We start from the raw sequence: 57,671 nt of genomic DNA, 5'->3' as shown, positions 1-57,671 counted from the left end.
AGGAAGAAGCTCAAAGATATTTATCTAAAATATAGAAAAGTGGTATGGTGAAATGAAAATGGAACTCAAAAAGGATAAAAGGATTCGCATTATCATAGGCCATTATGGCAGTGGCAAAACAGAATTTGCAGTTAATTATGCTTTAGCGCTTAAAAATGAATGTGAAAATGTGACCTTGTGTGATTTGGACATTGTGAATCCCTATTTCCGTTCAAGAGAAAAAGCGGAAATGTTAGAGGCAAGCGGCGTCAAAGTCATCAGCGGTGCCAGAGGCCATCATGCAAATCTGGATATTCCAATGGTTTCTTCAAGTATTTTAACACCTCTTCAATCAGAACATGAGCAAGTTATACTGGATGTTGGCGGCGATGCTATAGGTGCACGTGCCCTTGCAAGGTTTAAAGCTTATTTTGAAGAAGGTCAATATGATATGTTTTGTGTAGTCAATGCATATAGAGAACAAACACAAGATTTAATGGGTGTTGTGCATCATATTAGAACGATCGAAGACACCGTTGGGGTCAAGGTGACGGGGCTAATAAACAATACACACTTATTAAGAGAAACATCTTTAGAAGATGTTCTAAAAGGTCAAGCATTAGTTGTGGAAGTGTCAAATAAACTCAATATTCCCATCAAATATGTCAGTTCCTTGGAAAAGGTTACCCGCCAATTACCTGAGGATATTGAAGGAGAAAAATTTCCGATTCAGATGATTATGAGGGAAAAGTGGATGTAATTTTGAGATTTCCACACATTAAAAGAAATGGAGGTTGGCGATAGTGGCTGCTAAAGGTAAAGTTACGTTCAACGAAGATATTTGCAAAGGCTGTGGTCTTTGTACAACAGCGTGTCCAGTGAAAATAGTCACATTGGACACTAAGAAAATTAACGTTAAAGGGTATCACCCAGCAACCGTAATTGAAGTAGAAAAGTGTATTGGATGTGCAAACTGTGCAATGATCTGTCCTGATTCTGTGATCACAGTTGAAAGATTCTAATAACTTAAGGGAGGTTAAACCAAATGGCTAAGGTATTAATGAAAGGTAATGAGGCGATTGGAGCTGCTGCAATTAAAGCGGGCTGTAAATATTTCTTCGGATATCCAATTACACCTCAAAATGAATTGCCAGAGTATATGTCAAGAGAAATGCCTAAAAATGGCGGCGTATTTTTACAAGCTGAAAGTGAAGTAGCGGCAATTAACATGGTATATGGTGCAGCAGGTGCAGGTGCTCGTGTAATGACCTCTTCATCTTCACCGGGAATTGCACTGAAACAAGAGGGGATTACTTATATCGCAGGGGCTGAACTTCCTTGTGTTATCGTCAATATCGTTCGTGGCGGCCCAGGTCTTGGTGGTATCCAACCCGCTCAATCGGATTACAACCAAGTAACACGTGGTGGTGGTAATGGTGATTATAAATTATTGGTTTATGCGCCAGCGAATTTACAAGAAATGGTTGATTTGATGCAAGAAGCATTTGATGCTGCAGATTATTACAGAAACCCAGTTATGATGGTGGGCGATGGTATGATCGGTCAAATGATGGAGCCTATTGAATTCAAAGAGGGCAAATCTAGATTTGAATTGCCAGCTAAAGATTGGGCATCAGTGGGTACAAAAGGCAAGAGAAAGCCAAACATCATCAACTCGCTTGCGCTTGATCCTGCAGAACTTGAGAAACACAATCAAAAACTCCAAGAAAAATATGACATGATGAAAGCAAACGAAGTCAAATACGAAACTTACAATATGGAAAATGCGGAAGTTGTTATCGTCGCTTACGGTACAACATCAAGAATTGTAAGAAACGCAATTATAGATTTAAAAGAACAGGGAATCCATGTGGGCCTTATCAGACCAATCACATTATGGCCTTTCCCTGAAAAAGCATTTGATGAGGTGCCAGCGGATTGTAAATCTTTATTATCTGTTGAAATGTCAATGGGTCAAATGGTAGATGATATTAAAATTGCTTCTAATGGCAGATGGCCAGTGAGCTTCTACGGAAGAGCTGGCGGTATGATTCCTACGCCAGAGGCAGTAATGGATAAAGTTAAAGAATTAGTTGGAGGTGCAAAATAATGTCAGTTGTATTTCAAAAAACTAAAGGCTTAACAGATAAGCAAACACATTATTGCCCAGGCTGTACACATGGGATTATTCATAGATTGGTAGCAGAAGTTTTAGAAGAATTAGATGTATTGGGTGAAACGATTGGTGTTGCACCAGTGGGTTGCTCAGTGCTAGCTTATGAATACTTCAACTGTGATATGCAAGAAGCTTCACATGGTAGAGCACCAGCAGTTGCAACGGGTATTAAGAGAGTTCATCCTGATAAAGTGGTATTCACTTATCAAGGTGATGGCGATTTAGCTTCAATTGGTACTGCTGAAATCGTTCATGTGGCACACAGAGGTGAAAAAATAACCACTATTTTTGTCAACAATGCGATTTATGGTATGACTGGTGGCCAAATGGCACCTACAACTCTTATTGGTCAAAAGGCAACAACCGCACCGCTTGGGAGAACTGTTGAGCACTCTGGAATGCCTTTACAAGTATCCGAAATGCTCTCGACCATTCATGGCGCTGCTTTTGTTGAAAGAGTTTCTGTAGATTCGCCTGCTAATATCAGAAAGGCTAAAAAAGCTATTAAAGAAGCATTTGAATGTCAACTGGCTGGAAAAGGCTTTTCAATCGTTGAAGTTTTGTCAACTTGTCCAACCAATTGGGGGCTTACACCTATAGATGCTTTAAAATGGTTGCAAGATAATTTGATTCCTTACTATCCGGTAGGAAACTTCAGAAGACCAGAGGAGGTAAAATAGGATGTTGAACGAAAAGATTATTTGCGCTGGCTTTGGGGGTCAAGGCGTTATGCTTATTGGACAATTAATTTCTTATGCTGGTATGCTTGAAGGCAAGGAAGTCTCTTGGTTACCTTCTTATGGCCCAGAAATGCGCGGTGGGACAGCAAATTGTAGTGTCATGGTTTCTGAAAGAACAATTGGTTCCCCTGTTATAACAAATGATGCCACTACTGCAATCGTAATGAATTTACCCTCTTTAGATAAGTTTGAAAGTGATATTACACCCAAAGGCAATCTTATCATAAATAGCTCGCTGATTGAGAAAAAAGCATCTAGAACTGATGTTGCCACTTATTATATACCAGCAAATGAGATCGCTGTGGAAATAGGTAATTCTCGAGTTGCCAATATGGTTATGCTTGGCGCTTATCTTGAGCTTACAAAAGTTGTGGAAATAGATTCCGTTATGAAAGCACTTAAAAAAATATTCGGTGATAGTAAAGCACATTTACTAGATGTCAACAGAGTTGCTCTACAAAAAGGTGCAGAATTACTAAAACAATAACGTCACAGTTTAGTTTTAATAGAGTAGTCTGGCTTTAATATCCATTGAAAACAGCTAAAAGGGATAGGATGAATCATAGGTATGACTTTGATTTGTCCTATTTTTTTTCTGAAAGGGGCTAAAGATATAGGGTTTTCGTAACATGTTTTTAATATGATTATTGTATACATAAGGATTGAGATCAGTTAAGAGATATGAGATAATGAAAGGGCAAGATTTAGTTAAATGGGGGCAATATGGGTGATTTTTTAAGGGCGTTACTACTGATCTTTATCGCTGAAATGGGAGATAAAACACAAATAATGGCAATGGCATTTGCCACAAAATATAAAGTAAATCAAATTTTGATTGGGGTTGCAATTGGTGCTTTTGCAAACCATGGAATTGCAATATTGCTGGGATCACTTTTAAATAGGTTTATCCCCATTGAAGCACTTCAACTGGTTGCAGGGGTGTTATTCATTTCATTTGGTCTGCTGTCCCTGTCTATAGCTGAGGAAGAAGAGGCGGAGCAAAGTTTAAAAAAATATGGCGCCATAATTACAGTGGGCATTGCATTCTTTTTAGGGGAACTTGGTGATAAAACTCAACTTACTGCTATGACACTTGCCACAGATGCAGTTAACCCTGTATTTACGCTGATAGGCACTGTTTTAGGAATGGTTGTTGTAAGTTCAGTTGGTATTTTCGTAGGTGCTAAATTGGGAGACCGGGTTCCAGAACATTTGATCAAATTTGGAGCGTTTTTAATTTTCATGTTTTTTGGGCTCAATAAAATTTTCACATCGCCATATGTTCAAAGTATGGGGATGACATTTATGGCACTTCTAGTGTTTATAATAAGCATATTGATGATTTTTAGATTTGTAATTTTCAGCAGACAGCTCAAGGAAGTTTCAGTGTCTGCTCTAAAACAAAAGGCTCAAGACTTGAAACTGTATCGTGAACGCATCTTAGAAAATGTCAATGAGTTGTGTAAAAATTGTGATGTTTGTAAAGAACAGCAGTGTCTAGTGGGCTATATGAAAAACTTGTTGTCACAAAAGATGGAGACGAGAGTGATCGATCCTGTATTTATAGAGGCGCTTTATGACGATCATTTCGATGCTTGTCAAGCCGAACGTATATTGACACTGTTGAGAGAATACTTTGATAAGTATCCTGAAGAACATATGATCAATATAGAACTTCTCAATATAGAGAAAGTACTTAACAAAATCATGGAAAACAAAATTATGGATAATGAGATTATCGAAAACAAAACCATCGAAAAGGATTTGGTACAGCATTAAAATCTGTATAAAATAGGATGGACTGCTATTTAAAGCGTAACAGAATAGAATCGAAGATATAAAAAAAAGTAAGGTGAGGTAGTCAGGTGGGAAGATTATTTGGAACAGACGGTGTCAGAGGAATTGCTAACAAAGAGTTGACTATTGAATTGGCTATGCAGTTAGGACAATACGGTGCTTATGCCATTACAAAAGGTAAGAAAAATGCAACTATAATTGTCGGGAAAGATACACGATTATCAGGAGATCTTTTAGAATCTGCATTGATAGCGGGGATATTATCAACTGGATGCAATGTGCTCAAAGTAGGTGTCATACCAACACCGGCTATTGCAAAATTAATTCAAAGAATAGGTGCGGATGCTGGCGTTATGATTTCAGCTTCGCATAATCCAGTGGCATTTAACGGCATCAAATTCTTCAATCACTTAGGGCTTAAATTGTCTGACAGCCTTGAAGATGAAATAGAAGACTGGATTGAAGGCGACAAAACTGTAGAATTACCGCAAGGACTAGAACTTGGTACGGTTAAGGCCTATCCACATGCGGAAGAAGATTACATCGAATATGTATTATCAACTCTAAAAGGCATGACTTTTGAAGGTCTAAAAATTGCAATGGATTGTGCGAATGGAGCTGCATTTGATGTGGCACCGAGGACGTTTAATAAACTAGATGCAAAGGTGTATTCAATTCACCATGAACCTGATGGAACCAATATAAATGAAAACTGTGGCTCGACACATTTGGGTGATCTTAAGAATTTCGTTAAAGTTGTGGGTGCAGATGTGGGCTTGGCTTTTGATGGAGATGCAGACCGTTTGCTTGCTGTGGATGAAACAGGAGCTGTTGTCGATGGGGACAAAATCATGGCAATCTGCGGCAAGTATCTCAATGATGAAAATGAACTCTCCCAATCGACAGTTGTTTCGACGGTTATGAGTAATTTGGGGTTTGATATCGCGCTCAAGGAGAATGGCTTAAAAACAGTTAAGACAAAAGTTGGAGATAGATATGTTCTAGAAGAAATGCTCAAAAATGGCTATGAGCTTGGTGGAGAACAATCAGGACACATCATATTTTTAAAACATAATACAACAGGTGATGGCCTATTAACTGCGGTTCAGCTTATTAGAGTCATGAAGGCAACGGGTAAAAAACTCTCTGAACTTGCAAGTATTATGAATGTTTATCCGCAAGTGCTTAAAAACGCTAAAGTTTCAAATTTGAAAAAAGAACACTATATGGATGATCCGATGATTTCAGAGAAAGTCAAGGAAGTTGAAGCAGCTTTTCATGGCAATGGCAGAGTACTCATCAGACCATCGGGAACTGAGCCCCTTGTTCGTGTGATGATTGAAGGTAAAGACCAAGAAGAGCTAGAGGCAGCAGCAGAAATGTTGGTTACTTTAATCGAAAAACAATTGAATTGATGGTGAATGAAGGCATGAAATTTTTTGATCTGCATGCGGATATTTTTTATGATCTCACGAATCGAAGATTAAATGGACATGACGATACTTTCAATAGTAGGCATTATGCTAAGATGAAAACAGGTCATATAGGAGGCGCTATCTTTGTCGTTTGGAATGATATTCAGTCAAAGATACAACCAGCAGATTTTTTAAATCATGCCTTTGATCAAATTCAACGTGAGATGCATGATCCCAGTACTCATATGAAAGTGGTTTTGGATAGCTGTGCGCTGAATGAAAAGTGGTATGATGATGATGTGTCGGTTATTGTAGGTATTGAAGGCATTGAAGCATTCGGTGACTCGATTATGCTGCTGGATGACTACTATGAAAAGGGCCTCAGACATGTTGGACTGACTTGGAATGAGCAAAATGCTTTTGCGACTGGCGTCAACGGTGACTCAGGCAGGGGGCTGACCTTGCTCGGCAGAAAAATGGTCCTTAAAATTCAAGATCGAAATATGATTTTGGACTTAGCCCATTTAAATGAGCGCAGTTTTTGGGATGTGCTCAGATGCAGTTGCAAACCCATTATGGTATCCCATTCTAATGCTTATGCACTGTGTCCTCACAAGCGCAATTTAAAGGACGAACAAATTAAGGCAGTATCGGCTCAAGGTGGGATTATAGGAGTAACATCAGTGGGATCGTTTTTAAGTCAAGACATGTCAAATCGCAATCTTGAGGTGTTCGTGGAGCACATTGCACATATGGTTGATGTGGGCGGTATAGAGACGGTTGCATTGGGCTTTGACTTCTGTGATTATATTCACGAAAATTACATGGGTGTAGAAGACTTCGAGGATGTGTCTAAGACAATGAATCTCATAAGAGCGCTGAGTAAAAAAGGATTTACACCTCCTGAAATAGAAAAAATGGCCTATGGCAATGCATTTAGATTTATAAAGAGCACTGGATTTTAACCAGTGCTCTTTTTTATAGAGTTTCGTGCCAAGCCATAATCTCTTTGGTGACTTGTCCGATGCTTAAAACATCAAATTGTCTTGTATAGTCGTGTTTGATAATACTTTTCTTATAAATGGGATCATAGTATTCTAAAAGAAGTTTTTCTGCTATTTTGGCATAATCTCTTTGTTGAATTAAAAGTTCCAATTCTTCTAAAAATGCTTTGCTCACATAGACACTTAATTTGATCAATGATTTGCGTAATTGTGCATCAAAGTTATCACAAAGAGCGTAATCTTTTACAAGAAGGTCAACTCTAAATTCAATGGATGCATTTAACAATGCATGAATGCCGCCTTGGATACAATTATAAAGTGCTTGTGGCATAAAAACAGGTCCTATGCGTTTGCTTTCAGATTCCACAAAGCAATATTCAGATGTATTTCGAGATACTTTTTCAAAAATCAAATTTTCAAAATTTTGCTGTGTCTGTAATTTGTCCATGCCAATATGTCCTAGATGAGAACCTTTGTGCATGGCAAGTCCTTCTAAATCCAACACAGGCAGATTCTCAGATTCTAATGAATTGAGTACATGCGTTTTTCCAACACCAGATAATCCGTGAAGGACAATCATTTTGGGATAAAAAAGGGGATCTGATAAACGCTCTAAAACCATTTGTCGGTAATTTTTATAGCCACCTTGCAACCAAGAAACGGACAGCCCAATACCTTTTAGGAGCAACGTGATCGATGTGCTTCGATACCCACCTCTTGAGCAATAAAAAACAATTTTAAGTTCAGGATTTTGAGCGATTATATCTTGAATGATATCAAAATAGGTCATGAGCTTTTGAGATACAAATTCTAATCCTTTTCGACGCGCAGCATCAACAGATGTATTTTTGTATAAATCGCCTACAACATGGCGCTCGTGATCATTCAAAATGGGTAAGTTTTTAGCGTTTGGGATATGACCTTTTTCATATTCTGATTCGGATCTCACATCGATATAATAGCAGTTTAAATCATTTGGGTCATAGAGAATGGGTTTATACATACACACCTCGCTCATAAAATAAACAATATCTAAAAGACTTCAATTTATTCTAACATAAAATGCTTTGATCTGCTATATTCAGTGCGATTCCTCTTCTTCAAGAAGTGTGAAATTGGACACATGATTATTAAGTTTAATACTGCTTTTGTAGAGGGTGCTAATTTGGTGTTCAATGCTCTTCATGGCAACTGTGTGACTTTCAATGGCGGTAACAACTTCTTTAGCAGATAGAGCGGTGGATTGAGAATGTAAAATTATTTTTTCAAGCGAATCTGTAATGGCGCTTTTTCTATTGGCGATGCTATCGATTGCAAGCATTAACTGTTCTGTTTCTTCTGAGACATCAATGAGGGCATCAATCGTTGAATCACAATGCATAATCACATCCTCAATTGAATAATCAAGTGTGCTCGTGATGGTTCGAGTGCGATCAAGTGCGGCACCAATTTCTAGAGTATAGTGATAAATTTGATGAATAAACTGGTGGCTTTCTTCTAAAAGCATAAATAATTCGGACTGTGATACTTTCAATGAAGGCGTTTTTATCAAATCGATAATAGAGTCTTGAATAGGGATGAGGTTCGCTACGCAAACGCTTAAATCATCAATAGACTGAATAACAGTTCTAATAGATAATTCAGATACAACCGCATTTTGAACCAGTAAATCCAGTGCATCATGTGCTGAACACATTGTTTCAGAGGTGATGCTTAAACGCGTTGAAACATTTAAAGAAATCTCTATCATACGATCTATTTTAGATCCAATGGATTTTGACAAAAAAAGGGCATTCTGAGTTTCATCAACTTGTATTTGAGCATCTTTAGAGACAATTTGAATAATGGTACTGATTTCATCCACAGCATTACTACCCTTAGACGCATCATCTGCCAAAACGGATGTAGAATCATGAATAGTAGTTGAGATTTTTTTGATATTTTTAATGAGTTTGGATAAACTTGATTTCATTTTGTTAAATGCTAAGATACTTTCGGCAATTTCATCAGAGCCATTGGTATGGATTGGGCTATTAAAGTTGCCGAAGGAGACTTCTATGATATTTTTGTAGAGTAAACCCAGCGGCAGAAGGGCTTTTTTTATAATCCCAAAAAGTAGAAGCGATATGATCAAAAAGGACGTTAGGAGCATGATATTGGTTAAAATCAATGCAGTTTTAAGAGGACTCATAAGTACAGCATCGTTATCGTTTACGACCAAATACCAGTTGTATTCAGGCATTTTTTTATAATGCCATGTCCGATTTTGTGAAGTTTCAATTATCCCTGACAATGCAGTGGATGACAAAAGATTTTTACTCATTAGCGGATCATATTCTTGAAGTCGAGTATAACCTAAAGCCATATTTTCTGTTGTTTTCAATATATTTAAATCTTGATCTAATAAAATATATGCACCCTGGAGGTTGTCAAAAGGTAATTTGCTGATTTTAAAATTGATGCTTACAATGCCAGTGGTTTCATTTAAAATTTTCACAGGTGTTAAAATACTAAAAATATAGTCACCATTTAAGACATCAATATGCGAGGAAGATAGAATGGTTTTGTTTTGCTCCAGTGTATAGGCATACCAATAGTAGAGATCATCATTGGTAAGGTCAACGTTACTTTTAGAAGCACCATTTTGATAAAAGATTTCCTTTCTATTTTTAGACCAAACTGAAATAGAATGAATGCTCTTATCCTTAGAAAGATAGAAATTCATATCTTCTAAAACAGTTGTATAGCCGTCAATTGTTTTAAGTGCATAGTTGGTATTAATGTATCTTGTCTTTGATAGAAACTGAGACAGGTTAGAATTCTGGGATAAGAGTTCACATATTATTGTTTTGCTTCCTATAAAATTGTTGAGCTCGGAGCGTGCGCTATTTAAATTTTCATATGTAATTTGATCAATACTGCTATCGACATTGGCATGAATAGAAGCGTTTAAGTATAGGATAATAAAAAACGCTGAGACCAATAACAATAAAAATGTGATAGAACTTATTTTAGTTGAAAATGTACGTGCAAATTTTAATTTCATAGACGCCTCCTAATGTAAGTGTCACAAATACTATACCCTTTATAGAGTTAATAAAATCTTAAAATTCGCCTCATAATTATTGTGTTATAATTATAAAATGAAATCTATGCGAACCAAGTCACATTAAACAGGTTTGTGACTGGCTCATCTGGGTAAGAAATATATTAAAATAGGCGGCTAGACAGAGTGAAAGGTTGTGTTGAAAGGTTGTGAATGATTATGAGATTAATACACATAAATGAAGTGATTCCAGGCATTAAAGTAGCAAAACCCATCTACGACTCCAAATTATCCTTATTGGTTCAAAAAGATACCGCTCTCAGTAGCCATCTTATAGAAAAATTAAAACAAATAGATATTAGACATGTCTATGTGGAAGATGATATTTCAAAGGGTATTATACTTGAACCCATGATTTCAGATACTTTGAAACTACAAGCTATTACGATGATGAAAATGATTTACGAGCTATATGATCAAGGTCAAGGAGAGAAATCAAAGCAAGTTAGAGAAGAACATATCCGATCGTTAAGGGGAATTATAGATGATATAATTTCAGAAATATACAGTCAGTATGATAAGAAATATTACAGCACGGAATTAATGGGGGCAGAGATGTATCATTATGACCATGCAGTAGAAGTGATGATCCTTTCTGTTTTAATTGGCAAGAAAATGGGTATTGACAGAGAGCGCCTATTGAAACTTGGCATGGGGGCCATTTTATCAGACATTGGAAAATCCAAGGTGCCTGATCACATACTTAATAAAAAGGGGAAACTCGATCCAGCGGAATTTGATCAGATGAAGAAGCATGTGGAATATGGCTACGATATGGTCAAAGAGTTGGTTGAACTTTCACCTTTATCGAGACAAATTATACTACTACATCATGAAAAGCTAGATGGTTCTGGCTATCCAAATGGATTTGTTGCAGATCAAATTCCATTGCTCGTGAGAATCGTAACCATATGTGATATCTTTAGTGCCATCGTATCAGACAGAACTTATAATAATAGGATTTCTGCAGATGTTGCGGTTGAGATTTTGCGTTCTGCTGCACCTGCTAAATTGGATTCAGATATCATCAATTACATGATGCAAATTGTGGATATATATCCTCCGGGAACACTTGTAGAGCTCAGCACAGGAGCGTATGGCATCGTCATCAATAATAATTTGAGTGCGCCAACGCGGCCAGTTCTAAGGATTCTCACCGGTGAGCAATACGAGGAAGTAGATATGATGAAGGATCTCACGATATTTATAAAGAAAGTTGTCTCGAGACTTCCGAAGAGCTAGTCTTATATCTAGATATGGGATGAATTATTTTTATGATGCGACCCTCTATGAGAATAGAGGGTTTTATTAAATTTAGGCCAAAATCTTTCGGCATTTAAAAGCCGTTATGCGTGCGGTAGGACTTAATAGTCCTAATTATAGATTCTTTAAATAAGGGGGCGCTTTAGGTGTGGATGATACTTCGAGGGCGTATCATATTTCGAGAAAATTAAGTATGTATTGAATTGGTTGTAAGCTCAAAAACCATATGTTATAATAGCATGGAAGGGAGGGGATAATATGATACTCTCAAAAACTTAATACAAGCGCCAGAACTGTTTACAGTTGACGAGGGCGGGGTTAATCGAAAATTCGGCGGGTGCCCCGCGGTGTAATCAACACCGTAAATACCATACAAATCTCCAAAGCGATTTGGAAGACAAAATTGGTAGGTTGATTCAAAGCTATAAGTGCGTCTAAAGAGCGACATCCTGATAGGGTGTTTTTTTATTGCCAAAAAACAAAAGTTGAAGATACGGAATCTAATAATTGAAGGAGAAAACGCATATGTGTGGAATTGTAGGATATATTGGCAGCAACAATGCATTACCTTACCTGATGGAAGGTTTATCAAAATTAGAATATAGAGGTTATGACTCAGCGGGAATCGCGATTAATTTAGATCAAGAAATAAAAGTATTTAAATCAAAAGGCAGACTAAAAAATTTAGAAGATACCCTGGATAAGAGTATGAACACGGTCTTGGGTATTGGGCATACGAGATGGGCAACTCATGGTGCGCCATCTGATGTAAATGCACACCCTCATACCAATGAAAACAGCACAATCGCAGTAATACACAATGGTATCATTGAAAACTATATGGAAATCAAAGAATGGCTCATAAACGATAAAAAAGTTTGTTTTAAATCGGAAACGGATACGGAAGTTATTGCACACTTAATCGATTACTACTATGAAGGAGATCTTTTAGAGGCTGTTAATCGAGCGATTGAAAAGATGGAAGGGGCCTATGCGATTGGCGTTATTGCGAAAGGCGAACCTGATCGATTAGTTGCGGTGAGAAAAGATAGTCCTTTGATCGTTGGACTCGGTGCAGGCGAAAATTTCATCGCTTCTGATATTCCAGCGCTGCTAAAGTATACCCGAGATATTCTCTTGATAGAAAATGATGAAGTTGTGGATCTTAGAAAGGACCAAGTAACCATTTATAATGTATTTGGTCAAAAGATTGAGCGTGAAATTTATAAAGTCACTTGGGATATGGAGTCTGCTGAAAAAGAAGGTTATGAGCACTTTACTTTAAAGGAGATTCATGAACAACCCAAAGGTGTTAAAGAAACGTTTACAAGAAGATTAGATAAAAATTCTAATATTGTATTAGATGGGATTACAATAACTGCGGAAGATCTAAAAAATATAAATAAAATTTATATTGTGGCTTGTGGAACGGCTTATCACGCAGGCTTGGTAGGAAGACGCGCTTTTGAGACACTTGCTAAAATTCCTGTGGAATGTGATGTGGCATCTGAATTCAGATATAGAGATCCATTTATCGATGAGCATACACTTTTTATTGCGGTATCTCAGTCAGGTGAAACCTTAGATACACTCCAATCGTTGAGAGAAGCTAAGCGAAAAGGAGCAAGAGTTTTAAGTATTGTCAATGTCGTTGGCAGCTCTGTATCCAGAGAATCGGATGATATTTTTTACACATGGGCAGGTCCTGAGATCGGTGTTGCATCGACTAAAGCGTTTACAACACAATTGACAGCATTTTATTTAATTGCACTTCACTTTGCTAAGTTAAGTGGCAGTATGAATGATGAGCGCATTAAAGAAGTCGTTGATGAACTGAAGATGATGCCAGAAATGATTCAATCTATCTTAGATCAAAGTGAAAAGATACAAAAATTGGCGGCGCGTCAGTTTAATAATGAAAAAGTGTTCTTTATGGGTAGAGGCTTAGATGCTGACTTGGCACTAGAAGGTTCGTTAAAACTCAAGGAAATTTCTTATATCAATTCATTTTCAATCGCAGCAGGCGAACTCAAACATGGTACAATTGCATTGATTGAAGATAATACCTTTGTTGTGGCACTTGCGACACAGGATAAGCTTTATGAGAAAATGGTTTCGAATATTAAAGAAGTCAAGGCAAGAGGCGCTCATGTTTTTGCAATTGCCAAAGCAGGAAAAACCGTAATTGAAAAATCTGCTGATGAGGTTTTCTATATTCCAGAGACCTTAGATCTCTTGACGCCAATACTGGCTGTGATTCCACTCCAGATGCTCGCTTACTACATTTCATCGATCCGAGGCAACGATGTGGATAAACCGAGAAACTTGGCTAAATCTGTGACAGTTGAATAAAAGAGTAGCTCTTGGAGATCCCTTGTGGATCTCCTTTTTAATTAAAACTATATCAAGGAAATTTGTTTTTGGGCAAGGAAAGATGGCTCAAATGTTGTTAAAACAACAAGATTTGAGTCGAAAGCTGTGCTGAGGAATGTTCACCCTCAAACAGCGTCAGCGAAAATCGTTTTGGGGCATTGGAGATGACACAAATGTTGTTATATTGGATAAGCTAATAGATAAAATTTTAACAAAATAAAGCCACAGAGTGAAATACTTTCAAAGTTCCGTTTTGAGTTTGGTGAATTGATTTAAATCTAAGCACGACATTAGGATAAATCTATTTTTTCCAAAGAGACCAATATGTGAAAAAATTTCTACGGGTACAAAGTGGCCATTTTTAGTGATAAAAATAGAGATATCATGAAAATGCTTTTTTTGTATCAATTTTTTGAGTCTAAGGCTAGAGTTATCAGACTGTAATTCAAAGTTTTGTGGGCCAATAAAGTTAGAAAGCTCTTCAGATGTGTATTCAACTAGATCGCAAGCTGCTTGATTCATGTGTATAAGGGCACCATATTGATCTTCAAGTGTAATTTCAAAAATAAAAATAGCGTGTAAAGCGTTCTCAAAAACGTCTTTAAAATGTTTCTTGCTAAAAAATGTAAATTCATCAAAACGGTCTAAAGAGAGTTCTTCAAAAATTTGAACTAAGAGAAAACGTTGATTTTTAAACTTAAAGGAATCAAATCTGAGATCAATAAGTATTTTTTCGTCTTTTATATTGCAATTGCAAATAGAGACACTATTGTCTGAAGCACTTGTGTCAGCAATTTCATCAGCGTATTGATCAACAAGTTGATCAATATTCTGACCGGGAAAACGTCTTTTCAAAAATAGAGATGCGCTGATGTTCATGTAAAAGAGTGTCCGTGTTTCATAATTGATCAAGAAGGTAATGGTCTTAGACTGATTATACGCATTAAATAGGATCTCAAGCTCTTCGAGAGATGAGTTGATCTTTGAGGCACTAGATCTAATATAATGCTCAATTTCAGTATATATAGAGGACGCATTTGTATCAATCGTAAATTGATCAGGCGGAATTCTACCACAAGCAATATACAGCATTGCACGATCACACCCAAGAACCGAAGCCAGTTTCTCAAGGACATCATCAGAAACGCTTGCATTAGAACTAGATTCCAGTTTGCTAATATATGAATGACTGACACCAATTTTATGAGCCAAATCTCTTTGGCTAATGTTTAATCCCCTTAATTCTCTAACAAGTCTACCTAGCATAAATACTCCTAAAATGAATAATAAGATCAATAAAGGCTTTCATCTAATTATACCAAATTATTGAATTTAAACTGTAGAATTTCTCTTAATCGCACCTCATATTATGAAAATGTTAAGTAGAAGATAATATTTATATAATTAAGTACAAAAATCTTGTAAGTTGCCCACTGTTTGTTATAATTTAATAGAGGATTTCTAAAATGTATACATATATGCAAAAAAATATTTATGTATACATAATGGAAACAAAATCTAAATATTACATGCAGAGATAAAAATATGTAGTAGAGAGAAAATTTACAACAAAAAATGCAAATGGGAGAAAATTATGAAAAAAAGCTTAATGACAAAGCTCATGCTGAGCACGGGGTTACTTGTATTAACGATTATCTTTTTTATCAGTCTGATCAGTTTTAAATTTTCAAGTAATGCAATTGAAAATGAAGTTGAAAGAAATTTGATGACACAATTGCATGATTTGGTAACCAGTCTAAAAGAAGATCAGTCTAATGTGGAAGGCCTTCTCAAAATTATTGGGGATATGCCGGTCATCAAGAATGTCAATTCTGAAAAATTAATGCCTGAAGAAGAGCGAGATGTCAATAACTACTTATTTGCTTTTAGACAAAGTAATGACTATTTATTGGAAAATATCTTTATAGCGGATTCAAAGGGGAACGTTATTGCTGATAGCAGCAATGGATCACTAAGCGGGATTAATGTATCAGATCGAGATTATTTTGTGGAAGCGAAAAGTGGCAAATCTGTCTGGTCAGATGTGTTGATATCTAAAGCCTCTAATACGCCTATTCGAGTTTATATATTTCCTATTGCAAATAAGAGCAATCGATCAATTGGCTATGTTGCCGCTGCAGTTAAAATGGATAAAACCATAGCGCTTATCCATAATATTAAAGTGGGCGAGTTGGGCTATGCGTATATGATTGATCAAAAGGGTTTATTAATTGTGCATCCAAATCCGGATTATACTATGCAAAAGAGTATTGCTGATTTTGAAATTCCAGAATTAAATAAGGCGTTGCCAGACATGATTCAGGGGAATACAAATCGTGTTGAATACAGTTATGATGGTAACTCAAAATTAAACTTATATACTGGATTTGACGAGTTTTCAATCAGTATCAGCGCTGTAAAAGAAGAGTATTTAAAACCAATTGCCAATATGCAAAAATCCATAATAATTTTGGGGATTTTTATGTTGGTAGTGGGCCTAATCATGGCCTATATCATTTCAAGATACATCTTAAAACGTGTCAACAGAATGAAAACGGTTATGTTAGAGGCGTCCAAAGGAGATTTGACCGTTAAAGTAGAGCAATTCAAAGAAGATGGAGATGAAATAGATCAGATCAGCATTGCTTTTAATATGATGCTTCAAAGCTTCAATGCTATTGTTACAGATATTGTAAAAACTTCGGAAGTATTGTCTTCTTCAAGTCAGCAAATGGCATCTTCCGCAGAGGAAGGTGGGAAAGCTGCAACGGATGTCACTGTGGCAATACAAGAGATCTGTCAGGGTATGGAAATTCAAGCTAATGATGTTAATAACACCATTATACTTGTGGATGATATGAAACATAAATTGGATGGCACCGTGAATGAAACCCTCAAAATGGCTCAAGAAGCAGAAGTCGTGATGAAAACGGCTGAAAATAGCCAAAGGCTGATCTATGAAACTGTTGATAAAATGACAGAGATAAGAGCAAGTAGTGAAAAGACCATAGATGTCATCAATAAACTCAACGAACAATCGGATAAAATTAATAAAATTTCAGATACAATTGCTGCAATAGCAGATCAAACGAACTTGCTGGCATTGAATGCCGCTATTGAAGCGGCTCGAGCTGGAGAAGCTGGTAAAGGATTTGCCGTTGTTGCGGAAGAAATTCGCAAACTGGCAACGGATTCTCAATCTTCTGCAAATGGCATCAACGGTCTGATTGGTGAAATTCAAAATGAGATCAAAGAGGCCAATAACTTCACGAAAGCAGAGAGCGAAGCCATTACTTCAGGGGTTCAGGCCATTGATGTGGCAGGCAATGCCTTCTCTAAAATTTTGACGCTAATAGAAAATACACAGAAGTCAATAGAACATGTGGTTGGTCACATTGGAGAAACACAAAAATTAGGTGATTCTGTAAATCAATCTGTTGAAAATATTGCAAATGTCATGTTTAAATCAAATACAAAGACACAAGAAGTGAGCTCTGCCACTGAAGAACAAACAGCTGTTTCAGAAGAAATTGCTGCAGCGTCAGATCATCTTTCTAAAATGGCTATAGATTTATTTGAGCAAGTGAGTCAATACAAAATTTAATTAATTTTATGAACGGCTTATGAAGGTGTCGCATACTTCTGAAAGCCGTTCATTTTAAACTTATACGCCATCTGATTAAAAAAACTTATAATTATTTTTCTGAGTTTTTCCATTTATCACTGTTCAAAGAAAGAATTTTGTGGCATAATATTGGAGAAGTGACGTGCGAGATTAACTCAGATGGTAGAGTGTTTCCTTGACGTGGAAGAAGTCAGGGGTTCGAGTCCCTTATCTCGCACCATTATAGCTAAAGTATTTATACTTTAGCCTTTTTTATGTCGGCATTATGATATAAAAGTAATAAAGAAGATAACCTAAAACAAGTAAGTAGGGTCATCAAGGGCTCAAAAATGGAGTGATTAAATGAAAAGACAGGATTATTACCAACACGTAGCGTATGGAGAACTTGGCATAATTGCCATGGGTAACTGTGAAAGTTTAGCACAGCGCATTAATGATTACCTTGTGAAGATGCGACAAGTTTGTGAGACTGAAACGATTCAAATGCCAAAGACCTATCTTATAAAAAAACAAGAAATTCGTTTTTCAAATGGTGAAGGGAAAGTATTTATCGAAGAATCGGTAAGAGGTAAAGATATTTATATTGTGACGGATATTGGCAATTACAGTTGTACTTACATGATGCACGGATTTGAAAATCATAAAAGTCCAGATGATCATATTCAAGATTTAAAAAGAGTGTTGTCTGCTATGGCTGGTAAGGCAAGGAGAGTTACCGTTTTAATGCCACTTTTATATTCGTCTCGTCAGCATAGTAGAAAGGGAAGAGAATCTTTAGATTGTGCCATGGCACTTCAAGAACTTGAAAAATTGGGTGTAAACGATATCATCACTTTTGACGCACATGACCCAACGATTCAAAACTCTATTCCACTGATTTCATTTGAAAATTTATATCCAACATTAGATATTGTCAAAGCTTTCTTGACAGAAGAAAGTGAAGCTTTTCAAGATCCATCCAAAGTATTGATTATCAGTCCCGATACGGGTGCAATGGACCGTGCAATTTACTACTCGAGTGTTCTTGGCAGTGACATTGGTCTCTTTTATAAAAGACGCGATCATTCTAAAGTTGTAAAAGGTAAAAATCCGATTGTCCAACACGAATACATCGGCAAAGATGTAAAAGATAACAATATTTTGATTGTAGATGACATGATTGCCTCAGGAGAATCTATTTTCGATATTGCAGTTGAGCTCAAAAAGAGAGCAGCGGGTAAAGTTTTTATTGCGACGACTTTCGCTTTATTTACAGAGGGAATTGATAAATTTAATAAGTTTTATAAAGAAGGATATTTTGATAAGGTTTATACAACAAATCTCTCTTATATACCAGAGTCTGTGAAAAATACACCTTGGTTTGAGCAGGTGGATATGTCTGAATATATTTCCAAAGTAATCAATCGATTGAATTATGATATGTCTATTAGCGATATAATGGATGCAAGTACAGGCATTCGTGAACTCATTAAGTTTAAAAACAAAGTGAAATAGAGCCATAAAGTACAATCCATGAATAAGATGAAATAAATTATCTAATCAAAACGGATAATAAACTATAAAAGGGCAATACTTAAATCATCCATTTAAGTGTTGCCCTTTATTGATATTATTCGTCTTCATTCAGATTATAGGCAGGAATATCCAGCCAGCTCGAATGTTGTTTATATGCCATAAGGGACTCTATGATAAATGGCATGTCAAAGAGACCATTAACTCTTAAAGAAACTCAATTTTACATATGGTGATGTCATCGTTAATGTGCTGATTCTTAGAAAATGAATGCATGATGCCTTCATAGAATTTTTGATTTCCAAGATGTGTAATGGATTCATCTAGAATATCAAGAGCCATGTCATAGGAAATATTATGCGTTTCAAACAAGCCATCTGTAAAGCATAGGACGCGATGGATAGGCGACAATGTCAACTTGTAAGATTCGAATATATTTTCATCTAAAACACCTAGAAGCATATTGTTGGAAGCAAGATGACTGATTTCACCACTTTTCATTTTGATAATAAGATCAGGATGCCCAGCATTAATCACCTTCAATTCATCATTTCGAAGATCAAATTCCAAAAAAAGACCTGTTACAAAAAGACTTCTATCATTTTCGGCAGTATTGAGATCACAGAGCAATTTATTAATGGCTTTGACGGAATCCCCAAGAGACTTAAAGTTGATATAGTCCTTAAACATTTGAGTTAAAGTAATGGCTACAAGTGCCGATGAGACCCCGTGTCCCATGACATCAATAAGCGCGAAGTGATATGTGGTCGGACTGGTTTTATTGAAATAGATAAAATCGCCACCAATTTCGTTGTAATGGATCATATGATAGTCAAACTGTAAAAAATCATCTCCAAGTGGGGAAGGGAGTAGAGAATCTAGAACTGTTCTGGCAAGTTTTACTTCTTGGGAAAGGTGATCAAGCAATAATTTTTCCCGCGTAATGTTTTTACCAATTTTCAAATACTTCTCAATATTGCCATGACCATCTTTTATAGGGCTTATGGTAGCTTCTTCATAAAAGAGGATATTATCCTTGCTCTTGTTGATGAAAATGCCTTCCCAGACGTTGCCACTGGTAATGGTGAGCCACAATTCTTTATAAAAGGCATCGTCATGATAATCGCTTTTAATAATGCGTGGTGAATTTGAAATGAGTTCTGCATTATTATAGCCACATAATGCCTGAAAATAAGCATTAGCATATATGATATTGCCGTCAAGATCAGCAATAACAATTGAATTTTGAGCATTTTTTAAAAGATTATCCAAAATTTTATGTTCGGAATGATATAAAACACGGTTCATATAGTTGAAAAGAAAGCTGGAGAGTTCATTATTTAGAAGCGGTTTTTTCAAAATTGTAATCCTGATGTGTTCTGAAAAGAACTTAAAAATAAATTCATCCACGGGAACATCAATTAATAGAATTTCTTCGTAATCGTCTTTGAGCGCGATAATGTGTTCTATCTTTCGAAACTGTTCATATCGAGCGATAAATAAATCGTACTTGCATTCGGGTCTTTGGCCTTCTGTAATCGTTGAAAAATGAAACTGAATATCTCCAAAGTGTGTAAGAAGAGTGTCTTTTACATAATGATCTACATGACAGCCTTCCATAAAATCGATATAGAAATGATTTGTTTTAAGCATGAGTCGCTCCAGTATATTAGTGAGTTGAAATTGTTACAATATGCTAATAATGATTAATTCAAAACAATTCAATGATTATTAATTAAAAAAAAGAGTATAAATACCATGTGAGGTGTGCTATGAGACTTAAACAGATTAATCATCATATAGATTATTTGCGCTTAGATGGCAAAAATATTATAGAACAGAATGAACTCATGGTTAAAATGCTTAGAAAAAAATATGAAGCGTCACCGTCTAAATATCTCATTTTGGATTTTATTGAAATAGAATCCATTGATCACAATCTTGTTTGCTTTGTTCTGGATGTGTTCAAATTGTTGGCGTATCGGCCTCAAAACTTGATATTGATAGATCCAAACGATCGTTTTTCAAGGCATTTAGCCATATTGCATCTCAATATTATCATTGAGAGCTTTAAAAATTATGAAGAAGCAGTGAACTTTATTGAATCCAAAGTATCAACTGCAGTAATGGTCTGACGACGTCATTTCTTAGGGCGTCTTTTTTTAGACGGACGTTTAGACTTGTTTTTTTTGGCAACTGAATAACCAAAGGTGCCTAATAAACTGCCTAAACTATAATAAGCGCCATGACTATAGCAAATCATCTCGGCTAGATCAAGCCTTAATTTACCTGTTTTATCGAGGTATTGATCATCAATGGTGACACTGACGACTTCTGCTAGAAACATATCGTGAGATCCCAGCTCTTTGATCTCTTTAACCACACATTCAATATTGACTGGAGATTCGAGAATAGATGGCGCACTAACTTTAGCGGAAGCAGTAGGTGTGAGTCCTGTCGTTTTAAATTTATCTATATCTTTGCCTGATTTTACGCCGCAGAAATCAGTGGCGTGCACTAAGGCTTTGGTTGTTAAATTGATGACGAAACATTGCCCCTCTTTGATTAAGTCATAAGAATAGCGTTCTTTACGAACGGACACATAAGTCATCGGCGGGGTGCTACAGATTGTACCCGTCCAAGCAATCGTGATTATATTGGGTGATTCCAGTGTACCGCAACTTACCATAGCAGCAGGAACTGGATATACCATGGTTCCAGGTTTCCAAGTGATTTTTCCCATATTATGACATCCTTATTTTAAAATTAAATTAGTATCTCTTTAATTATATCATATTTTATTTGCAAGACTAAATAACTTGTGTATAATAGGAGTATATAGTATAAAAAAGTCGAATTTTCAGAGGTATTTTGATGAGTGTTCAGGTTCTAAACAAGTAATTTGATATTTGGTGTAAGATGGTGCCCCAAAAAGGGTTTTTTTGTTGAACCATTTTACCCAATCATTTCTGTTTAGAACACCGTTACAATTCCTGTAATTGCCGTGCTAAGCACGGTTTTTTTGTACCCCAAAATAGATTTTGAAGGCTCCAGTGGGTGAACCTTCATGAGTTCGTAAATATTTGTTCTGTTTGAGTTGAGGCGCCTCAATTCATAAGTTGATTAAAGAGGACAAAACTATACTGGACGAATCTCCGTGGTGCAAAAGAGGCATTTAAATTGCTATCGAGGATGTAGAAGTGATTCTACATCCTTTTTTTTTTAACAACAAGATTTGAGCCGAAAGCTGCGTCAGCGAAAATCGTTTTGAGGCATCGAGAGATGGCTCAAATGTTGTTGTATGCAAAATTTGACAAACATGGATCAATTTACAAGGAGGTATTATTATGAACAAAGCACTAGAATTTAATGTAATCGTGGAAAAATTGAAAGAACTTGCAATCTCAGAGGCTGCAAAATCTCAAATAGAGGCACTCAAGTTGATGACAGATCCAGTTCTTATTCAGCGACACCTTAACGAAACCAGTGAAGCCAACGAAGTCTTAAAGATGAATACCAGTGTTCCCGTCAATGGACTCGAAGGGATTCAACAGGCCCTTGAGAAGCTCAAAAGGCAAGAGATATTGAGACCAAAGGCATTGGAATCAGTAGGATACTTTCTTAAAGATTGCCAACGCATGACTCGATTTATGAGTGATAAGGCGCTTGTTGCACCACAGATCGTCACTTATGCCGATGATATTTCAAAGTTAGAATCACTTTCAGAGGCTATTGCCCATGCAATTGTGCATGGACAGGTAGATGATCGTGCAACACAAAATCTTTATAAAATTAGAAAAAAGATAACGGAAATTGAAGATCGCATTAAGCAAAAGCTCAATCAATTTTTAACCAGCTCTGGTTATCAACATATGTTTGCAGATGCCATAGTGAGTCAAAGAGATGGTCGATATGTAGTACCGATTAAGAGTGAACATAAAAAATCCTTTGATGGCAATGTACTAGATCGCTCAAGATCAGGGGGGACGGTTTTCATAGAACCAGCTGCCGTCCAAAAATTACAAGCTGAAATAACTGCGCTCAGGGGAGATGAGGAACAGGAAGTTTATAAGATTCTATCCACTTTGAGCAATCAAATTGCGTCTGAAATGAGAGCTATTGAAATAAATTATGAAGTGATGACACACTATGACTTTATATTTGCAAAGGGGAAACTGAGTCGACGCATGAATGGGATTTCTGCACTTATAACACAAGACGGCACTATTCAAATCATCAATGGCAGACATCCGCTTTTGGGGGAAAACGCAGTACCACTTAATCTCACAATATCAGTACCTAAAAGGCATCTGGTCATAACAGGCCCAAACACAGGGGGGAAAACAGTCACAATGAAGACTGTTGGCTTATTTGTGTTGATGACTCAGGCTGGTCTTCAAATTCCATGTGATGCAGGCACAGTATTGCCCATTTATGATCAAGTGCTATGTGACATTGGAGATGGACAAAGTATTGCACAAAATTTGAGTACTTTTTCAGCACATATTACCAACATCATCAAAATCATTCATCAGGCGACACGGAACAGTTTGGTTATCTTAGATGAGATTGGTGCCGGAACAGATCCAACCGAGGGCATGGGAATTGGGATAGCAGTGCTTGAGGCTTTGAGCAAGAAAGCGGCAACGATATTGGCTTCAACGCATTACAATGAGATAAAGGACTTTGCCAATAATCATCCTTTATTTCTAAATGGTAGCATGGCTTTCAATTTGATGTCACTAAAACCTGAATATAAGCTTATTATAGGTGAATCGGGCGAAAGTAATGCCCTTTTGATTGCACTTCGATTGGGGATGGATGACGAATTGATAGAGCGTGCGCATGAGGTGGCCTATAAAACTCAAAAGACATCGGTGCACAGTAAACCAACAAGTGATTTTAGAGATAAACTCAAAGAGTATAAGCATAGACAGACACATGAAGTTTCATCAACAGTAAAAAATGAACCAGAAGTTGATCAGCATGAAAGGGCGAAACCCAATACCCAAATGGCCACAAAATTGGTGAAACGCAGAACACCGAAATTTAAAATTGGAGATTCTGTTTACATTCATACCATGAAGCGCAACGGCATTGTTGTGGCAACAGAAGATCAAAGAGGGGATATCACTGTTCAGGTCATGGGCAAAAAATTTAAAATCAACCATAAAAGATTATCTCTTCATATTAAATCTGATGAGCTCTATCCTGAAGATTATGATATGGACATCGTCACTAAGACGAAAGCGTTTAGGAAAACGGAGAAGAGAGTTCGTAAAGGCAAAGAGGATGTATTGATCATAAGAGAGGAGTAGTCATGAAATCTGTAGATGCAAGAGGTAAATTAGAAGAGGGCATCTTTGACTATAGAGTATCAAAGAATGGAAAATTATTTATCAGTTGGCGTGGAAAAGAGGTCATGATTTTAAAAGATCAGGCGAGTAAGAAAATTTTGGAGAGACTTAGAAATGCTTCTGAGCATGATGCTCAGCTGATTTTGGCTAAAGTGACAGGTAATTTTAAAAGGGGCAATGAAAAAAAACAAAAAAATTTGAAGCGTTAAAAAATAGACACAAAAACTTTTGCAATCAAGTGTTTAGAAAGGATATTTGGGTAAATATTCAATATAATATTTTGGAGGTGGCGTTATGAAAATAGCTGTACAAACTGGGTTGGGTAATATCATGGACACTCTTAAGGGAAAAGGTTACACGGTAGTACCATATAGAGAGGGTGGAACGGATATTAAAGTGACGATCATTAATGATGTTGATCAGGAGTATGAAGAAATTGAACCGATCAGTTTCATGGGGGAAGGTGACAGCGCAATGGTTGTAATTGACGCAACGAAGCTGTCACAAGAGCAAGTTGTGAAGTACGTGGAAAAATATGCACCTAGGGCATAAGGAAATGCGTTCATGACTTGAAATTAATCAGAGATTATATTATAATACAATGCATAATGTAAAGTGTTGAAGAGAAGTAGTAAGATTGTATTATATGTAGAGAGCCTCTGGTTGGTGAAATGGGGTTGTAAGAAAATCTGAACTCGTCTTGGAGCTGTTGACATGAACTGAGTAGTGTCAAACGGATAACCTCGATATCGGTTTATGAGTGGATATTTCGATGAAGTATCAATTAGAGTGGTAACGCGAGCCCTTCGTCTCTAAACGAAGGGCTTTTTTTCTGTAATAAATTCACAACAATAAATTCGCAATTTGGGGTCAATGAATTACGATTAAAAAATGGATTCAAAACGTAAAATTTTAAAGCATTGGATACATCAAGAAAAGATAGGGAGGAGATTTACCATGCACGATTATCAACATAAAGCCATCGAAAAGAAATGGCAAGAGAAGTGGGATGAGAAGGAATGTTTTAAAGCCTACAATGACTTTACAAAACCCAAATACTACCCTTTAGTAGAATTCCCTTATCCATCAGGTCAGGGTTTACATGTGGGTCATCCTAGACCTTACACGGCACTTGACATCGTTGCTCGAAAGAGAAGACTTGAAGGCTATAATGTTCTCTATACAATGGGCTGGGATGCTTTTGGTTTGCCGACAGAAAATTATGCGATTAAAAATCACATTCATCCTGCAACCGTCACTGAACAGAATATCATTAGATTCAAAGAGCAATTGAAAAGTCTTGGTTTATCATTTGACTGGTCAAGAGAAATCAACACGACTGATCCTAATTATTACAAGTGGACACAATGGATTTTTATTAAGTTGTTTGAACACGGTTTAGCTTATAAAAAGGAAATGGACATTAACTGGTGTACTTCATGTAAGGTTGGACTTGCAAATGAAGAAGTCGTCGGCGGTGTATGTGAGCGATGCGGCGGCGAAGTGGTTAAGCGTTCGAAATCACAGTGGATGCTTAAAATCACAGAATATGCAGATCGCTTAATCGATGATCTTGATGATCTGGATTATATTGAGCGTGTGAAAATTCAACAAAAAAACTGGATTGGCAAGTCTATCGGGATGGAGATTGACTTTAAAACCACAACAGATGACATTCTTAGAGTCTTTACCACTAGACCGGATACAATTTATGGGGCAACTTATATGGTTATCAGCCCTGAACATCCATTGATCAGAGAACATGCAGATCAAATTAAAAATTTAGAGGCTTTGAATGCTTATAGAGAAGAAGCAAAGCGCAAATCTGATTTTGAAAGAACTGAAATGAATAAAGATAAAACAGGTGTTGAAATTGAAGGCATCAGTGCCATCAATCCTGCAACACAAAAGGAAATTCCAATCTGGATTTCTGATTATGTATTGATGAGTTATGGAACGGGTGCCATTATGGCTGTACCAGGACATGATGCAAGAGACTGGGATTTTGCTAAAGAATTTAATTTACCTATCGTGGAAGTTGTATCTGGTGGCAATGTTGAAGAAGGTGCTTACACAGATAATGCCAATGGTGTGATTGTCAATTCTGATATTATCAACGGCCTAAGAGTGCCCGAAGCTAAGGAGAAAATTGCGTCTTTCCTCGAGGAAAAAGGTCTTGGTGCCAAACGCGTTAACTTTAAACTCAGAGATTGGGTGTTCTCAAGACAGAGATATTGGGGAGAGCCAATGCCACTTGTGAGCTGTCCGACTTGTGGCTGGGTGACGATCCCTGAATCAGAGCTTCCGCTTACATTACCAGAAGTAGAAAGTTATGAACCAACAGATAATGGTGAATCACCACTTGCAACTATGAAAGATTGGATTGAAACCACATGTCCTAAATGTGGAGGACCTGCGCATAGAGAAACTGATACTATGCCTCAATGGGCTGGATCAAGCTGGTATTTCCTAAGATACTGCGATCCATTTAATGACGATGCATTTGCAAGCATGGAATCGCTCAATTACTGGATGCCTGTGGATTGGTATAACGGTGGCATGGAGCATACAACGCTTCACTTGTTGTATTCAAGATTCTGGCATAAATTCCTATTTGATATTGGTGCAGTGAACACGAAAGAACCTTACGCGAAGAGAACTTCTCACGGTATGATTCTTGGAGAGAACAATGAGAAGATGTCTAAATCAAGAGGTAATGTGGTTAACCCAGATGATATTATCCAAGAATTTGGTGCAGACACGCTTAGAATGTACGAAATGTTCATTGGTGATTTTGAGAAAAGTGTCCCTTGGTCAGATAACAGTGTTAAAGGTTGTAGAAGATTCCTTGACCGTGTATGGCATCTTCAAGAAAACATTGTTGAAGGTACAGCGTACTCGAAATCCCTTGAGACATTAATGCATAAAACGATCAAAAAAGTTTCAGAGGACTATGAAACTCTAAAATTTAATACGGCAATTGCAGCACTTATGACCCTTTTAAATGAATTCAAAAAAGTGGATCATATCAATGAAGCGGAAATAAAGACTTTCCTAATCATGCTGAACCCTGTGTCGCCGCATATGACAGAAGAAATGTGGTCTGTTTTAGGATTTGAAGGTATGATTGTCGATCAAAAATGGCCTCAATTTGACCCTGAAAAAGTAATTGATGACGTGGTTGAAATGGCAGTTCAGATCAATGGTAAAGTAAGATCTACGATTACAATTGCAATTGATGCAACTGCAGAAGATGCACATAACCTTGCGATGAAAGATAGCAAAATCATTCAATTTACTGAAGGTAAGAAAATTGTAAAAGAGATTTTTGTACCAGGTAAGATTTATAATATCGTGGTAAAATAAAGCAAGCAAGAAATGAATTCAGCAGAAAATGTAAATGCGTAAGCATAAAAGAGCAATTGGCGCAAAGCAAAAATAAAAACAAAATGCCTTAATGAAAATCCGTGTGACTTTCGTTAAGGCATTTTTAGTTTTCACTTCAACTGAATATGAGGAAGTTCCTACAAATTGGATTCTTTTTTTGATTTGAGATAGGCATCAATAGCAGCGGCAGTCAATTTCGAATATTTAACAGCTTCTACAACAGTTTTTGCACCTGTAACCACGTCACCTGACGCAAAAACGCCTTCTCGGGTGGTACGACCGGATTCATCTGTAATAACTAATCCATACTTAGTTGTCCCGATATTTTTAGTATTGGCAACGATGTTATCGCGTGGGCCTTGGCTAACAGAAATGATAATGGAATCTGCTTTTATAAATCCTTGGCGATCGCCATGTTCCTGCCATTTTACTTTGCCATTTTCATCAAGATAGGATGAGGTTTCAATATATTTCAAACCAGATGACGTGAGTTCAAAAGGTGACTTTTGAAATTCGAATTTGACGCCATCCGCTTGTGCATATTGACGATCATGTTCATTGGCAGGCATGCTTTCTAAATCTTTGCGGTAGACAATGCTGACATTTCGACTGCCATGTCTAAGTGCTGTGCGCGCCACATCCATGGCAGAATTACCAGCACCGATGACACAAACGTCGTCACCTAAATTGTAGACTTCAGGATTTCTAAGATAATCAAGGCCGTAATGTACATTGCCAAGAGACTCCCCTTTTATTTTGAGTTTATTGGGTTTCCAGACACCTGTGCCAATGAAAACCGCATCATAACCATCTTCGAATAGATTATCCAGCGTGATATTAGGGCCGATTAGCGTATTGGGTCTGATCATGACACCAAGGGCAACCAGTTTATCTTTAATGCGATCCAGTATAGAATTGGGCAATCTGAATTCAGGGACACCATACCTGAGTACACCACCAATTTTATCGTTGGCTTCAAAAATAGTAATATGATAACCTTGAATGGCAAGTGTCATTGCAATGGTAAGTCCTGCTGGTCCAGCACCTATAATGGCAATCATTTGGTCCTTTTTCTCTGAAATCTTATAATCCATAACCGTCAAATAATAGTCCGATACATAGTTTTCTATTGAACTGATGTGGATCGGTTGATCTTTTTTATTGAGTACGCAATGGCCTTCGCACTGTTTTTCATGCGGACAAATGAGAGAACAGACCACAGAAAGCGGATTGTTTTCAAAGAGCAGTTTGCCGGATGCCATAATTTGATTATCTTCAAAGAGCCTAATAAATTCTGGAATATTGGTGGAGACGGGGCATCCCTTAACACAAAGGGGGTTTTTACATTTGAGGCAGCGCTTGGCTTCTAAAATTTCATGACGACTCATGTAGGACACCTTCTTTCAATAATAATTTAATACAGATATTACCACAGATTAGGGTTGCTGTAAACTGATAATTCTTCTCAATTGAAGTTGACAAATGCATAGTAACGAGATATAATAATGACAAAGACACCCCACCCGGGGTGTATGTGGTTAATCAAAAAGTAAATGGGTATAGATTTACAAACAGACACAAACTTGAGAAGAAAAAGAGGGATTGAAATGAATAGTGAAAAATACAATGTCAGTGGTATGACATGTGCAGCTTGTTCACTGGCCATAGAGAAAAGTGTTTCCAAGCTCGATGGGATTGGAGAAGTTAAAGTCAATCTCATTACCAATACAATGGAAGTCGTATATGACAATGCACAGTTGGATTCAGACGCCATTATCAAAGCTGTGGAAAAAGCAGGTTATGGCGCTGAGATGTCCATTGATGAAATTAAAGTGGAAATTGAACAAAAGCATCAAGAGGAAAAATTGGCATTTGAAAAGCGATTGAAGATTTCTCTATTGTTTACAGTGCCTTTATTGTACATCACGATGGGGCACATGCTTGGGTTGCCACTACCCGAATGGATGAGCATGCATGAGGCACCTTTAACCTTTGGCGTTTTACAACTCTTGTTGACAATGCCTGTGGTTTATATGGGGAGAAGTTTTTACACTGTAGGCTTTAAAACCTTGTGGAAACGGTATCCGAATATGGACTCCTTAATTGCCATTGGTACCTCTGCGGCGATTCTATACGGTCTCTTTGCATTGAGCCAGATTTTGATTGGGACGATTCAACACGATATGGCGCTTACCATGCTATATGTGAATGATTTGTACTTTGAATCAGCTGCGGTGATTTTAACGCTCATCACTGTGGGCAAGTATCTTGAATCCAGAGCCAAAGCGAAGACATCGGATGCCATTAAAAAGCTCATAGATCTATCGCCTCAAACGGCACTGCTGTTTAAAGAGGGGAAAACGTACGAGATCGATATTAAAGACGTAAAAGTGGATGATATTCTCGTCGTAAAACCCGGTGCCACCATACCGGTTGACGGCATGATCATAGAAGGCGAATCAGCCATAGATGAATCGATGTTAACTGGTGAGAGTATTCCTGTTTCCAAAGGCATTGGTGAGCAGGTTATTGGTGCAAGTCTCAATAAGAGTGGGTATTTTAAAATGAAAGCGGAACGTGTTGGGAATAACACAATGCTTTCTCAGATTATAAAACTCGTGCAAGAGGCTCAGGGTAAAAAAGCACCTATTGCGAAAATTGCAGATCAGATTAGCAGTATTTTCGTGCCAGCAGTATTGGGACTGGCGTTATTGGGCTTCATAGTGTGGGTGCTACTTGGATACTCTTTTGTATTTTCAATGAGCATTGCCATTACGATTTTGGTTATATCCTGTCCTTGTGCGCTTGGTCTTGCCACACCAACAGCTATTATGGTGGGGACTGGAAAAGGAGCAGAATACGGCATTTTGATCAAAGGTGGTGTTGCACTTGAAAATACGCATTTGATCGATACAGTGGTCTTAGATAAAACAGGTACAATCACAGAGGGAAAACCCACGGTTACAGATGTGATTTCATATGAAATACCAGAAAATGATTTATTACAAATCGTAGCGAGCATTGAAGAAAAATCGGAGCATCCACTTGCAGAAGGAATTATTCGTTTTGCAGATGAAAAGGGCATATCCCTTATAGAAGTACCTGAATTCGAATCGCTTTCAGGATTGGGCCTTAGCGCTCAAATTAAGGATTCAAAGTGGCTCATTGGCAATGAAGCACTTATGAATCAAAATAAGATCAGTATGGATCATTATCGTGAAGCCTTTGACCAGCTCACAAGCATGGGAAAAACGCCGATGTTTATTGCCAAAGAGCATGAGCTCACAGGGATTATCGGTATGATGGATGTTCCAAAACCCAATAGTGAAGAGGCCATTCACGCACTTATGGCAGCTGGTATTGACGTGATTATGCTCACCGGAGATCACAAAAAAACGGCTGAAAGTATTCAAAGACAACTTGGAATTCCCAAAGCCTATGCAGAAGTCTTTCCACATGAAAAGGCAAAAGTTGTTGAGAAATTGATGTCAGAAGGTCGAAAAGTAGCTATGGTAGGAGATGGCATTAACGATTCTCCTGCGCTTGCACTGGCGGATATTGGTATTGCCATTGGCAATGGGACAGATATTGCAATTGAGTCAGCAGATATCGTGCTCATGAAAAGTGATTTGAGAGATGTGGTAACCGCTATTGAGCTCAGCCGCAAAACGATTCGAAATATTAAACAAAATCTCTTTTGGGCTTTCTTTTACAATGTGTTGGGTATTCCGGTTGCAGCAGGCGTCTTCTATTTGTCTTTTGGTTTTAAACTGAATCCTATGTTTGCAGCTGCAGCCATGAGTTTGAGTTCATTCACAGTTGTCATGAATGCACTTAGATTGAGAGGATTTAAACCTGAAAAGCATTATAGAAGTGGTGCTTCAACAAAAGTTTATGAGACGTATTCATTTAGAGATGAAGTACAAAATCAAGTTCTATCTGAAAACGCGCCCATCGCTCACGATGAAGATAAACGTGATGATCAAGAACAAAATGAGAGCAAACTGGAATTGAAGACAGATTTAGAGTTGAAAACAAATGAAACACGAATTAAAAATGAAATTAAAATTCAGGAGGACAATGAAATGAAAAAAGAAATGTTGATTGAAGGTATGAGCTGTGGGCATTGCAAGATGAGAGTAGAAAAGGCTCTCAATGGTCTTGAAGGCGTAGAAAATGCTGAAGTCGCATTGGAAGAAAAAAAGGCATTTGTCACTTTGAGTTCTGACGTGGATGATGTGATCCTAAAAACTGCCGTGGAAGAGGCTGGTTATGAAGTTGTGGAAGTGAAGTAATGCATAAGGACAGATCCGAAGTGTTGAAACTCTTAAAGACTTCAAAAGGACAAATTGAAGGCATTATCAAAATGATTGATAATGACCGTTATTGCATTGATATCTCGAAGCAGATACTGGCAGCACAGGCCTTGCTGAAAAAAGCAAATCAGAATATTCTTAAAACACATATGCAAACTTGTGTTAAAGAAGCTTTTGAAAATGACAATGGCGATGAAAAAATTGAAGAGATCATAAGCATATTGGATAAATACTATAAATAAAAAAGCCAAATGAAAGCCATATGTTTGTATGCCATTTGGGGAAAATATAAAAGGAACGGATAGGCACTATTATTAAAAGTCGCCTATGCGTTCTTTTTGCTTTGGAGATTAGTTTTTGTTGTCATTTCAGTTATTTTTTAATACAATAATAGCATTCAAGGAGGCATATTATGAAAATAGATTTTCACGCGCACAGTAGTTTTTCTAATGATTCCCAAGCACCTATTGAAGATATGGTAAAAGGTGCTATAGAGAAGGGCATCACACATTTGGCAATCACAGATCATATCGATTATGATTATGATGAAGATGGCGTTATAAATGATTGGGATTTTGACCTAGATCAGTATTTTGAGGCTATAAAGACGCTTAAAGAGCAATATCAAAGTAAAATAAAACTTCACGCTGGTGTCGAACTCGGCATTCAACCTCATCTTGCAGAGCGATGTAATAAGCTTATCAAACAGTATCCCTTTGACTTTATCATTGCATCGCTTCACACCGTTGACTGTAAAGATCTCTATAACAAGAAGTATTTCAAAACAAGGACAAATGCACAAGCGCTCAGAGAATATTACGATGCGTATTATAAAAGTGTGATACAATTAGATGATTTTAGTGTTTTAGGACATTTAGATTTATATTTAAGATACTGGGAACCTTTAAAATCAGAACCTATTAGACCTTATTTTGACCAAATAGAGATGCTTTTTAAACATTTAATTCAGAACGAAAAAGGGATTGAAGTCAATTCAGGGGGGTATTTTAAATACAACTTAATGAGTAATAATCCTTCAGATGAAATTTTAAAGTTTTATAAATCCCTTAAAGGAGAAGTGATCACACTGGGCAGTGATGCGCACACGCCAGAACACATAGGGACATTGCATGATGAAAACCTGCAACTGTTAGATGCGATCGGCTTCAAATATGTGTGCACTTTTGAAGAGCTGAAACCTAAATATCACAGCATCAAATCACTACTCTATTAAATAAGACTTATAAAAAAGCATATGAGGATGAACGCATACTCAAAAAAAGAGGGGGTACATTATGGTTACTTTAAGTATGATTGAAGCATTTAAGACGTCAATGATGACATTGGGCTTCAAGGCACTATCCGGTATATTAATCTTAATCATTGGTTTTAAGGTCGTCAATCTGATAGACTACAGACTCAACAGAGGCAAAAATTTTATCAAAATTGATCCAACGCTCAAATCTTTTTTAAGTTCAGCAACAAGGATGGGGCTTAAAGGACTCGTGGTCATCACTGCTATTCTACAGCTTGGGGTTCAAATAACATCTTTTGTAGCCATTCTTGGTACTGCTGGCCTTGCAGTAGGCTTGGCATTACAAGGCAGTTTATCCAATTTAGCAGGAGGCGTTCTCATTATATTTCTCAGACCTTTTAGAGTAGGGGATTATATTGAGGGCAATGGTCATGCGGGCACCGTTAGAGATATTGGTCTTTTTTACACACATCTAACCACACCTGATAACAAAGCGGTGATCATCCCTAATAGTGGTTTGGCAAACAGCTCGCTGATCAATTATAGTGAGCATTCTGAACGTCGGGTTGACTTTGACTTTGGCGTAAGTTATGATGCGGATATTAAGACGGTTAAGAAAGTGATACTGGAAGTCATCGAACGCAATGAACTGATTCTGAAGACACCAGAGCCTTTTGTAAGACTTGCGAATCATGGTGCCAGTTCATTAGATTTTAAAGTGAGAGTCTGGGTGGCGTCAGAGAATTATTGGGATGTTTTCTTTACGACTCAAGAAGAAGTAAAAGAAGCATTTGACAAGGCGGGCATTGAAATTCCGTATCCGCATATGGTCGTTCAGACACAAGCATTGGATCAGCCATCCAAGTAAAAGAAAGCATTTAAATCCAAAGGGCATTAAAGTGCCAAAAGTCAGTTTTGCATGGACCATCTGCAATATGTTGTAGCGCGTATTTTCTGCAAATACATCATATGACAGATGGTTACTCAATTTTTGATTTTGGACACTTTAATCAAAAGAAAGAGTAAAAAATGACAAATATGAAATTTAATGATTTTGCACTTAGCGAAACAATTCTGAAAGCCGTTAAGCTGATGAAGTTCGAGGCACCAACACAAGTTCAAGAAAGTGTGATGCCTTTAGTGCTTGAAGGAAAAGACGTTATTGTAAGATCTCAAACAGGCAGTGGCAAGACCGCTGCTTTTGCAATTCCAGTCTGTGAACTTGTGGATTGGGAAGAGAATAAACCCCAAGCACTCATATTAACACCTACAAGGGAACTTGCTATACAGGTTAAAGATGATGTCTTTCATCTAGGCCGATTTAAGCGTATAAAGGTATCGGCACTTTATGGCAGATCCCCTTTTCGGTTCCAGGAAAAAGAGCTCAAACAAAAGACACATGTCGTGGTGGGTACTCCAGGCAGAGTAATGGACCATATAGAACGTGGCACTTTGGATACATCCATGCTTAAATATCTCGTGATTGATGAAGCTGATGAGATGCTTAAAATGGGCTTCTTTGAGCAAGTGGAAGCGATTTTAAATGAGCTGCCATCCAATCGCGTCACAGTGGTACTCTCTGCAACTATGCCTGACAATATTAAGAAACTTTGTGAAACACAACTTAATGATCCTGTATTGATTGAAATAGAATCCACAGATCCTGTGATTGATCGTATTTTACAGTATCGTATAGAAGTAGAAGAAAACCAAAAAAAAGGCCTTTTAAAAGATATTTTGATTACAGAAAATCCAGATAGCTTAATCCTATTTTGCAATACGCAGCAGAAGGTAGATGACATTTTTAGAACTTTAATGGATGAAGATTTTATGGTGGAAAAATTACATGGTGGCATGGAACAGACTGATCGTATCAAGGTGATTGAAAAATTCAGAAAAGGTGAATTCAGATATTTAATTGCAACTGATGTGGCAGCTAGAGGCATTGACATCGATCAAATAGAGCTTGTCATTAATTACGATGTGCCAAATAAGAGTGAGAGCTATGTACATCGAATCGGACGTACAGGACGTATCGGCAATTCTGGAAAGGCGATTACCTTTGTATCTCCTGCGGATCAGAAATTGCTCAGAGAAGTGCATGCGTATATTAAGTCAGAGATTCCTCGTGGCGATAGGCCAAGTGAAACCGAAATTTTAAGCTGCCAAGAAGCTTTTGATGAAAAAATGCTGGTCTCACCAGAACCAAAAGAAATTAAAGGCGTTGAAGTCAATGAAGGGATCTTAAAAATTCATATTAATGCAGGCAAGAAGACCAAGATGAGAGCAGTGGATGTGGTGGGGGCACTTTGCAGTCTAGAGGAAATAGATGCTTCTGATATCGGCATTATCAATATAATGGATATTTCAACATATGTAGAAATCCTCAATAATAAAGGGACCTATGTCCTTAAAGCCCTTCAAAACAAACCGATCAAAGGGAGAATAAGGAAAGTTAGTAAAGTTATTAATAGGGACTAAAATTTTGACGGTATTTATAAAAAACATGTATTCTTGCTTAAAATAGGTTATACTAAAGAGATAGGTATCAATTATGTAAACCTATATTGAAAGGAGTCTTATCATGAAAGTTATTTTAAGAGAAGAGTCGAACAAAGAAGTCAAGAAACAAGGCATGGTAGCAGGTGTGATCTATGGAAATGGCATTGAGCCTTCTAAAATTAAGGTGGACCGTAAGGATTTCCATAAAACGTATGAAAAAATGGGTCAAAGTGCTGTATTTGCATGTGAATTCGCTGGGGAAACACATAAAGTATACATTAAAGATCTTCAAAGAGAGATACTTACACCTGAAAAAATTATGCATTTCGATCTTTTGAGAGTTTCAGCAAATGACAAAATTCATGCTAAAATTCAAATTCATATTATTGGCAAAGAGCTTCTTGAAGGGAAAGGTTATGTTGTACAACAAATGACACATGAGATTGATTGTAAATACCCTATAGACGAAACACCATCGGATATTGAATACGATTTATCAAAAGCATCTGTTGGCGATACTATTTTGCTCTCTGATTTGGAAATTCCAAGCTACTTAGAAGTTCAAAACGATCATGATGGTGATGTTCATGACCAAGTGATTGTATCTGTTTCACATCCAAAAGTTAAATTAGAAGTAGAAGATGATAGCTCTAGTGAACCCACACAATTTGTTGCAGAAAAAGAATAATGGATACGCTCATAAAACGCTTATAGTCAATAGACAATAGGCGTTTTTTTTTAAACAACAAGATTTGAGCCGAAAGCTGTGATGAGGAATGTTCACCCTCAAACAGCGTCAGCGAAAATCGTTTCGAGGCATCGAAAGATGACTCGAATGTTGTTGTATGCAAGATTTGAGCCGAAAGCTGTGATGAGGAATGTTCACCCTCAAACAGCGTCAGCGAAAATCGTTTCGAGGCATCGAAAGATGACTCGAATGTTGTTATCCCCCTTAAACTTAAAGTAAAACATATACATGTGGATAAAAAAGGACTCAATAAAAAAATTGAGTCCTTTTTTTAAGTTGAGAACATTATTGAAATGTGTGTTCAAATGCTTTTCACGGCATAAAAATCGGTGAATTATGTCTTTTTCTTCTGCTTGACAAACAAGATCATAATACATATAATTAATATGAAATTAAATTCATGATTGAAATTAATTTCATAGAGAATTTTGATGAGTAGAACAACTACACAAGGCTTCTTGTGAGATGATCCAAAATGTGTCTGAAAGAAAAACGAAATTAAGCCTATATTCAATGTAATAAATTAGCAATAGTTGTGTAACGGATTTTGTTTGCAATAACTGTTTTGTTACGCATTTTGGTGAAAAAAGTAAAAAGTTTGAGAAAAATAAAAAAACAGTTATGCAAAAACATACTCGAATAAGTGATTCTTGAATCTTTTTAAAGAATCTTATTTATTTAAAAGGAGGTATAGTATGAAGTTAGAAAAAAAAGAGCTTTCAATTATGTATCAAAGAATGAACGAAGCTCGTGCATTTGAAGAAAAAGTAAGTTATTTTTTTGCAAGAGGAATGGTGCATGGAACAACACATCTTTCTGTGGGAGAAGAGGGTTCCGCAGTAGGTGCTTGTATGGCGTTAAATGATGATGATCTAATTACTTCAACGCATCGTGGACACAGCCAAGTTATCGGAAAAGGCATTGATCTTAATAAAATGATGGCAGAACTGCTTGGTAAATATAATGGCTATTGTAAAGGTAAAGGCGGTTCAATGCATATTGCAGATGTTGAAGCGGGTAATTTAGGTGCAAATGGTGTTGTTGGAGGTGGTCACGGTATTGCTGTTGGTGCTGCAATGACACAACAGTATCAAAAAACAGGAAAAGTTGTTTTATGTTTTTTTGGTGACGGCGCAGCGAATGAAGGCAGTTTTCATGAGGCATTGAATTTAGCAAGTGTGTGGAAGTTGCCTGTTGTTTTTTTCTGCGAAAACAATCTATACGGCATGTCAACATCCATAGAAAAGCATATGAATATTACTGATATTGCAGACAGAGCAAGTTCTTATGGCATTCCTGGTTATATAGTAGATGGTAATGATGTACTTGAAGTGCACAAAACGGTTTCAGAAGCAGTAGAGCATTGTCGCAAAGGCAATGGACCTGTACTTGTTGAAAGTAAGACATATCGCTGGTTAGGTCATTCAAAGAGTGATGCGAATGTGTATCGAACAAAAGCAGAAATTGAAGCGTGGAAAGAAAAGTGTCCTATTAAGAGATTTGAAGACAAAATGATTAAAGATAAAATTTTCACCAAAGCACAACTTGATAAAATTAAGAAAAAAGCATATGAAGAAATTGAATTAGCGGTCAAATTTGCTGAGGAAAGCCCAAACCCGCCAATTGAAAGTTTGCTTGACGATGTATATGCATAAGGAGGAAATATAATATGAAAACAATGACATATGCTGAAGCCATAAGAGAAGCCATGAGTGAGGAAATGCGTCGCGATAAAAACATCATATTTATGGGAGAAGATATTGGTATATACGGCGGTGCATTCGGTGTATCAGTAGGTATGTTTGAAGAGTTTGGAGAAGAGCGCGTAAAAGATACGCCTATCTCAGAGGCGGTGATCGCAGGAGCAGCAGCAGGAGCGGCGGTAACAGGTCTTAGACCAATTGCTGAATTGATGTTTATGGATTTTTCTACAATAGCAATGGATTCAATGGTCAATCAAGCGGCGAAAATGCGCTATATGTTTGGTGGTAAAGCAAAGGTACCTATGGTTCTTAGGATGCCAGCAGGATCAGGTGCTGGAGCGGCAGCGCAACATAGTCAAAGTTTAGAGGCGTGGTTTTGCCATGTTCCGGGACTGAAAGTAATTGCACCCTCCACAGCTGCAGATGCTAAGGGTCTTTTAAAAGCGGCTATTAGAGATGATAACCCAGTAATATTTATAGAACAGAAACTATTGTATCGTACGAAGTTTGAAGTGCCAGAAGATGAGGATTTCATAGTTGAAATAGGTAAAGCAGATATTAAAAGAGAAGGCACAGATGTTACGGTAGTTGTTTATGGCAGAATGCTTCAAAGAGTTGAAGCTGTGGCTGAAAAATTAGCAGAAGAAGGTATTAGTGTAGAAATTGTTGATCCTAGAACTTTAGTGCCTCTAGATAAAGAGACAATTATTAAATCTGTCATTAAAACAGGTAGAGCGATTGTCATTAATGAAGCCGTAAAAACGGGTGGTTATGCTGGTGAAATTTCTGCGGTTATAACAGAAAGCGAGGCTTTCGATTATTTAGATGCCCCAGTAATTCGATGTGCAGGTAAAGACGTGCCAATTCCTTATAATCCAGTTCTTGAAGCTGCTTGTGTCCCGAGTGTAGATGATATAGAAGCCGCGATTCGCAAAGTTTTGAATAGATAGGAGGAGTCTTATGGCAACTGAAGTTATTATGCCCAAAGCCGGTATGTCTATGGAAGTAGGAACCGTTGTAAAATGGTTAAAAAAAGAAGGCGATCTTGTTGAAAAAGGAGAGCCTATCCTTGAGATTCTAACAGATAAAGTCAATATGGAAGTAGAAGCAGAAGTGAGTGGTGTTCTTTTGAAAATATTAGCTGAAAAAGAGGAAGAGTTACCTGTTTTTACTGTACTTGCTTATATAGGAGATGCAGGTGAAGTTATTCCTGACCAATCCGATAAACTCCAGGAAAAAAATACGCCTCCAGCTGATGTAAAACCGGAGATTGAAGTGGATCAGAAGGCAACAGAAGCTAAAGATTATCAAAAGCCGCCAGGTAAAGTCAGAGCAACACCAGCTTCAAGAAAAGAAGCAAAAAAGAATAATATTGATTTGATCGATATAGATGGCAATGGCCCTAAAGGGCGTATCCAACTTCAAGATGTATTGGATTATGTGGCACATTTGGACAAGGAAAGTAAGATAACACCATTGGCCAAACGTATTTCAGAAGTAGATGGTATTGATACTTCGAATATTACAGGTAGTGGATTTGACGGAAAAATAACAAAAAGGGATTTACCAGGAATTAATGAGCAGAGCACACCTACTTTTAAAGAATCTGAATCTGTTGGTGAAACAACGCTCATTCCTATGAAAGGTGTTCGAAAAGTCATTGCCGACCGCATGAGCGAAAGCTATTTTTCAGTACCAGCTGTTGTATTGAATATGGACGTTAATATGACAAATGTAAAGGCTTTTCGTGAACAGATTCGAGATTCAATTCAAGAGAGTACAGGCATGAAGATTACATTTACAGATATTATTACATTTATTGTTAGTAAAGCTCTAATAAAATACCCGATCATGAACGCTTCATTGACAGATGAAGGCATTGTGTTGCATCATTATGTGAACATGGCAATGGCAGTTGATGTAAATAATACGTTAAAGGTGCCTGTTGTCAAGGGTGTAGACAAAATGAGTTTAAGTGAAGTCGTTGTCGCCTTTAAAGACCTTATTACCCGTACAAAAGAAAATAAATTGAGTCCAAATGAAATGGAAGGCTCTACATTCACCATTAGTAATTTAGGTGGCTATGGCATTAGTAGCTTCAGTCCAATTATCAATTTACCAAATGCAGCTATTCTGGGTGTCAACGCAATTATTGATAGAGTTGTTGCTGTTGAAGGTGAGATGGTAATACAGCCAATGATGACATTGTCATTGACATTTGACCACCGTATTGTTGATGGAGCGCCAGCAGCAGAATTTTTGGCTTACCTTAAAAAGTTGATGGAAAATCCAATTACAACTCTTATTTAGTACAGGGGCGAAGAAAGGAGTTTAACGTGGCTACAGAAATTATTATGCCTAAAGCTGGCATGTCAATGGAAATGGGTACTGTTGTTAAGTGGTTGAAAAAGGAAGGGGATTCAATAGAAAAGGGAGAACCAATCCTTGAAATTTCAACAGATAAGGTCAACATGGAAGTAGAATCAGAAGTTGAGGGTGTACTTCTTAAGATCACTGCTGATGAAGGCGATGAACTTCCTGTATTTACAGTTATAGGCTATATCGGTGAACTAGGTGAAGTCATTCAAGATGCAGTTTCAAAAACAGAAAAAGCGAATAAGGAAGATAAGTCTGCCTCAAAACCTCTTGCTGATTCTAAAAGCGACTCTGAGTATGATGTCATTATTGTTGGCGGTGGTCCTGCTGGTTATATTGCAGCGACAAAAGTGGCCCAGCTTGGTGGTAAAGTTGCGCTGATTGAGAGAGATATAGTCGGTGGAACTTGCTTGAATAGAGGCTGTATACCGACTAAAACATTGTTAAAATCAGCTGAACTCATTGAACATATTTCTCATGCAAAGCAGAGAGGCATCTTGATCAGTAATCCAGATGTTAAAGTGGATATGCCAACCGTAATCAAAGAAAAGAACAAAGTTGTCAAAATGCTTACAGGCGGTATTAGTATGATCCATAAAAGTTATGGTGTTGATACTATAAACGGAACAGGTGTATTAAAAAGCAGTACCAGTGTTATCGTGGATAATGCTAAAATAGTTACTGGTAAGAAGATTATATTAGCGGGTGGTTCAAAAGTTTCTAGAATCAATATTCCAGGCATTGATTCAGAAGGTGTGCTTGATAGTACACAAATCTTAGATATTCAAGAAGTGCCTAGCAGACTTGCCATTATTGGTGGTGGCGTTATTGGTGTTGAAATGGCTTCAATATTTAATGCCTTTGGAAGTGAAGTCACTATTATTGAAACAATGGATAGAATTGTACCGATGATGGATAAGGATATTTCTGCAGAATTGACTAATCAGTTAAAGAAAAAAGGCATTAAAATTATGACCGCATTAGCAGTAGAATCTATTGAACCTTCTTCTGAAGCCTTAACCATTCATATAAATGATGGTTCGAAGATCGTCGTAGATAAAGTCCTTTTATCTATCGGTCGTGTACCAGATCTATCGTGCTTAGGTGATTTAAAACCTGTTATGGAAAAAAATAAGGTAAAAGTTAACGACAAAATGGAAACGAGTATTCCAGGTGTTTATGCTGCTGGAGATATAAACGGCTTAAATACATTAGCGCATGCAGCTTACAAAATGGGCGAGGTAGCAGGCGCAAATGCATTTGGTGAGAATCATACAGTGAATTTAAAATTCGTACCGAGTTGTATTTATACTTCTCCTGAAGTGGGATCGGTTGGATTAACTCAAGAAGAAGCCGCTAAAAAAGAAGCAATTTCTATTGGTAGCTTTGATTTTGGTGTTAACGGAAGAGCTCTGTCTTCTGGTGAAGGTGTTGGATTTGTTAAAGTGATTGTCTCTAAAAAATATGGTGAGATCTTAGGGGTGCATATTATTGGACCAAATGCTGCTGAGTTGATCAATGAAGCTGCGATGCTCATGGCTACAGAAATAACAGTGAATGAGGCTGCAACGCTTATTCATGCACATCCTACGTACTCGGAGGCATTAATGGAAGCTTTAAATGATGCCTTGGGCAATTGTCTGCATATGATTAAAAAATAATGGTCTATATTTTAAGAGGTGATATGATGCAGAAAATTCTTTGTACGAATCTCAATCGTATGGCATATGAGGAAGCGTATAATCTTCAACATAATTTGATGAAAGCAATGGATGAAAATCCCGAGAGGGCTGGATTCTTATTATTTGTAGAGCATCCACCGACTTACACTTTTGGGGTGTCTACCTTAGATGAGGATATACTATTGGATAGAGCACAGTTAACGCAAAAAGGATTTTGTTTGTATGACAGTAATAGAGGCGGTAGCGTGACTTATCATGGTCCTGGACAGCAGGTCGTATATCCGATCTTGAACCTTACCCATTTTTCCAAGGATGTGCGTTGGTATGTCAATAGCTTGGAAGAGTGGGTCATCAAGACCCTCGATCAATACGATTTGAATTGTGGTAGAAAAAAAGGCTATAGAGGCGTATGGATAGATGATGAGAAAATTTGTGCAGTAGGTGTTGCGGTGAAAAAATGGATAACAATGCATGGTATTGGATTGAATAATCATCCAAACATGGATCATTTTAGAAATATTTGTCCCTGCGGCATTAAAGAATTTGGGGTGACTTCAATTCAAGAAAAGGGCAAACGCGTTTCAGGACATGATTTGACTATGAATCTAATAGGCGCTTTTGAGACGGTTTTTGACTGTTCTATTCAACTTGTAACCCCTGAGGAGGTGAAGAAAATTGCTGATCAAAACTCAAAAACCAGAGTGGTTGAAAGCTAAAGCGGCGACTAAAGATGAGTATCATAAAATTCAAGATTTGATGGAAAAGCTGAACTTGCATACTGTTTGTCAAGAAGCGAATTGTCCTAATTTAGGGGAGTGTTTTTCAAAAGGGACAGCTACGTTTATGATTTTAGGGGATCTCTGTACAAGAAATTGTAGATTCTGTGCTGTTCAGAAAGGGTTGCCGACTTATTTAGATGAACAAGAACCACAAATGGTTGCCGAAGCAGCTCAGAAAATGGAATTGAAGCATGTTGTTGTAACTTCTGTAACCAGAGATGACTTAGCGGATAATGGCGCAAAGCATTATGCAAGGACAATTGAAGCGTTACACCATATCAATGAGGGCATCACAGTTGAGGTTCTTATTCCAGATCTACAAGGCTCTGAACAAGATCTAATAACAATCTTAGAGACTTCTCCTGAAATTCTTAATCATAATTTGGAGACAGTACCTAGATTATATGAAACAGTGCGTCCAATGGCGAATTATAGTCGTTCCCTTGAACTTTTAAAAAGAGTAAAGCAGCTTAGACCTGATATTTTGACTAAAACGGGTATTATGGTCGGCTTAGGAGAAACAGAAGATGAGGTTATTCAACTCATGAAAGATATCGTTGAGATAGACTGTGATATTTTAACTATTGGACAGTATTTGCAACCTTCACAGCAACAACTACCTGTTAAGACATTTGTACACCCTGATCAATTTAAACGCTATGAAACCATTGGTAAGAAGATGGGCATACCTTATGTTGCAAGTGGACCATTTGTAAGAAGTTCCTATAATGCAATTGAGGCGATTAAGAAGTTAAGGCAGTAATCCAAACTCATTTAGGCATATAAAAACATTCACATGATAAAAGCAATTTGACAAATATTAAGGATGGACTGAAAAAAATAAAATTCAATATCATAAATTAAGAATTTAACAATCGTTGACAACAAGTACTAAAATTAATACAATAAGATAAAGAAATAAAATTCATACACGGAAATAAAATTCTGAATTGAATAAAGGTTAAAATAGAATGGCATTACTTGAGGCAATAATGTTAGATACCAATAATTCCAAGAGCTGCTATACATAAAGCTTGGCATTGTTGGCGATGAGGTGTGAGATGGGGAGATGGCGTAGATGAGTGATGTTACAAAAGTGGTGATAATTGTATTTTCTCTGTGGATTCTTCAATTTGTATTGACTTATTTTCAGCTAATGAATTTCAAAAAAAGGGTCAGAGCATTACGACATAAAGGGAAAGTACTCGTAGGTCAGGCAAAAGGCAAATTGAAAGAAGGCAGTATTGTTCTTGTGGTAGTAGATGATGAACGCGTAGTGATTGATGCAGAAGAAATGAGGGGGATTACAGTATTTAATAAATTTAGAAAACTGAATAGCATAGTGGGTAGGTCAGTAGATAACCAAGAAACGTTACTTGAAGGATTAAAAAATAAACAGCAAAAGAAAGCTATATTGCAGGCATTGGAAGGAGGAAATGAGTAGGGGGATGCCTGAACTGTTTATTTATTAATAAAAAAAATAAGTTTTGGGAGGAAAAAGTATGAGTTTTTTATCTGGTTTAGCTGAAGGCTTCATTGGTTTGTTTAATGAAGGTGGATCAGTGTTCATGGGTTTGGTAACAGGCATTATACCAACACTAGTCGTTTTGATTACATTTGTTAATGCGATTATCAAATTAGTAGGAGAAGAAAAAGTAGAGAACCTAGCTAAGGCAACAACAAAGTATAGGCTAACAAGGTACACAATTTTTCCAATTTTATCTGTATTTTTCTTGACAAATCCGATGTGCTACTCGTTTGGGCGCTTTGTAAAAGAAGAATTGAAACCAGCATTTTATGATGCGGCTGTTTCGTTTGTTCATCCAATCACAGGTATTTTCCCTCATGCTAATGCGGGCGAGTTATTTGTATATTTAGGAATAGCTAATGGGATCACTACATTGGGGCTTCCGTTAGGTGATTTAGCAATGAGATATTTACTTGTAGGTATTGTTGTTATTCTAATGAGAGGTATTGTAACTGAAGCTATTACTAAGACAATGATTAAGAAGCGATCTGAAGCTTAAGGGGGAATTGATTATGTCATATAATGCAGTTAAAATAACTAGAGGCTCAAGCGGTTGGGGTGGACCATTAGTCATTAAACCAACTGAAACTAGAAATGTTGTACTATCCGTTACTGGGGGAGGGATTGATCCCGTTTCACAAAAGATTGCAGATTTAACAGGCGGTAGAGTAGTTGATGGATTCGCAACATCAGTACCTGATGATCAAATTATGGTAGCAGTAGTTGATTGTGGCGGCACTGCAAGATGTGGTGTGTATCCTAAGAAGAAGATCTTTACTATAAATTTAACGCCTGTAGGAAAGTCAGGTCCTTTGGCAGCTTTTATGAATGAAGATATATATGTATCAGGTGTAAAAGAACTTAACATTGAGCTGGTTGGTGATGGTGAAGTACTTTCATCAAAAGCAAGTGAGGCAAAAGCTGAAACGCCAAAAGATGAAACTTATGTTGCTCTTTCGAAGAGAACTCAAACTAAGAAACCTAATATCCTTGAATCAATTGGCAGAGGCGCTGGTAAAGTTGTGGGTGTTTTCTATTCGGCAGGTAAGGAAACAATTGACATGATCATCAGAAACGTATTGCCTTTTATGGCATTTGTTTCAATGTTGATAGGGATTATTCTTAAATCTGGTATTGGTAATATAATTGCTGATTGGGTTGCACCATTTTCATCCACTATTCCTGGTTTACTTCTTATCTCTGTTGTAGCGGCTATTCCAATTCTTTCACCATTGTTAGGTCCAGGGGCAGTTATTGCTCAGGTGGTTGGTGTTCTTGTAGGTGTAGAGATTGGAAAAGGGAATATTCCACCGCAGTATGCATTACCAGCATTATTTGCTATAAACCCACAAGTAGGTTGTGACTTTATTCCAGTTGGATTGTCATTAGCAGAAGCAGAACCTGAAACAGTTGAAATTGGTGTACCTGCAATATTGATATCAAGATTAGTAACAGGTCCGATATCAGTTGTTATTGCTTATTTAGCAAGTTTTGGCTTATACTAATAGTGGTAGGCAATTAAGGGATTGAAAGTGAGTGTATATGAAGTATGAGGTTATAGTAACAGGACTTGGTGATTTAGTTAGTGATATGTTGGAGGGTAATATATATATATTATTTAATGAGAATGCTCCAGCTGAGTTAGCTGAAATTTCAGTTTTACACACAATAGCAGAACTAAAAGAGGCCGTTAAAGTTGGAGATAAGGTTACGATTGGCACGCTTGATTATACGGTGCAGGACGTAGGTGAAGAAGCTAATCACACTTTAAAATCTTTAGGTCACTGCACATTAAAGTTCGGCGTAGAGAAAGTTGATTTACCTGGAGAGATTGCTTTGACAGGCAATCCAATAGCACATGTCAAACCGGGTGATTTGATCAAAATTGAGTAAGAGGACATTATGTAATTTTAGATTTATGGATTCAATTGAGCATGATTTGGAAGGGCAAAGTTTCTTTGTGTATGAATTCAATTTAATTTATACACAAAGACTTGCTCCTAAATTATCAACATAAGAAATTTTTTTTTTGCACAATAAGAAATAAAATTCACAGTGAGAAATTTTTCTCTACAAGGAGGCATTAATATGTTAGGATTAAACACAAAATTAAAAGAATATGAAGCACAAGGTAAAAAGATTAGAGTTGGTCTTGTAGGTGCTGGTCAGATGGGTAAAGGTATGGTTAGTCAAATGACTAAGATGCATGCTATGATGCCAGCTATAGTAGCGGACATCAATGTTCAATCGGCAATTGAAGCATTTAATAATGCTGGGATTGATGCTAAAGATGTCGTACAAGTGAACACTCTTGAAGAGGCTAATAAATTTATGGCTGAAGATAAGTATATTGTTACGAGTAATTCGGCGCTTGTATCACAAGCGACATTGGTTGACGTTGTAGTTGATGCAACTGGGTCACCTGATGTTGGTGCACGTATTGCCTTGGATACAATCTTAAACAAAAAACATATTGTAATGTTAAATGTTGAAACGGATGTGGTTATTGGACCAATCCTTAAAAAATTAGCTGTTAACGCAGGTGTCATTTATACAGGAACAGCAGGTGATGAACCGGGGTCGGTACGTGAATTATATGACTTTGCAGACGGTATGGGATTTGAAGTTGTTGCAATTGGTAAAGGGAAAAATAATCCAGTAAATCTTGAAAGTACTCCAGACAGTTGTAGAGAACAGGCTGAAAGAGAGGGTGTTGCACCAAAGATGCTTTGTGAATTCAAGGATGGCACAAAAACCATGATTGAGATGGCGGCTATGGCAAACTCAATGGGCTTTATACCTGATGTTCGTGGTGCTCACGCAGCAGTAGGTGGTGTAGAGGACTTGACAAAGATCTTTAGATTAAAAGAAGAAGGTGGCGTACTTAATAAGTATGGTATAGTAGATTATGTTAATGGTGTGGCACCTGGTGTGTTTATTGTTGTAACAACAGATAATGATCAAATTCACCATGAACTTCAGTATTTAAGTATGGGAGAAGGTCCAAACTACACCTTCTATAGACCATATCACTTAACAAGTCTCGAAACGCCATTGACAGCAGCAAGATGCGTGCTTTATAATGAACCTACTATTCAACCTATGGATGGTCCATTAGTTGCAGAAGTGATTACAATTGCTAAAAAAGATTTGCATCCTGGAGATAAAATTGACGGGCTTGGTCAATATACTGTATATGCTTCAATAGATACCTATGAGACCGCTAAAAAAGAAAGATTGCTCCCAATTGGTTTGGCAGCTGGTGCAACGATCACTAAAGAAGTTAAAAAAGGTCAAGAAATAACTTATGATATGGTTGATTTAGACAAGTCAACACTTATTTATAAGCTTAGAGAGTTACAAGAACTACTTATCGGTTAGGTTGTTTTGATAACTGCGATAAGATACTAAAAATGGGGGGGACGTAATGTTTGAAGCAATGGTAACAATAAATAATCAAACAGGACTTCACGCAAGACCTGCTACAGAATTTGCTAAGTTCTGTAAAAATTATTCAAATAAAATTGAATTGATAAAGGGCGAAACGGTTACCAATCCTAAAAGTGTAATAAGTATTCTATCTGGTGCTTATACCGCAGGAACTAAAGCGAAGCTTGTTGTTGATGGCGATGAAGCTGAAAAAGTCGGCAAAGAAATTCTTGAATTTTTGAATAACCTTAAAGGATAATTCATTGAGTCAACGCTTCTATGGTGAATTGTGGATTAAACAGTGAAGTAAAATAGAGATGAACTCGTATTATATTTTAAACAAAAAAGACGGCGATAAGCTCACCTGAAACAAGGCTGTTTTGGGTTACTCACCCTAGACAACGCTGTCTAGGGTGTTTTGCATATAGCAACATTTGAGTCATCACTTGATGCCTCAAACCAATTTTCACTGACGCTGTTTGAGGTTGAACACCCCTCAGCACAGCTTATGGCTCAAATCTTGTTGCATATAGCAACATTTGAGTCATCACTTGATGCCTCAAACCAATTTTCACTGACGCTGTTTGAGGTTGAACACCCCTCAGCACAGCTTATGGCTCAAATCTTGTTGCATATAGCAACATTTGAGTCATCACTTGATGCCTCAAACCGATTTTCACTGATGCTGTTTGAGGTTGAACATCCCTCAGCACAGCTTTCGGCTCAAATCTTGTTAAAGTTGACACGTGGTATCAACTTTGTGTGCTATAATATATTTAAGGTCTTAGAATGAAAGTAGGTAGATTATTTATGATCATATCTATTGAAATGTACGCTACAGAAAGTGACGGCGGTAAATGGAAAGACTATTGTAAGTATTGTTATGAAAATAGAAAAAATGATTTGAGAGGTGTGGCATGAAAGCTGAAGGCAAGATTTTACTAAATGACCCTGATGTATATCCTGACGAAGATATTTTGAAATGCGAGCTCGGTGAAATGTATAAACACTATCTTTCTTTAATTGAATTATTTGATACTTATGGTCTTACATATACATGGCGATACTACAACGATGGAAAGTCATGGCTATGCAAAGTTGAGCATAAAAAAAGAACTATAGTTTGGGTTTCTATCTGGACAGACCTTATAAAGGCAGGCTTTTATTTTTCAGCAAAGCATATTCATAAAGTAGGTGCATTAGATATTGCAGCACGTATAAAAGAGCAAATTCCCACAGAAGATAATGTGAAAAGACTGAATGAGTGTATGTTTGAAATTAAAGATAAGGAATTATTGCCTGACTTTGAGAAGGTATTAAATCTAAAAATAAAATGTAAATAGAGAAGAATTTCACTCTCGTATCAATCTACACAGTAGTAAAACCCATATGTTTACAATGAAAAAAAGATATAAAATTCTTGTTCCCATTCTTCCATTTCCTTTTTGTCGGTCTAGCCGCTTCATGAGCTTTGCTTCGTTGCCAATGATCTCATTATGGAAATATATTTTTAAGATTGTGTTTTGGTTCCTAACATGATAAAATAACATTCATTTGACATATTTTTATTATGAATGTTTAGTCTTATCAAAGCTATTTTTAGTAGTACTATGGTAAGCATAATTATATGAAATCGACCATGATAGAAAGGAGTTAATAGTGAAAATATCAAAAGTTGATGTTATACTTTTTTGCACACAATGTAATGAAGATACGGATCATGAAGTGATTTATTTTGATTCTGAAATTGAAAGTTTAACATGTATAGAATGTGGAAAAACTACGGGTTTGAATCATAGTGAGCTATTAAGTCAATATAAACATGATTGGTTAACGAGGATTATTAGCAAACCGCATCGCATGACCGAAGAAATGAGAAAAAATCTATATGATTTCATCAAAAATCTTCCGGCTAGGATGATTACAAAACCCAAAAGAGTCTATAATGAAGTTGAAGATATAAAAAAAATCGAGAAAGACTAATCGCTAGGGTGTCAAAATGCAAAAGTTGAGCCCCCTTCATACCATATGATGTCGGTTACAGAGAGTACGCGATACAGCATATGGTATAGGGGGGAGGCGAAACTGACTTTTGCCCCCTAACCACTAATCGAAATAATAAATCACTTTTAAAGAGAGCGTATATAAATGATAAAAAAACATGTATCTGTTATTATATTAGCTGCAGGTCAGGGCAAGAGAATGATGGCTAAATCTAATAAACAGTTCTTTAAGATTGAAGACAAACCAATTTTGGCTTATACAATTCAGTGCTTTCTAGAGCATGCATATATTGATGACATTATTCTGGTTATTAATCAAAATGAAGAAGAAATTGTTAAAAATGAAGTATTAAATAAGTACTTTAAAAAAAATAATTTTAAAATAGCGTATGGTGGTAAGGAGCGTTATAATTCTGTTTACAACGGATTGAAGGTGCTCGATGAAAACACAGATTATGTCCTTATTCATGATGGTGCTAGGCCATTAGTTAATAAAGAAGAAATCAGCATCGTTGTGGATACTCTGCGGGAAAGAAAAGCCTGTGTCGTTGGTGTCCCTGTTAAAAATACTTATAAATTGATCAATGAGTTCAAGGAAATTGAATATACACCTCCTAGAGAAAAATTGTATTCGGTCATGACTCCCCAGGCTTTTCACCGAGATTTAATTGTAAAAGCTTATCAAATCGGTATTGATGAATGTGCGCATGTAACAGATGATGCCATGATGGTTGAGCTTTTTACGGATGAAAAAGTTCTTATTGTTGATGGGAGTTATGAGAATATTAAAATTACGATACCAGATGATATACTGACGATGAAAAGGATAATAGAAGGCAGAACCAGATATAAAAAGTGAATCCATAGTAAATTAAAAAACAAATGAAAAAGAATGATCCAAAGAAGGTCATATTTTGCAAAGAGAAATCGTTAAAAAAAAAACGAATTCTCTTTTTTTTGATAGCTTATTTGGGCCCAAATTAACCGAATAAGCTATTTTTAGCTGGTATGAATGTCATTTTAGGAGGCACACTTTGAATAAAAAATTATTTTTTTTGCTGACGATGAATATATTTTCATGTTATAATATAACGTGCATATGAAGTTGGATATATTTATGAAGTTGGATACATTATAGAATGCTTTTAGAGTACATAGAAAGTGACCGGATAAAATAAATTTTTCACAATTATGGGCAATAAAATAAATAATAATATAAGATGAAGAAATATATTCTATGTATAGAGTATATTTGTATGGAGAATGGAAATGGAAAAAGCAATTAACGACAAAAGATTAATGGTGAGATGTGCACAGATGTATTATGATGAGGGATTCAATCAAGCTGATATCTCTGAGAAACTCGGTATTTCAAAATCTACTGTATCAAGAATTTTGAATAGTGCTATCCAGAATGGTATTGTAAAAATCACAGTAGTTAATCCTTATGAATATAAATTCATAGAGATTGAGCATATTCTTGAAAAAAAATTTGGGTTAAAGGAAGCTATTATTGTTGAGGTGAACACGGATAACATCGAGGTCATTAAAGATGAACTGGCTAAAGCTGGAGCGGCTTATTTAGAGAGAATTGTTAAGAGTGACCAAATTATTGGTGTTACTTGGGGAACAACGGTTAAACTAATACCTAGGTATATTACAAACACTAAAAAGAACAGTTTGACGTTTATTCCTTTAAGTGGGGGTATTGGCGAAGCCATGTTTGACCTTCATCCGAACCAAATTGCAATAGATTTTGCAGAGAAGTTTCGGGCAAATTCAAAAGTACTACTTGCACCTTCCATGGTTGATGATTTAGATCGAAAAAAATTGTTTATGGAAGAAAGAAGCATAAATGAATTAATGAAGTTGTACGATTGCCTTGATATTGCTGTGTCTGGTATTGGCTGTCCAAAATTAAATACATCCACAATGATTTCAAGTGGCTATTATACAGAAGAACAGCTTCAAAAACTAGTAAATGAAGGCGCTGTAGCTGATGTTAGCAATATGCTGATTGATAAGAATGGTGATGGCAGTAAATTTGAAAGTAATAGTCGGATTATAGGAATAACTTTGGAACAATTTCGAAATGCCAAGTTAACGATTGGGATTGCTGGTGGTACAATGAAAGTCGAAGCAATAAAGGCGGCGTTGAAAGGCAATTATCTTGATGTTTTGATATTGGATCTGAATGCGGCTATGGCAATTATTAACAATTTAGAAGAAGAGTAGATCAAGTACATAGGGACCATAAGTCGGCGTATTCGTTAACGATGGCATATTCACGGCTTAGTTTGTTCAACCCTATAGAGGCATGTTATTCGCAAAGAACCTCTGAATTGGTTTGCCAACTGCTTGAGTCTAAAAGCTGCTGATAAAGCAGCTTTTTTTATTAAAACAACAAGATTTGAGCCAAAAGCGGCGTCAGCGAAAATCGTTTTGAGTCATTGAGAGATGACTTAAATGTTGTTATATGCAACAAGATTTGAGCCAAAAGCTGTGCTGAGGCATGTTCACCAGCGAACGGGTCAATTTACTCTTGTATACTTATAAGGTCATTTGCAATACTTTTGCAATTGATAATTAAAATCATATTGTAATTATTACAAAGTGTGATATAATCTTTATAGAAAAAGGGTTTACACCTTAACTATAAGATTATGAGGAGGAATTGAATCATGGAAAGAATCGTAGGTCAAAATGCACCAGAGTTTAGTGTAACAACTGCTTTAGGCGATGGCAGTGGATTTGGAGAAGCGTCATTGAGTAATTACAAGGGTAAATGGCTTGTGCTATTTTTTTATCCACTTGATTTCACATTTGTATGTCCGACCGAAATCACAGCTTACTCTAAAAGATATGATGATTTCAAAGCTTTAGATGCAGATGTATTAGGCGTCAGCATTGATAGTGAACATTCACATAAAGCATGGATTAATAGTGATCTTGGCAAACTCAATTTCCCATTGGGTTCAGATTTAACTAAAAAACTATCATTGGATTATGGTGTTCTCATTGAAGAAGCGGGTATTGCGCTTCGTGGACTCTTCATTATAGACCCAGAAGGGAAAGTAAGATATAGTGTCGTACACGATCTCAATGTTGGCAGAAGTGTTGATGAGACTTTGAGAGTGCTAAAGGCATTACAAACTGGTGGATTATGTCCAGTGGATTGGGAAGATGGAGATGCACTTTTATAGATAATAGTGAAATTTATTTAAGATCCTTGAAGATAGAGTATTCCCCCCTTCTTAATTGAAGGGGATTTTTTTTATAATGTATGGGTAGAGTGAATTGGTGTTTAGTTATAATTCTATTATGGCAAGTTTTGAAAAATTGGGTTAAAATAATAGGAGTTTATTAATTAAAGTAGAATAGAATACATATAAGGAGTGAAAAACGATGAATACAATTTATTATAATAAGTTAGTGCGTGATAAAATACCTCAAATAATTGCGGAAAGTGGTGCACTTTATGAAGTCAGTAAACTTAGCGAAAAGGCATACCTTGAGGCGCTAAAAAATAAACTCATGGAAGAAGTGCAAGAATATTTAGACTCAGAGAGCATTGAAGAACTTGCCGATATTTTGGAAGTTATTAGGTGTTTACATTTAACACATAATGTTTCCGAAGAAGAGATGAAGCGAATTCAGCGTACGAAAGCGGATTTAAGAGGTTCGTTTGAGGAACGCGTTAATCTTGTAAAGGTTACAAGACCAAAAGAAGATGAATGATATAAAAGGGGTAACCATAAAATGACAGAATACTTAAACGTCTACAATGAAGATCTTAAATGGTGTGGTAGTGAAGAACGTCGTATTGTTCATGAAAATGGCAAATGGCATTATGTGTTCCACTGTTGGGTTTATGATCAGAGTCATCAAAAAATCATTTTGCAACGAAGAGCTACAACAAAAGATCTATTTCCTAAGAGTTATGATGCTTCATGCACGGGACATTATAGCAGTGATGAAAATCATGACAGCACAAGAGAGTTGTCCGAAGAGCTAGGTTTAGAAATTTCATATGACAAACTCATTTATTTACTGGATTTTCAAGATGTTTTTATTAAACCAGGTATGCTTGATCGAGAAATCGCAAGAGTACATCTTTTGATAACAGACGGTTTTAAGCCGTTACCTTCTACGCCTGAAGAAATTCACAGTATCGTTGCTTGTGACTATGAGGCCTTTAAAGCGCTTATCTACAATAAGGTGGATGAAGTGGCACTGGAATGTCTTTATGGGGACAATGGCGAAGGAAAATTGATCCGGTCAGAATTGGTACCTAGAAAGGCACCCTATTATCAAGAAGTTTTTAAACACATTCATGAGCATGTTAAAAAGCTTTAATTTTAAAAGGGGCACTTTAGGGTAGAATATAAAAATCGCATACGCCATAAAGTACATCGAAAAGCAAGATAGATGAGGAGGATAAATGAGAAAAAGAATTATTTTAGTATTAACAGGTTTGATTATTGTATCTCAAAGTATGCTTACATTTGCAGATGCGAATGTTGTCGAAGGTGTAGACAGTGTAACGTCGGCAACGCTGGAGGATGAATTAGACACCTATAAAGTTTTCTATTTGGATGAAAAAATAGCACTTGAAGAGCCTGTTAAATGGATTGATGGAATCTTGATGATACCTGTGAAACCCGTACTAGATCAAATTGGATTTGATGTGAAATGGCATGCAAAGACTAAATCGGTGGATCTCATAAAGGGCGCTCAGTTTACAAGCCTCTATATTGATAAAAATAGTTACTTTAGAAATAAAATGGCACCTCACACGCTCAGTCATGCGCCAGTGATTAATCAAAATCGGACTTATGTGCCCATTGAATTTTTTACTGATATTTTAGAGGTGGGATTGAATATTGAAGACAAGTCCATAAATTTTTCAGATCGAAAGATGGCAATCTATGAAGGTTATATTCAAGATACACAAGTCGACGAAAAGGGCATGTTGACAATCACGATTTCTTCAAAGGCAAAATCCGATGGCCCTGAAGATCAAGTTATTGTACACGGTGAAACGGACTCTACTTTTATAAATACGAGCATAGCACTGGGAGACTATATACACGTTATTTCGCCGCCGATTATGACCTTTACCGTTCCTGGACAAGCAACTGCATACGTCATCTATTAAATAAAGGCTCTAGACATCCATTGGGATGGTCATAGAGCCTTTGGTTCGTCATGATGAAGCCAACAATGCTTTTAGTGCATGTACGAAAGCATCGCCATCGCCACTGTAGTGAAGCAAATGAATGCCTAATGTTTTGGCACGTGCAATAAGATGTACCTGATCCAGCTGCATTGTGGTGGCCAGAATTTTAATGGAGGAATCTTCAGCAAGTTCATCCGAATAGAGGGCAATTTCATTGAGCGCATGTTCACTAATACTTGTTGTGTCTTTACATGAAATGATAACAAGTCTATTTTCGGAAACGCCAACTACATCTAATTCGTTTTTCACAAGATTTTGTTTTGTATCCCAAGAGAAGAGCACACCTGTATTGAGATTTTCCAAAAGAGCATTTTCTTTAATCAAAGTGTAGATCATATGCTCAAACCACATTCCAAACTTCATGAAATATTCTTTAAAATGATGATGTGAAAAATGGATGATTATTTTAGCGGAAGTCCTTTTGATCTGAATGATATTTTCGCTGTAAAGAAAATCCAACCAGAGCTGAAAGGCCTTTTTATCAGCAGGTGCTGTAAGCTCCTTTTGAACCGATATAGAGTCGGATTCAGCAACTGACTTTGTCAAGGCAGGTGATCTCAGGATGGATTTAACGGAAGACCATACTTCATAGTGATCACTAATCCAAGTTAGGATGGTATTGTAACTCTTGTGGACGTAAAACTTCTTTTCATCATGAATAATCTGTGCGCCGATGCTTTCAAAAAAATCATCTAACTTAAGTGCCTCTGTGGGGATGTTTTCAATTTTTGAGCCCTGCATGTGCCAAAGGTCACCATCAGATTCAATGAAGTAAATATTATTTCGATTTTCTGAAAGTGCCTTGAAGAGCACTAAATCTTCAATTGCATCCATATTACTCAAAAGAAAGCCATCACAATCACGAATGCCCGACAGTAAATTATGAACAATATCCATATTTGAAAAATCAATAGTTTGTAACAACACCGTTGCATGACTTCTTTTCCGAATGGAATTGAGAAGAGCTTGGGGATCATAGTTCAGATCAATTTCAGAAGGTACAACTAAGATAACCTGTTCTGGCTTTATTGAGAAAATGCCCATGACTTCAAAAATAGGATGATGCGTGAGTTTCACATAAAGTGTTTTAATCATGAAGACCTCTTTCATTGAATTTAAATTATTGGAAAATGGAGAATACAAAATGGATAACGGACTGAATACCATACGAAATTCTAAAAGCTAATCCAGGAAAAAACCACGTGCACATGGCCCAAAGATTCCAAGCGATAAATAGGGTGCCCAAAACACCTAATCCGCTGGTACGTCTCATGCTACGGGTTCTACGAGGTTGTTTGTCTACAAGTCCTTCTTTTTCCAGCTCTTTCATTTTGCGTCTAAATTCTCTTTGTGTCTTGTTCAATTCTTGAGCCTCCTATTAATGTTCTAATCTCTAATACAATTATCGTATATTTTTAATGGAAAGCAAGTCCAATGAAAACTAAAGGTTCTGCTTACATATGCGTAGAATGTTCAGATTGCTTTTGATTTAAATAAGTTTTTATTTCTTTCAAATCATGTTCTATTGTACCAATTTTCTTTTGAGCTCTATCAAATTGAATGAAAAAACGGATGGCTAGAAAAATCAAAACTAAATATAAAATAAGCATCAAAGTAGGTAAAATCATAACAAAAAAGGGTGTGTGTATGGGCGGTATGCCAAAAGTATTCATTCTAAATCTCCTTTAAAATATGTAAGTTAGCAAGGGTAAAGTTGATGTGTAAACAGATAATGATCAAGAGCAGGTGCTCCGAAAAATAAGAGTAGAAATACGATGCCTAATATAAGGGTAGTGACTAAGGCACTTAAAATAAATTTTACCTTAGATTCAGATTCTTTAAAATCAATGATTAGAAGAATTAACAAAATAGGCACGCCGATTATTTCCAGCTTCAAGACCATTAAAGAAAGCGCAACTAGTGAATACACTCGGTTATGTTCAACAATATGGTTGTACAATTGAGTCGTAAGTCCTTTACCTCCTTCATCATAACTATTATACATTAAAGGGCGGATCGGAACATAAATGGGTACAAATTGTAATAAAAATGTATTACAATTTGCGCCCATTTGAATGCTCAAGTAAATTTTATGAAGAAAATAACGTCAGTTTTAGGTGTTTAAGGCGATTATTTGCCTACTTTCCCATCACCATCAGCATCCGTCATATATATATATAGCCAGTGGTCAGCATAAATAGGCATTTTATAACCTGCTGCTTGTGCTTCGGCAATTGAAACGATACCATTTTGATTGACATCTATTTTTTTAAGCTCTGCTTGTTCATCAAATGAATCTGTTTGTTGGGGATCATTGCTTTCAGAGTTAAGCAAACGGTTTGCTTCATCTGGATCTACATTTTTAAATTCATCTACA

Annotated in this window: 57 protein-coding genes, 1 tRNA gene and 1 other annotated feature (2 of these 59 running past the window's edge); of the genes, 47 read left to right on the top strand and 11 right to left on the bottom strand. The window is 36.8% G+C overall.

The features are described 5' to 3' along the window. From buk to ISU02_RS14600, 9 genes are all read left to right on the top strand, one after another. Positions 1-35, top strand: partial view of a butyrate kinase gene (buk, locus tag ISU02_RS14640; RefSeq protein WP_194702585.1) — the 3' portion only. Its footprint begins 1,048 nt before the window's first position; only the last 35 of its 1,083 coding nucleotides appear in the window; its start codon lies off the left edge, out of view; it ends in the stop codon at positions 33-35. Between the two features lie 23 nt (positions 36-58). Further along, a complete protein-coding gene (locus ISU02_RS14635) occupies positions 59-739 on the top strand; it encodes an ATP-binding protein (protein WP_194702584.1) in 681 nt (226 codons plus the stop codon). 43 nt (positions 740-782) lie between these two features. Beyond that, positions 783-1,001 (top strand): 4Fe-4S dicluster domain-containing protein, encoded by a 219-nt coding sequence (locus ISU02_RS14630; protein WP_069872994.1) that lies wholly within the window; start codon positions 783-785, stop codon positions 999-1,001. Between the two features lie 23 nt (positions 1,002-1,024). Continuing rightward, entirely contained in the window at positions 1,025-2,089 is a 1,065-nt protein-coding gene (locus tag ISU02_RS14625; protein ID WP_194702583.1) for a 3-methyl-2-oxobutanoate dehydrogenase subunit VorB, read from the top strand. Further along, entirely contained in the window at positions 2,089-2,835 is a 747-nt protein-coding gene (locus tag ISU02_RS14620; protein ID WP_194702582.1) for a thiamine pyrophosphate-dependent enzyme, read from the top strand. The genes ISU02_RS14625 and ISU02_RS14620 overlap by 1 nt, the downstream gene beginning before the upstream one ends. A 1-nt stretch (position 2,836) precedes the next feature. Then, on the top strand, positions 2,837-3,382 hold the full coding sequence (locus ISU02_RS14615; RefSeq protein WP_194702581.1) for a 2-oxoacid:acceptor oxidoreductase family protein: 546 nt from the start codon (positions 2,837-2,839) through the stop codon (positions 3,380-3,382). Between the two features lie 236 nt (positions 3,383-3,618). Further along, positions 3,619-4,674: a TMEM165/GDT1 family protein gene (locus tag ISU02_RS14610; protein ID WP_194702580.1), complete on the top strand. Its 1,056-nt coding sequence runs from the start codon at positions 3,619-3,621 to the stop codon at positions 4,672-4,674. Positions 4,675-4,760: 86 nt separating this feature from the next. Beyond that, positions 4,761-6,107 carry a phosphoglucosamine mutase gene (glmM, locus tag ISU02_RS14605; RefSeq protein ID WP_194702579.1) on the top strand — a complete coding sequence of 449 codons (1,347 nt, stop codon included), beginning with the start codon at positions 4,761-4,763 and terminating at the stop codon, positions 6,105-6,107. Next, complete coding sequence (locus ISU02_RS14600) at positions 6,107-7,072, top strand: dipeptidase (RefSeq protein WP_228727838.1); 966 nt, start codon at positions 6,107-6,109, stop codon at positions 7,070-7,072. The genes glmM and ISU02_RS14600 overlap by 1 nt, the downstream gene beginning before the upstream one ends. Before the next feature lie 13 nt (positions 7,073-7,085). Here ISU02_RS14600 and mnmH read toward each other — a convergent pair whose 3' ends face one another. Then, a complete protein-coding gene (mnmH, locus tag ISU02_RS14595; protein ID WP_194702577.1) occupies positions 7,086-8,114 on the bottom strand; it encodes a tRNA 2-selenouridine(34) synthase MnmH in 1,029 nt (342 codons plus the stop codon). Positions 8,115-8,192: 78 nt separating this feature from the next. Further along, positions 8,193-10,157, bottom strand: coding sequence for a methyl-accepting chemotaxis protein (locus ISU02_RS14590; protein ID WP_194702576.1), 1,965 nt, complete (start codon positions 10,155-10,157; stop codon positions 8,193-8,195). A 219-nt stretch (positions 10,158-10,376) separates the two neighbouring features. On the opposite strand from ISU02_RS14590, the gene ISU02_RS14585 reads away from it, so the two are divergent. Both ISU02_RS14585 and glmS read left to right on the top strand, forming a co-directional pair. After that, on the top strand, positions 10,377-11,459 hold the full coding sequence (locus ISU02_RS14585; RefSeq protein ID WP_194702575.1) for an HD-GYP domain-containing protein: 1,083 nt from the start codon (positions 10,377-10,379) through the stop codon (positions 11,457-11,459). Between the two features lie 546 nt (positions 11,460-12,005). Beyond that, the gene (glmS, locus tag ISU02_RS14580) at positions 12,006-13,832 is read left to right on the top strand and encodes a glutamine--fructose-6-phosphate transaminase (isomerizing) (RefSeq protein WP_194702574.1); all 1,827 of its coding nucleotides are present in this window, start codon (positions 12,006-12,008) and stop codon (positions 13,830-13,832) included. Positions 13,833-14,093: 261 nt separating this feature from the next. Here the strand turns inward: glmS and ISU02_RS14575 are convergent, their stop codons facing one another. Continuing rightward, a complete protein-coding gene (locus tag ISU02_RS14575) occupies positions 14,094-15,119 on the bottom strand; it encodes a helix-turn-helix domain-containing protein (RefSeq protein WP_194702573.1) in 1,026 nt (341 codons plus the stop codon). 328 nt (positions 15,120-15,447) lie between these two features. On the opposite strand from ISU02_RS14575, the gene ISU02_RS14570 reads away from it, so the two are divergent. From ISU02_RS14570 to ISU02_RS14560, 3 genes are all read left to right on the top strand, one after another. Beyond that, entirely contained in the window at positions 15,448-17,457 is a 2,010-nt protein-coding gene (locus ISU02_RS14570; RefSeq protein ID WP_194702572.1) for a methyl-accepting chemotaxis protein, read from the top strand. A gap of 165 nt (positions 17,458-17,622) precedes the next feature. Next, positions 17,623-17,698: transfer RNA gene (locus ISU02_RS14565), tRNA-Val, on the top strand. Positions 17,699-17,820: 122 nt separating this feature from the next. After that, on the top strand, positions 17,821-18,972 hold the full coding sequence (locus tag ISU02_RS14560; protein WP_194702571.1) for a ribose-phosphate pyrophosphokinase: 1,152 nt from the start codon (positions 17,821-17,823) through the stop codon (positions 18,970-18,972). Positions 18,973-19,197: 225 nt separating this feature from the next. Here the strand turns inward: ISU02_RS14560 and ISU02_RS14555 are convergent, their stop codons facing one another. After that, complete coding sequence (locus ISU02_RS14555) at positions 19,198-20,643, bottom strand: SpoIIE family protein phosphatase (protein WP_194702570.1); 1,446 nt, start codon at positions 20,641-20,643, stop codon at positions 19,198-19,200. Between the two features lie 119 nt (positions 20,644-20,762). Here ISU02_RS14555 and ISU02_RS14550 point away from each other — a divergent pair, with 119 nt between their 5' ends. After that, the gene (locus tag ISU02_RS14550; protein ID WP_194702569.1) at positions 20,763-21,125 is read left to right on the top strand and encodes a hypothetical protein; all 363 of its coding nucleotides are present in this window, start codon (positions 20,763-20,765) and stop codon (positions 21,123-21,125) included. A 5-nt stretch (positions 21,126-21,130) separates the two neighbouring features. Here the strand turns inward: ISU02_RS14550 and ISU02_RS14545 are convergent, their stop codons facing one another. Beyond that, positions 21,131-21,733, bottom strand: coding sequence for a flavin reductase family protein (locus ISU02_RS14545; RefSeq protein WP_194702568.1), 603 nt, complete (start codon positions 21,731-21,733; stop codon positions 21,131-21,133). 604 nt (positions 21,734-22,337) lie between these two features. On the opposite strand from ISU02_RS14545, the gene ISU02_RS14540 reads away from it, so the two are divergent. The 4 genes from ISU02_RS14540 to leuS all read left to right on the top strand — a co-directional run bounded on the left by ISU02_RS14540 (position 22,338) and on the right by leuS (position 27,713). Then, positions 22,338-24,308, top strand: coding sequence for an endonuclease MutS2 (locus tag ISU02_RS14540; RefSeq protein ID WP_194702567.1), 1,971 nt, complete (start codon positions 22,338-22,340; stop codon positions 24,306-24,308). Positions 24,309-24,310: 2 nt separating this feature from the next. After that, positions 24,311-24,556 carry a hypothetical protein gene (locus ISU02_RS14535; RefSeq protein ID WP_194702566.1) on the top strand — a complete coding sequence of 82 codons (246 nt, stop codon included), beginning with the start codon at positions 24,311-24,313 and terminating at the stop codon, positions 24,554-24,556. 85 nt (positions 24,557-24,641) lie between these two features. Next, on the top strand, positions 24,642-24,899 hold the full coding sequence (locus tag ISU02_RS14530; protein ID WP_194702565.1) for a YkuS family protein: 258 nt from the start codon (positions 24,642-24,644) through the stop codon (positions 24,897-24,899). Positions 24,900-24,956: 57 nt separating this feature from the next. Further along, positions 24,957-25,164 (top strand) — a binding site (T-box leader). 140 nt (positions 25,165-25,304) lie between these two features. Beyond that, a complete protein-coding gene (gene leuS, locus ISU02_RS14525; RefSeq protein WP_194702564.1) occupies positions 25,305-27,713 on the top strand; it encodes a leucine--tRNA ligase in 2,409 nt (802 codons plus the stop codon). Positions 27,714-27,871: 158 nt separating this feature from the next. Here the strand turns inward: leuS and ISU02_RS14520 are convergent, their stop codons facing one another. Beyond that, positions 27,872-29,122: an NAD(P)-dependent oxidoreductase gene (locus ISU02_RS14520; protein ID WP_194702563.1), complete on the bottom strand. Its 1,251-nt coding sequence runs from the start codon at positions 29,120-29,122 to the stop codon at positions 27,872-27,874. 219 nt (positions 29,123-29,341) lie between these two features. Between ISU02_RS14520 and ISU02_RS14515 the strand changes: the two genes are divergently transcribed. From ISU02_RS14515 to ISU02_RS14380, 28 genes are all read left to right on the top strand, one after another. After that, complete coding sequence (locus ISU02_RS14515) at positions 29,342-32,029, top strand: heavy metal translocating P-type ATPase (RefSeq protein WP_228727828.1); 2,688 nt, start codon at positions 29,342-29,344, stop codon at positions 32,027-32,029. After that, the gene (locus tag ISU02_RS14510) at positions 32,029-32,292 is read left to right on the top strand and encodes a metal-sensing transcriptional repressor (protein ID WP_194702562.1); all 264 of its coding nucleotides are present in this window, start codon (positions 32,029-32,031) and stop codon (positions 32,290-32,292) included. The genes ISU02_RS14515 and ISU02_RS14510 overlap by 1 nt, the downstream gene beginning before the upstream one ends. A 170-nt stretch (positions 32,293-32,462) precedes the next feature. After that, positions 32,463-33,284, top strand: a complete 822-nt coding sequence (locus ISU02_RS14505; RefSeq protein ID WP_194702561.1) for a histidinol-phosphatase HisJ family protein — start codon at positions 32,463-32,465, stop codon at positions 33,282-33,284. A gap of 61 nt (positions 33,285-33,345) precedes the next feature. After that, a complete protein-coding gene (locus ISU02_RS14500; RefSeq protein ID WP_194702560.1) occupies positions 33,346-34,173 on the top strand; it encodes a mechanosensitive ion channel family protein in 828 nt (275 codons plus the stop codon). 161 nt (positions 34,174-34,334) lie between these two features. Next, entirely contained in the window at positions 34,335-35,786 is a 1,452-nt protein-coding gene (locus ISU02_RS14495; protein WP_194702559.1) for a DEAD/DEAH box helicase, read from the top strand. Between the two features lie 103 nt (positions 35,787-35,889). Further along, positions 35,890-36,495 carry a 50S ribosomal protein L25 gene (locus ISU02_RS14490; RefSeq protein WP_194702558.1) on the top strand — a complete coding sequence of 202 codons (606 nt, stop codon included), beginning with the start codon at positions 35,890-35,892 and terminating at the stop codon, positions 36,493-36,495. Positions 36,496-37,250: 755 nt separating this feature from the next. Continuing rightward, positions 37,251-38,210 carry a thiamine pyrophosphate-dependent dehydrogenase E1 component subunit alpha gene (locus ISU02_RS14485; RefSeq protein ID WP_194702557.1) on the top strand — a complete coding sequence of 320 codons (960 nt, stop codon included), beginning with the start codon at positions 37,251-37,253 and terminating at the stop codon, positions 38,208-38,210. A 14-nt stretch (positions 38,211-38,224) separates the two neighbouring features. After that, entirely contained in the window at positions 38,225-39,208 is a 984-nt protein-coding gene (locus ISU02_RS14480; protein ID WP_194702556.1) for an alpha-ketoacid dehydrogenase subunit beta, read from the top strand. Between the two features lie 10 nt (positions 39,209-39,218). After that, positions 39,219-40,568, top strand: a complete 1,350-nt coding sequence (locus ISU02_RS14475) for a 2-oxo acid dehydrogenase subunit E2 (protein ID WP_194702555.1) — start codon at positions 39,219-39,221, stop codon at positions 40,566-40,568. Positions 40,569-40,594: 26 nt separating this feature from the next. Then, entirely contained in the window at positions 40,595-42,295 is a 1,701-nt protein-coding gene (lpdA, locus tag ISU02_RS14470; RefSeq protein ID WP_194702554.1) for a dihydrolipoyl dehydrogenase, read from the top strand. Positions 42,296-42,318: 23 nt separating this feature from the next. Then, the gene (lipB, locus tag ISU02_RS14465; RefSeq protein ID WP_194702553.1) at positions 42,319-43,032 is read left to right on the top strand and encodes a lipoyl(octanoyl) transferase LipB; all 714 of its coding nucleotides are present in this window, start codon (positions 42,319-42,321) and stop codon (positions 43,030-43,032) included. Further along, the gene (gene lipA / locus ISU02_RS14460; protein ID WP_194702604.1) at positions 42,998-43,858 is read left to right on the top strand and encodes a lipoyl synthase; all 861 of its coding nucleotides are present in this window, start codon (positions 42,998-43,000) and stop codon (positions 43,856-43,858) included. Before lipB ends, lipA begins: the two co-directional genes overlap by 35 nt. Positions 43,859-44,173: 315 nt before the next feature. Beyond that, complete coding sequence (locus ISU02_RS14455) at positions 44,174-44,539, top strand: transcriptional regulator GutM (protein WP_194702552.1); 366 nt, start codon at positions 44,174-44,176, stop codon at positions 44,537-44,539. A 58-nt stretch (positions 44,540-44,597) separates the two neighbouring features. Beyond that, positions 44,598-45,122 (top strand): PTS glucitol/sorbitol transporter subunit IIC, encoded by a 525-nt coding sequence (srlA, locus tag ISU02_RS14450; RefSeq protein WP_194702551.1) that lies wholly within the window; start codon positions 44,598-44,600, stop codon positions 45,120-45,122. Between the two features lie 10 nt (positions 45,123-45,132). Beyond that, positions 45,133-46,128, top strand: a complete 996-nt coding sequence (gene srlE, locus ISU02_RS14445) for a PTS glucitol/sorbitol transporter subunit IIB (RefSeq protein ID WP_407646444.1) — start codon at positions 45,133-45,135, stop codon at positions 46,126-46,128. A gap of 37 nt (positions 46,129-46,165) precedes the next feature. Next, entirely contained in the window at positions 46,166-46,516 is a 351-nt protein-coding gene (locus tag ISU02_RS14440; RefSeq protein WP_194702549.1) for a PTS glucitol/sorbitol transporter subunit IIA, read from the top strand. A 195-nt stretch (positions 46,517-46,711) separates the two neighbouring features. After that, complete coding sequence (locus ISU02_RS14435) at positions 46,712-48,004, top strand: NAD(P)H-dependent oxidoreductase (protein ID WP_194702548.1); 1,293 nt, start codon at positions 46,712-46,714, stop codon at positions 48,002-48,004. Positions 48,005-48,050: 46 nt separating this feature from the next. Further along, entirely contained in the window at positions 48,051-48,311 is a 261-nt protein-coding gene (locus tag ISU02_RS14430) for an HPr family phosphocarrier protein (protein ID WP_194702547.1), read from the top strand. 159 nt (positions 48,312-48,470) lie between these two features. After that, positions 48,471-48,845, top strand: coding sequence for a hypothetical protein (locus ISU02_RS14425; protein WP_207736326.1), 375 nt, complete (start codon positions 48,471-48,473; stop codon positions 48,843-48,845). Continuing rightward, entirely contained in the window at positions 48,842-48,973 is a 132-nt protein-coding gene (locus tag ISU02_RS14420) for a zinc ribbon domain-containing protein (RefSeq protein WP_207736325.1), read from the top strand. The genes ISU02_RS14425 and ISU02_RS14420 overlap by 4 nt, the downstream gene beginning before the upstream one ends. Next, complete coding sequence (locus tag ISU02_RS14415) at positions 48,970-49,395, top strand: DUF3788 family protein (protein ID WP_194702544.1); 426 nt, start codon at positions 48,970-48,972, stop codon at positions 49,393-49,395. Before ISU02_RS14420 ends, ISU02_RS14415 begins: the two co-directional genes overlap by 4 nt. A gap of 316 nt (positions 49,396-49,711) precedes the next feature. Next, entirely contained in the window at positions 49,712-50,035 is a 324-nt protein-coding gene (locus ISU02_RS14410) for a bh protein (RefSeq protein WP_194702543.1), read from the top strand. Between the two features lie 165 nt (positions 50,036-50,200). Continuing rightward, positions 50,201-50,914 carry a 2-C-methyl-D-erythritol 4-phosphate cytidylyltransferase gene (gene ispD / locus ISU02_RS14405; protein WP_194702542.1) on the top strand — a complete coding sequence of 238 codons (714 nt, stop codon included), beginning with the start codon at positions 50,201-50,203 and terminating at the stop codon, positions 50,912-50,914. A gap of 410 nt (positions 50,915-51,324) precedes the next feature. After that, the gene (locus ISU02_RS14400; RefSeq protein WP_194702541.1) at positions 51,325-52,290 is read left to right on the top strand and encodes a sugar-binding transcriptional regulator; all 966 of its coding nucleotides are present in this window, start codon (positions 51,325-51,327) and stop codon (positions 52,288-52,290) included. 446 nt (positions 52,291-52,736) lie between these two features. Beyond that, a complete protein-coding gene (locus tag ISU02_RS14395) occupies positions 52,737-53,258 on the top strand; it encodes a peroxiredoxin (protein WP_194702540.1) in 522 nt (173 codons plus the stop codon). Between the two features lie 202 nt (positions 53,259-53,460). Further along, positions 53,461-53,793 (top strand): nucleoside triphosphate pyrophosphohydrolase, encoded by a 333-nt coding sequence (locus ISU02_RS14390; RefSeq protein WP_194702539.1) that lies wholly within the window; start codon positions 53,461-53,463, stop codon positions 53,791-53,793. A gap of 21 nt (positions 53,794-53,814) precedes the next feature. After that, positions 53,815-54,411 carry an NUDIX hydrolase gene (locus ISU02_RS14385; RefSeq protein WP_194702538.1) on the top strand — a complete coding sequence of 199 codons (597 nt, stop codon included), beginning with the start codon at positions 53,815-53,817 and terminating at the stop codon, positions 54,409-54,411. Positions 54,412-54,496: 85 nt separating this feature from the next. Further along, complete coding sequence (locus ISU02_RS14380) at positions 54,497-55,213, top strand: copper amine oxidase N-terminal domain-containing protein (protein WP_194702537.1); 717 nt, start codon at positions 54,497-54,499, stop codon at positions 55,211-55,213. A 48-nt stretch (positions 55,214-55,261) separates the two neighbouring features. Here ISU02_RS14380 and ISU02_RS14375 read toward each other — a convergent pair whose 3' ends face one another. The 5 genes from ISU02_RS14375 to ISU02_RS14355 form a co-directional block, all read right to left on the bottom strand. After that, a complete protein-coding gene (locus ISU02_RS14375; protein ID WP_194702536.1) occupies positions 55,262-56,389 on the bottom strand; it encodes a Card1-like endonuclease domain-containing protein in 1,128 nt (375 codons plus the stop codon). 25 nt (positions 56,390-56,414) lie between these two features. After that, positions 56,415-56,657, bottom strand: a complete 243-nt coding sequence (locus tag ISU02_RS14370) for a hypothetical protein (RefSeq protein ID WP_194702535.1) — start codon at positions 56,655-56,657, stop codon at positions 56,415-56,417. A 91-nt stretch (positions 56,658-56,748) separates the two neighbouring features. Beyond that, on the bottom strand, positions 56,749-56,967 hold the full coding sequence (locus ISU02_RS14365; RefSeq protein ID WP_194702534.1) for a hypothetical protein: 219 nt from the start codon (positions 56,965-56,967) through the stop codon (positions 56,749-56,751). 26 nt (positions 56,968-56,993) lie between these two features. Continuing rightward, complete coding sequence (locus ISU02_RS14360; protein ID WP_194702533.1) at positions 56,994-57,365, bottom strand: hypothetical protein; 372 nt, start codon at positions 57,363-57,365, stop codon at positions 56,994-56,996. Between the two features lie 59 nt (positions 57,366-57,424). Further along, positions 57,425-57,671, bottom strand: the 3' portion of a protein-coding gene (locus ISU02_RS14355; RefSeq protein ID WP_194702532.1) for a DNA/RNA non-specific endonuclease. 644 nt of this gene lie beyond the right edge of the window; 247 of the gene's 891 nt are visible here — the last part of the coding sequence; its start codon lies off the right edge, out of view — the gene reads right to left on this strand; its stop codon occupies positions 57,425-57,427.

It is taken from the genome of Fusibacter ferrireducens, from assembly GCF_015352425.1.
Taxonomy (GTDB): Bacteria; Bacillota; Clostridia; order Peptostreptococcales; family Acidaminobacteraceae; genus Fusibacter_A; species Fusibacter_A ferrireducens.
Note: the sequence above shows the minus strand (reverse complement) of the source record. Positions and strands in the feature narration are given on the sequence as shown.

Coding starts and splice junctions, on each gene's coding strand:
- ISU02_RS14635 (WP_194702584.1), top strand. CDS start 59: ATGGAACTCAAAAAGGATAAAAGGATTCGCATTATCATAGGCCATTAT.
- ISU02_RS14625 (WP_194702583.1), top strand. CDS start 1,025: ATGGCTAAGGTATTAATGAAAGGTAATGAGGCGATTGGAGCTGCTGCA.
- ISU02_RS14620 (WP_194702582.1), top strand. CDS start 2,089: ATGTCAGTTGTATTTCAAAAAACTAAAGGCTTAACAGATAAGCAAACA.
- ISU02_RS14615 (WP_194702581.1), top strand. CDS start 2,837: ATGTTGAACGAAAAGATTATTTGCGCTGGCTTTGGGGGTCAAGGCGTT.
- ISU02_RS14610 (WP_194702580.1), top strand. CDS start 3,619: ATGGGTGATTTTTTAAGGGCGTTACTACTGATCTTTATCGCTGAAATG.
- ISU02_RS14600 (WP_228727838.1), top strand. CDS start 6,107: ATGGTGAATGAAGGCATGAAATTTTTTGATCTGCATGCGGATATTTTT.
- mnmH (WP_194702577.1), bottom strand. CDS start 8,114: ATGTATAAACCCATTCTCTATGACCCAAATGATTTAAACTGCTATTAT.
- ISU02_RS14590 (WP_194702576.1), bottom strand. CDS start 10,157: ATGAAATTAAAATTTGCACGTACATTTTCAACTAAAATAAGTTCTATC.
- ISU02_RS14585 (WP_194702575.1), top strand. CDS start 10,377: ATGAGATTAATACACATAAATGAAGTGATTCCAGGCATTAAAGTAGCA.
- glmS (WP_194702574.1), top strand. CDS start 12,006: ATGTGTGGAATTGTAGGATATATTGGCAGCAACAATGCATTACCTTAC.
- ISU02_RS14575 (WP_194702573.1), bottom strand. CDS start 15,119: ATGCTAGGTAGACTTGTTAGAGAATTAAGGGGATTAAACATTAGCCAA.
- ISU02_RS14570 (WP_194702572.1), top strand. CDS start 15,448: ATGAAAAAAAGCTTAATGACAAAGCTCATGCTGAGCACGGGGTTACTT.
- ISU02_RS14560 (WP_194702571.1), top strand. CDS start 17,821: ATGAAAAGACAGGATTATTACCAACACGTAGCGTATGGAGAACTTGGC.
- ISU02_RS14555 (WP_194702570.1), bottom strand. CDS start 20,643: ATGCTTAAAACAAATCATTTCTATATCGATTTTATGGAAGGCTGTCAT.
- ISU02_RS14550 (WP_194702569.1), top strand. CDS start 20,763: ATGAGACTTAAACAGATTAATCATCATATAGATTATTTGCGCTTAGAT.
- ISU02_RS14545 (WP_194702568.1), bottom strand. CDS start 21,733: ATGGGAAAAATCACTTGGAAACCTGGAACCATGGTATATCCAGTTCCT.
- ISU02_RS14540 (WP_194702567.1), top strand. CDS start 22,338: ATGAACAAAGCACTAGAATTTAATGTAATCGTGGAAAAATTGAAAGAA.
- ISU02_RS14535 (WP_194702566.1), top strand. CDS start 24,311: ATGAAATCTGTAGATGCAAGAGGTAAATTAGAAGAGGGCATCTTTGAC.
- ISU02_RS14530 (WP_194702565.1), top strand. CDS start 24,642: ATGAAAATAGCTGTACAAACTGGGTTGGGTAATATCATGGACACTCTT.
- leuS (WP_194702564.1), top strand. CDS start 25,305: ATGCACGATTATCAACATAAAGCCATCGAAAAGAAATGGCAAGAGAAG.
- ISU02_RS14520 (WP_194702563.1), bottom strand. CDS start 29,122: ATGAGTCGTCATGAAATTTTAGAAGCCAAGCGCTGCCTCAAATGTAAA.
- ISU02_RS14515 (WP_228727828.1), top strand. CDS start 29,342: ATGAATAGTGAAAAATACAATGTCAGTGGTATGACATGTGCAGCTTGT.
- ISU02_RS14510 (WP_194702562.1), top strand. CDS start 32,029: ATGCATAAGGACAGATCCGAAGTGTTGAAACTCTTAAAGACTTCAAAA.
- ISU02_RS14505 (WP_194702561.1), top strand. CDS start 32,463: ATGAAAATAGATTTTCACGCGCACAGTAGTTTTTCTAATGATTCCCAA.
- ISU02_RS14500 (WP_194702560.1), top strand. CDS start 33,346: ATGGTTACTTTAAGTATGATTGAAGCATTTAAGACGTCAATGATGACA.
- ISU02_RS14495 (WP_194702559.1), top strand. CDS start 34,335: ATGACAAATATGAAATTTAATGATTTTGCACTTAGCGAAACAATTCTG.
- ISU02_RS14490 (WP_194702558.1), top strand. CDS start 35,890: ATGAAAGTTATTTTAAGAGAAGAGTCGAACAAAGAAGTCAAGAAACAA.
- ISU02_RS14485 (WP_194702557.1), top strand. CDS start 37,251: ATGAAGTTAGAAAAAAAAGAGCTTTCAATTATGTATCAAAGAATGAAC.
- ISU02_RS14480 (WP_194702556.1), top strand. CDS start 38,225: ATGAAAACAATGACATATGCTGAAGCCATAAGAGAAGCCATGAGTGAG.
- ISU02_RS14475 (WP_194702555.1), top strand. CDS start 39,219: ATGGCAACTGAAGTTATTATGCCCAAAGCCGGTATGTCTATGGAAGTA.
- lipB (WP_194702553.1), top strand. CDS start 42,319: ATGATGCAGAAAATTCTTTGTACGAATCTCAATCGTATGGCATATGAG.
- ISU02_RS14455 (WP_194702552.1), top strand. CDS start 44,174: ATGAGTGATGTTACAAAAGTGGTGATAATTGTATTTTCTCTGTGGATT.
- srlA (WP_194702551.1), top strand. CDS start 44,598: ATGAGTTTTTTATCTGGTTTAGCTGAAGGCTTCATTGGTTTGTTTAAT.
- ISU02_RS14440 (WP_194702549.1), top strand. CDS start 46,166: ATGAAGTATGAGGTTATAGTAACAGGACTTGGTGATTTAGTTAGTGAT.
- ISU02_RS14435 (WP_194702548.1), top strand. CDS start 46,712: ATGTTAGGATTAAACACAAAATTAAAAGAATATGAAGCACAAGGTAAA.
- ISU02_RS14430 (WP_194702547.1), top strand. CDS start 48,051: ATGTTTGAAGCAATGGTAACAATAAATAATCAAACAGGACTTCACGCA.
- ISU02_RS14420 (WP_207736325.1), top strand. CDS start 48,842: ATGAAAGTAGGTAGATTATTTATGATCATATCTATTGAAATGTACGCT.
- ISU02_RS14415 (WP_194702544.1), top strand. CDS start 48,970: ATGAAAGCTGAAGGCAAGATTTTACTAAATGACCCTGATGTATATCCT.
- ispD (WP_194702542.1), top strand. CDS start 50,201: ATGATAAAAAAACATGTATCTGTTATTATATTAGCTGCAGGTCAGGGC.
- ISU02_RS14400 (WP_194702541.1), top strand. CDS start 51,325: ATGGAAAAAGCAATTAACGACAAAAGATTAATGGTGAGATGTGCACAG.
- ISU02_RS14395 (WP_194702540.1), top strand. CDS start 52,737: ATGGAAAGAATCGTAGGTCAAAATGCACCAGAGTTTAGTGTAACAACT.
- ISU02_RS14390 (WP_194702539.1), top strand. CDS start 53,461: ATGAATACAATTTATTATAATAAGTTAGTGCGTGATAAAATACCTCAA.
- ISU02_RS14385 (WP_194702538.1), top strand. CDS start 53,815: ATGACAGAATACTTAAACGTCTACAATGAAGATCTTAAATGGTGTGGT.
- ISU02_RS14380 (WP_194702537.1), top strand. CDS start 54,497: ATGAGAAAAAGAATTATTTTAGTATTAACAGGTTTGATTATTGTATCT.
- ISU02_RS14375 (WP_194702536.1), bottom strand. CDS start 56,389: ATGATTAAAACACTTTATGTGAAACTCACGCATCATCCTATTTTTGAA.
- ISU02_RS14365 (WP_194702534.1), bottom strand. CDS start 56,967: ATGAATACTTTTGGCATACCGCCCATACACACACCCTTTTTTGTTATG.
- ISU02_RS14360 (WP_194702533.1), bottom strand. CDS start 57,365: ATGGGCGCAAATTGTAATACATTTTTATTACAATTTGTACCCATTTAT.